The sequence below is a fragment of the Brevibacterium sp. ACRRH genome, assembly GCF_022346365.1.
Lineage (GTDB): Bacteria > Actinomycetota > Actinomycetes > Actinomycetales > Brevibacteriaceae > Brevibacterium > Brevibacterium paucivorans.
The window spans coordinates 1-57,671 of record NZ_JAKRMN010000012.1; the positions used below are offsets into that span (position 1 = coordinate 1).

Here is a 57,671-nt window from a genome sequence, read left to right on the forward strand (position 1 = left end):
CCCACGAACACGCCGTCGGCGCCCAGCTGCATCATCATGGCGGCGTCGGCAGGGGTGGCGACTCCTCCGGCGGTGAAGAGGACAACGGGGAGCTGGCCTGTGCGGGCGACTTCTGCGACCAGGTCGTATGGGGCCTGTAGTTCCTTTGCGGCGACGTAGAGTTCGTCTGGGGTCAGGGCGCGCAGGCGGTTGATTTCAGCGGTGATGGTGCGGATGTGCTTGGTCGCTTCCGACACGTCACCGGTTCCGGCTTCACCCTTCGAGCGGATCATGGCGGCGCCTTCGGTGATGCGGCGGAGTGCTTCACCCAGGTTGGTGGCGCCGCACACGAATGGCACGTCGAACTTCTGCTTGTCGATGTGGTTGACGTAGTCGGCAGGTGAGAGGACCTCGGACTCGTCGATGTAGTCCACACCCAGCTCCTGCAGCACCTGCGCTTCCACGAAGTGGCCGATGCGCGCCTTAGCCATCACCGGGATCGACACCGCGTTGATGATGCCGTCGATGAGGTCCGGGTCGCTCATGCGAGCCACGCCGCCCTGGGCGCGGATGTCGGCTGGCACGCGCTCCAGGGCCATGACCGCGACTGCACCGGCGTCCTCTGCGATCTTCGCCTGGTCCGGGGTCACCACGTCCATGATGACGCCGCCCTTGAGCATGTCGGCGAGTCCGCGCTTCACGCGGCCGGTGCCGTGGTGGTTTTGGGCGGTGGGGTTTTCTGCGGTGGCTTGCTGGTTGTTTGCCGAGGTGTCACTCGAGTTCGTCATGTTGGGCTCCTTTGTCTGTACGTGCCTGTACCAGCGCTTTTAGTTTTGGTCTAGGCCAAAAGAATGTACCACGTCACAGCCTAGACTGGGGCATGTGACTCACCACGTGGAAATAACTGGGCAATCTGCGAGCGACATCGCCGACTCGGTCCGCACCCTCATCGACCGCGGGCACCTGCGCCCGGGCGACCTGTTGCCACCCGTGCGCACGCTCGCCCGAGATTTAGGCGTCAACCGCAACACCACCGTGGCTGCGTACCGACTGTTGGCGACCTCGGGCCTGGTCGTTGGGCAGGGTCGCGCCGGCACCCGAGTTGCCGACCTCTCCCCCGGCCCCCAGGACGGGTACGCGACGGATGGGGCGGATGACAACTCGGCCGAGGTGGTGGACCTTGCCAGCGGCAACCCGCTGCCAGAGCTGATCCCCGATCTACGCCCGGCGCTCACCGCCGCGGCTGGGCACACGGTGCTGTACGGCGAGCCGGTGATCGATGCGGGGCTTGCGCGGTGGGCGCGGGACTGGATTGCGCCGGATGTGCCGGGGGATTCAGGGGCTCCGGGGGCGACAGCAGCGCCGAGCGCTTCGGGGTCGTTTGAGTTGTCGGTGACCTCGGGGGCGGTGGACGCGATTGAGCGGTTGCTGGCGCAGTCGCTCATGCGCGACGACGCGGTGGGTTTGGAGGATCCGTGCTTCTTGGCGAGCCAGCAAACGGTACGGTTGGGCGGGTATCGCACGGTGCCGATTGCGGTTGATGAGCGCGGCATGACACCTGCGGGGCTGCAAGCCGCGCTTGAGGCGGGGGTGCGCGCGGTGGTGTGTACGCCTCGGGCGCAGAATCCCACGGGCGCGTCGATTGATGCCGAGCGGGCCCAGCAACTGCGCGAGGTTTTGGCCGACTACCCGTATGTGCTGGTGATTGAGGACGATTATTACTCGTTGTTGTCGCGGGTGCCGTTTGAGTCGATTGTGAGGCCCGAGCATCAGCGCTGGGCGCTGGTGCGTTCGCTATCGAAGTTCATTGGGCCCGATATTTGTGTTGCCCTAGTTGCCTCTGACCGGGAGACGGCGGCGCGGTTGGCGTTGCGGTTGAGCCCGGGCACCACGTGGGTGAGCCACTTGTTGCAGCGGATCGCGTTGGCGCAGCTCACCGATGCCAGCGCGCGGGCGCTCATTGAGCAGGCGGCCGGCGTGTATGCGGATAACAACGAGGCGTTCGTGCGGGCGCTAGCTGAGCACGGAGTTCATGTTGGGGTTGGCTCTACTGGGGCTGGCGCTGTGCGTGCTGGCGACGGTATCAGCGTGTGGGTGCCGGTGAAGGCTCCCGCCGCCGAGGTGGCCGCCCGCTTAACCCGTCACGGCTGGACCGTGCGTCCCGGCGATGAGTTCGGCCTCACCGAGGGTGGTACAGCCAGCCGTCACATCCGCGTTACCGTCCATGAACTGAGCGAGTCGCAGGTTGAGGCTTTTGTTACGGACCTTGTCTTGGCTGGCGGGTATGCATAGGCGACGCACAGTGGTCACGTGGCCCATTCACCACTATGCAGATGACTTGGCGAACGCTTCGAGTTGTTTGTAGTGCGCTTGGTGCAATGGTGATGCGGGAGGGTAGGACAACACGGTGCCGATCCGTGGAAACTCCCATTCCACTCCCCCGTCGCTTGTGCGCTTGGCCGTTAGGCGGCCTTCTGTTTTGGCCTGATGATGCTTGCGACACAAGGGGTGCAGGTTTTCAAGCACCGTCTGGCCGCCGTTCTGCGGGTTGGATTGATCGAACGGTATGATGTGGTCTTTGTCGCACGTCCGGGCGAATCGGTTACACCACGGCACGGAACAGTACACCCATCTAACTTCGAGCGTCCGAGCCATCGGTTTAGTCACCCTGTACCTGGTGGGCATAATTTCACACACTTCTCCCGTGGAGGGGTCAGTGAAGTACCTGTATACCGACGACGCTTCTCTTAACAGCTTGTCTGTGGTGTAAGAATCCAGCGCGAATTCGTTGTTCACCATCACCGGCACCGGCGGACCTGTCGAGCCACGACTTTTCACCGGGCCTTCTCGTTCTTGAAGCTCAGATCTTCCCACTTCGCGTGGCCCGTCTCTGTCGATTGCTCCAGGCTCGCTGCTGTCTATTTCCGGTGGCGTCCCTCGACCTATTTCTGTTGGCCTGCATCCTTCTTCTGTTGGCCTGTCCTCGTTTTCCATGATCCGGATCACCGGAACCATCACGTTGATTCCCGCTTGGGACTTCAACCACTCTTCGTTAGTTGGAATCGAGATGGTAAGTTTGACTTCTTTCACTTGCGTAGCACCGCGAGCTTCATCTTGGTCGAGCCACATCTGTATGGCTTCTTCACCGTACTGTGGCGCGGGAACATCGCAATCTTCGGTCAGGCCAGTAGCTTTCGTCATGCCAGTGCGAGTAATCCGAGCCTTGATCTGAGTCGCGGGCCGAGCTCCAATGGCCATGTCGTACATCACCTGGTGAAGCAAACGATCTTCGTCTATTTCTACTTCGCCCATGCTGCGCACTGGGACTTCTGTCGTTGGCGTGAACTCTTCGCTTCCGATGTGCGCTGAAAAGCTGCCGATGGCCCCATGAATAATGGCACGGGCTCCACCTTCGAGGCGTTTGTGCATCGCTTCGATTTCAATACTGGGACCGATCAAGCTCAGCACAGATTCCCCACCTGGATTGTGCGTGCACACCACCCGGCGATTTTCTCTAACAACTTCGTTGGTTTCTTGAGGAGTGGAGAGCATCGCGATGATTTCATTGACGTACTTCCTGAACACCTTTGGTGAGACATCCAGCCGCCGGTCCATCATCAAACGGTCAAACTCAATGATGTCGATGCCAGCCATTGCCACCTGCGCGGCGGTTGCCCGCACGCGTTCATACGACAGCTGGCCGTTCTGGACGTAGCTCCACAAACCTGGCATCAGAAGTGCCATGGTCACGATGGGTCGCAGTCGGGAAGTCACTTGCCTACCAGTGCAATCGAGAGCTGTTGCAAAAATCCCCACGTCTTCGATGGGCAGTTCGTACTGGAGTCGCACGATATCTTCGACGAGCACATACCCCACGCCATCTATCCGCACATACTTGGTGGGAGCGCCGCGGCCATCAGATAACTCAGCCAGCTTGGACGCCTCCAGCCTCGCTTTTTCGAGCTGACTGGGTGTCATTACCGGGAGGCATTCCATGAAATGTTGAACGACCACGCGCGCCAGCGCAACGAGACCCGCATCGGCCGCACGCCGAGCTTTCGTCAATACATCAATCTCACGGCAACCGCGCTCTTCAATGCCTCGTTCGTACATGACACTCACCCCCCTCACGCCTCTATTCTATTATTATTCGAACGATAGCGCAAGAGTGAATACGATATTTTTTCGATTTATTTTCGACAGTCCCAGATCGTCGCATCACCGGACCGTCACCCTTCGAGTTCGGGCACCTCGGCGCGGGCTTGTTCAAAAACTTCCTTGGCGGCGTGCAGGTTAATCACGCCAATGACCAGCCCCACAGCCACGTCCGGCCACACGCTGGCCCAGAACACGGTCACCACGCCAGCAGCGATGATCAGCACATTCGCCAGCGCGTCATTGCGTGCCGCCAGCCACGCGCCCGTCATGAGCGCACCACCACCGGACCGCACCCGGAACAGCAGCACCGCGCTCACCAGGTTAATCACCAGCGCGCCCACCGCGGTTACCGACAGCGTGAACGGCTCCGGCGGCTCCCCCGACGCCAGCTTCACCGCCACCATCACGAACGCCGCCACCGCAGGTATCAAGATCAGGCCGGCCAACGCGTAACTGGCCTTCCGCCGCCCCGCCAGCGACCAGCCCACCGCAGTCAACACCAGCAGGTTGATCAGCGTGTCCTCGAGGAAGTCGGCCGCGTCGGCAAACAACGACGCCGAACCGATCACCAGCGCCACGACACTCTCCCCCAGGAACCCCACAAAGTTGATCGCCGCCACGATCGCAATCGCCGTGCGCGCTCTCCCGGACACATTCGCCGCGTTAATGTTTTCCGGGTTGGTCCCGCCCGGGTTGTCGTTCTCCTGGTCGTTGTCTCCCGAGGTGCCAGCCGGTTCCAGCTCAGCCATAGTTTCCTTCCAAATAGGTGGGGCGCACCCTCGCCACGTTCGCCACATCCCTATTTACCCAAAAACCCACACAAAACAAGACCCGAGGTGACAACCACCTCGGGCATGTTATTCATGCTTTCATGTAACGGCTACTCGCTGATTGTTTACTCTTCAACGGCACCCCGAGAACGAGCCACAACCAGATGCCAAACACCCGCCCACAGAGCTAACGGGACCCCCAGCGACAGGACAACGAGCGAAGCAACCCCAATGCTGATCCAACCGTCGCCAGCAAACTGCGACCAGAGAAGAAGACCGAGGCCAGCCACAATTAAAACCGCTGAACACCACGTCACACCTTTAAGCAGACCCGGTGTCGTTTTGCCCGCACTTATTGTCATGTCCTGTTTCCTTCGCTTTTGTAGTGACTCCTATAGAAACACAAAAGCCCGAGGCCATAAACGACCTCGGGCTTTTGAAACGAGCTTTAGCGTGAGTAGTGCTCAACGACCAGCTGAACGTCGCAGGTCACTGGAACTTCTTCGCGCTTAGGGCGACGCAACAGCGTAGCCTGCAGAGCTTCCAGGTCAACGTTGAGGTAGCCAGGAACAGCAGGCAGCACGTCGCGGTGCGCACCAGCAGCAGCCACCTGGAACGGATCCATTGGCTGTGAACGTTCGTGCACGTGGATCATCTGGCCTTCCTTCACACGGTAGGAAGGACGGTCCACACGCTGACCGTCAACACAGATGTGACGGTGCACAACGAACTGACGCGCCTGGGAAATGGTGCGAGCGAAACCTGCACGCAGAACCAGAGCGTCCAGACGCATTTCCAGAAGCTCAACCAGTGCTTCACCGGTCAGACCGGACTCTTTACGAGCTTCCTTGTAAGTCTTGAGCATCTGAGCCTCGCGAATACCGTACTGAGCACGCAGACGCTGCTTTTCCTTCAGACGGATCGAGTAGTCAGAGTCATTACGACGACGAGCGCGACCGTGTTCACCCGGTGGGTATGGACGGCGCTCAAAGTACTTTTCAGCTTTCGGGGTCAGCGGAAGACCCAGGGCACGCGACAGGCGAACCTGACGGCGTGAACGCATTGCAGATGACATGTTTACCTTTCGGTTTGGTATTGCGTCACACCGCGACGTGGCAGTCTGCACAGCCGAACTCGGATCGTGGTGCAACAGTTGTTTCCCCCTGTGGGAAAGCAATCGACGCATGCGAGTCCACGCGCACGAAGGCCGCCCGAAAACGGGCACAACAGCAGAAAACTTTACCACGGTAGCCATAGCAACCGCCAGTTCGTACACTGAAGACATGGCTGAGACACCCCGCACCAAGTCCCACCTGTCCCAGATTCGCTCGTGGTGGAAAACCCTGAGCGACGATCACTTCATCGCCCTCGACCCACCCACCACGGACCGCTACACACAAGGCCACCTCCACGAAGACGCGGCAGAAGCTAAAGCCCAGCACGACCTTCCCCAGGACATCTCCTACGCTGGCTGGCACTGGCAAACCCACTCACGCGCATTCACCAAGAAGGGTGAACTCCTCGAACCCCTGCACATCCACTGGGGTGGCGACCGCGAAACCGTCCGCGCCCACCTGAACAACCTCCCCGACGGCTGGAAACTGACCGGTGGCGAGACCGACACACAGTCGTTCCAACTCGACCTCAACATCCCCCGCGGGCTCCCCGCGTTCACAGACCACAGCGCCACCTACCGGCTCCTCGACCGACTCAAAAGGGAGATCCAGGACCTCGACCAGCGTGAGAATCGCGAAGATCCTTTAGAGGATCACAACATCCCACCGGCCACCCAGAAGTGGCTTCACGACCTCCTCGCACACACCATTAGCGCGCGGCAAACCGAAGAAGACCCAACAGACCACACCACGGACATCACGGACTCCCTCCTCACCGTGATGTTGCAGACCGCGCTGTTCACCCGCGACGAACTCGACCAACTCACAACCAAGCCCTACCCCATCGCGAACAGCACCACCCTCCTCGAAGCACTCCTGGAGGCCCAACACCCAAACGCCCGCGACTATGCCGACGAACTGGGCGACGAAGCAATCCGCGTACTCGAGCACCACCCCAACGCCATCACGCTCAGCATCCTCAAAGACCTTGCCCCCACCAACCACTCCGCGCTGGGCGACTACATCACCGTCCGCGCCCACGTGGAAAACGCCCAAGACACAGACGCCCAGGGCACAAACGCCCCCGACATCGTCGCCGCCGCATTAGCCACGATCGACGAAATGCCACCCGACTCCTGGACCCACTTGCGCAGATCCGTCGTGGCCACCGCCGTGAGCGACTGGTTCACCGACCAGATGGGCGAATCCTTCTACCCCCGTTGGAACCTCGGCACCCTACGCACCGTGACCGACGAACGCCTCCCCGTCGAGTTCCGCGCCCCCGCCGCCCGCAAAGCGCAAACCCTCCTCAACGCCTTGGACGTCGCTCCGCACCTGGCCCCTGCCGACCCCGCCGGATGGCAACCAGCCGCCCACGACGCGCGCCAGATACTCCCTCAACTCCTCGAACAGTCACCCCCGTGGCTCAACGGAGGCCGGTACGTACTCGATGACTCCTACGCCGAGTTCACCACCGTCGACGCCACCCACGAAACCTGGCTGCGCGACGCCCTCACCCAACCCGACCGCACCATCACCGCCTACGCATTCATCCTGGGCACCCTGGTCGACCACGACCTCGGCACCACCCAGGACATCGACACCTGCACCCCACTGTGGCGCAAAACCCTCACCAAAAAGGACGACTACCGTTGGGTTTTCCGCCACCCCATGGTCGCCCTCACCGACCTGTGCATCCGCCACGATCACCCGCTACTCAAAAAGCTCCTCACCTGGTGGGATAAAGCCACGCCTAAGTGGAAACACGGCCTGAAACCGCTCGTGGAACTCATGACACACACCCCGTCCACCCACGCCGAGGCGGTCGACCGGTTCCGTACCGTCCCTTACGGTGAGGCGACCCACCAGTTCTTCACCCAGTACGTTCTGTCGCGCGCCCGCGACCGGGGAACCGATCCGCGCACAGAGGCCCTGGAACTCGTCGAAGACCCAGCGTTTACCGCTCTCAAGCTCAGCGCCGACCGCGAACACATCCTCATGTCCGTCGTCGTCCCCGAACAGCCTCTGTGGGGCTTCGACCACCACCAGGCACTGGACCGCGCACTGCGCGTTCTTGAAGACCCCGACTCCCCGCAGGCCTTCATCGACGCCGCCCTGTACACACTGAACACACCGCACGTGAAAAGCGACTACGACGCCACCCACCTGGAGCGCGTCCAACTCCGCGGGATCCCACTGGCCCTGCGCCGGCAGCGGGCGCTCGAAAAATTCGGCGACGGGTAGTTTTAAGAGCTACTTAGGCTCCCGCAACTGCTGCAGGATCGCCAGCCGTTCAGCCATGCCCTTTTCGTAACCGTTGTCGGTGGGGTCGTAGTACTGCGTGCCCACCAACGAATCCGGCAAATACTGCTGCGGCGACACCGAATGCGGGAAGTCGTGCGAGTACTTGTACCCCACGCCGTGTCCCAGCCCTTTGGCACCCGGGTAGTGCGCGTCCCGCAAATGCGGCGGCACCTCACCCGACTTGCCGGCCTTCACATCGGCCAACGCCTTGTTAATCCCCATGTACGACGCATTCGACTTAGGCGCCAACGCCAAATACACCACCGCTTGCGCCAACGGAATCCGGCCCTCCGGCATCCCGATCCGCTCCACCGCCGTCTGCGCGGACACCGCCACCGTCAACGCGTTCGGATCGGCCATGCCAATGTCCTCCGACGCCGCAATCACCACGCGCCTGCAAATGAACCGCGGATCCTCACCCGCTGAAATCATCCGCGCCAAATAGTGCAACGCCGCATCCGGGTCCGAACCCCGAATCGACTTAATGAACGCACTAATCACGTCATAGTGCTGGTCCCCCGCCCGGTCGTACCGGACAACGGCGGCCTGGGCCGCCTCGGCCGCGTGCCTCTCCTCAATCACGGGCGCCCCGGAGTCCGCGCCGCTCCCAGCGTCCGCGCCGTTCCCCGCGTCCCCCTCAGCCTTCGCCGAGGCGGCCGCCGCTTCCAGCACGGTCAGCGACCTGCGTGCATCCCCGCTGGCGACCGACACGATGTACTCAAGCGCCTCCTCGGACAGCTCGAACTGCCCCGCCAAACCCCGCGGGTCCGTCACCGCGCGCGTGACCAACGTGCGCAGGTGTTCTTCCGTCAACGGTTTGAGTTGCAACACCAACGACCGCGACACCAACGGCGCAATCACCGAAAACGACGGGTTCTCGGTGGTCGCCGCCACCAACACCACCAGCCGGTTCTCGACCGCCGGCAACAACGCGTCTTGCTGCGCCTTGGAAAACCGGTGGATCTCGTCCAAGAACAACACCGTGGTCAGCCCGCGCATCTCCCGGTCGCGCCGGGCGTTCTCGATCACCTCACGCACGTCCTTCACACCCGCGGTGATCGCGGACAACTCCACGAACCGTCGCCCCTCGGCGTGGGACACCGCGTGCGCAATGGTGGTCTTCCCCACCCCGGGAGGGCCGTACAAAATGACCGAGGTGGCCCCGGCTACCCCGCGCGGGTCCGACTCGGCGAGTTGCCTCAGCGGCGAACCCTTAAACGTCAGATGGTCCTGCCCTACGAGTTCGTCGATAGAGCGCGGGCGCATACGAACGGCCAGGGGATCAAGCACCGATCCCCCGGCCGCGTCGTCAAAAAGGTCCACTCTTATTCGTCGTCTTCCGGCGTGTAGTCCACGCCCGCTTCCTTACGCTGCTGGTCCGTAATCGGAGCAGGAGCAGCCGTGAGCGGGTCGTACCCGTTACCCGACTTGGGGAACGCAATCGTGTCGCGAATCGATTCGGTTCCCGCCAGCAGTGACACCAGGCGGTCCCATCCGAACGCGATACCACCGTGCGGAGGCGCACCGAACTTGAACGCATCCAGCAGGAACCCGAACTTCTCTTGCGCGTCATCCTGGCTGATACCCATGACCTTGAACACGCGTTCCTGGACGTCTGGACGGTGGATACGGATCGACCCACCACCGATCTCGTTACCGTTACACACGATGTCGTACGCGTACGCCAGTGCCGATCCCGGGTCCGTGTCGAACGTGTCCGCAAACTCTGGCTTAGGCGCGGTGAACGCGTGGTGAACAGCAGTCCATTTACCGTCGCCAACTGCCACGTCCCCGGCAGCCACTGCGTCCTCGGCCGGTTCAAACATGGGCGCATCCACGACCCACACGAACGACCAGTCGCCTTCCTTGATGAGGCCAGTGCGCTCACCGATCTCAACACGCGCAGCACCCAGCAGCGCACGCGAGTCCGTAGCCTTACCGGCTGCGAAGAAGATCGCGTCACCCGGGTTGGCGCCAACAGCAGCAGCCAAACCGTCCTTCTCTTCATCCGACAGGTTCTTGGCCACCGGACCGCCCAGCGTGCCGTCTTCGCCCACCTGCACGTATGCCAAGCCCTTGGCACCGCGCTGCTTAGCCCATTCCTGCCACGCATCGAACTGGCGACGAGGCAGCGACGCTCCACCCGGGTACACAACAGCACCCACGTACGGCGCCTGGAACACGCGGAACCCAGTGCCCGCGAAGTACTCCGTGAGGTCCGTCAACGGCAGACCGAACCGCAGGTCAGGCTTGTCGCTTCCGTACTTTTCCATGGCGTCTTTGTACGTCATGCGCTCAATGGGCGTAGGAATCTCAACGTCAATGAGCTTCCACAGCTCAACCAGAATCTCTTCGGCCAACGCGATGATGTCGTCCTGCTCCACGAAGCTGGCCTCGATGTCCAACTGCGTGAACTCAGGCTGGCGGTCGGCGCGGAAGTCCTCGTCACGGTAGCAACGCGCAATCTGGTAGTAGCGTTCCATTCCGGCCACCTGCAACAGCTGCTTAAACAGCTGTGGCGACTGTGGCAACGCGTACCACGAACCCGGCTTCAGGCGAGCAGGCACCACGAAGTCACGCGCACCTTCAGGCGTCGAACGCGTCAGCGTAGGCGTTTCAATTTCAATGAACTTGTGCTTGTCCAGCACCTGGCGAGCCGTCTTGTTGACATCCGAACGCAGACGCAGCACGTTACCCGAGGCCGGGCGACGCAGATCCAAGTAGCGGTACTTCAGGCGCGTTTCCTCGCCCACCTTAGAGTCTTCCGCGTGCTCCGACACCTGGAACGGAAGCGCTGCCGACTGCGCAAGAATCTCGACATCCGTGTCGACAACCTCGATCTCACCCGTGGGCAACGCGTCGTTCGTGTTGCCTTCCGGACGTGGCCTCACCGTTCCGGTGACCTTGACAACCGTTTCGTTCTTCAGTTCATCGGCAACGTCTTCGTGAACCACGACCTGGACAATGCCCGATGCGTCACGCAGATCAATGAACGCCACACCACCGTGGTCGCGGCGACGATCGACCCAACCGGTCACAGTCACAGTCTGATCGACGTGGTCAGTACGCAAGCTTCCAGCTTCGTGAGTACGTAGCACCGAAGAGTCTCCTAGAGTAGAAAAGTCAGTATGTACATCCTAGGTTAATCCAGGATGATTCCCGAACCAGGAGAACGCATGGAAACTCAACCCGAGGACGTTGACAACCCCACCTCGGCACAAGTGCAGGTGGCGGCCGAAACCTTCCGCATGCTCTCCTCGCCCACCCGTCTACTCACCGTGTGGTTTCTTACCCACAACGAGTACGACGTGACGGGACTTGCCGACGCGACCGGCACCTCGGTCCAATCCATCAGCCAGCACTTAGCCAAAATGCGCTTAGCCGGACTGGTGTCCTCCAGGCGCGACGGCCGCCGCATCTACTACGTGGTCGACGACCCGCACGTAGTCACGATGGTCACCCAAATGTTCGAGCACATCGCGCCCGACGGCTCGCTCGCCCCGGACCCGGAATAGAGGGGCCTTACACCACCCGCACGACCTGCGGCCACAGGTCCGCAGCCGGCGGAAGCCACTCGTCAGCAGCCGCAGATTCCTGCTTCCCGGAACGAATGTCCTTGACTTCGTGTCCCGATTCACCGTCGGTGAACCACACGAACGGGATCCCCCGCTTATCCGCAAACTTGATCTGCTTGCCGAACTTCGACGCCACCGGCGACACATCCGCAGGAATCCCCCGCTCACGCAAGGCCCGCGCCACGTTGTTAGCTTCCGCTCGCGTCTCCTCATCGGTCACAGCCACCAAAACAGCCGTAGGAACCTCGCGCGTGGCCGTGAGCACCCGGTCTTTACCGATCAACCGCGACATCAGACGCGACACCCCAATGGACATTCCCACGCCCGGATACACGCGCTTATCCGTGCGCGCCAACGCGTCATAACGACCACCGGAGGCCACCGAACCCAAGGACTCGTGCCCCTGCAACAAGGTCTCGTACACGGTCCCCGTGTAGTAATCCAGACCTCGGGCGATCTTCAACTGCGCAACCACAGATCCCGGCGACTGCGCGTGCGCCTGGTCAATGAGCTTCACCAACGCTTCCACGCCTTCGTCCAGCATGTCGTTGCTGACGCCCAACGCTGCCACCCTGTCTGCGAACTCCGCCGTTGCAGACTCAATGTCCGCCAGTTTGAGGCAGGCCTCCGCCTGGGCCGAGGTGGCCCCCGCCTCCTCCTGGAGAAGTTCGGCTACCCGTTGCGGGCCGATCTTGTCGTACTTGTCGATACAGCGCAGCACCGCGGTGATGTTTTCTAGACCCACACCTCGGGCGAACCCTTCAATGAGCTTGCGGTTGTTCGCAACCACCTTCACCGGCGGCACTCCCAACTCACCCAGAGCGTCAAACGCTTGCACAATGACCAACGGCACTTCGTATTCGAAGTGTTCAGGCAGAGTATCTTCGCCGATCACGTCGATATCGGCCTGGATGAACTCGCGGTAACGGCCGTCCTGGGGTCGTTCTCCGCGCCACACCGGCTGGATCTGATACCGCTTAAACGGAAAGTTCAAGTGACCAGCGTTTTCCACCACGTAACGCGCAGTGGGAACCGTGAGGTCGAAGTGCAACCCCATAGGGTTCTTTTCGGCACCTTCTGAGTGCAGGCGGGACACGGCGAAAATTTCCTTGTCGATCTCACCGTCTTTAGCCAAGGCCGACAGTGGTTCAACCGCGCGCGTATGGATCCCCGCGAAACCGTTGAGCTCAAACGTGTGCTTGAGAAGATCGATGATCCGTTCTTCAACAGCGCGATCGGCGGGTAACCATTCGGGAAAACCTGAAAGTTTGGCGGTTGCCACAGTACTAACTCCTTATATGCCCAGATTTCTGGCCATACCTATTATGTCAGTGCTCGCGATGAGAGCGCGTTGCGGTTACAAAAATGGGTTCACGCGCTTTTCGTGGTCAAGCCGCGTAGCAGGACCGTGGCCCGGGTACACCGGCTGGTTCGCAAGCCCCTTCACGATCTCCAAGGACCGCTGCATGGCTTCTGGGTCACCGCCGGGCAAGTCCACCCGTCCAATCGAGCCCGCGAATAACACGTCACCGGTGAAAAGAAGTGACTCGGCTGTGTTTGACTGTGCGTCTGGCTCTTCGTCGCTTTCCTTCACTTCGAACACGCACGAGCCTTCAGTGTGCCCCGGCGTGTGAACGATCCGGATGTCCAGGCCGGCAAGCTGCAACACATCGCCGTCTTCATAGCGCTGCACCTGGGGCACTTCCCACTGCGCAACGAGCGGCGCGAGCATTGCCTTGAACTGCGGGTTCATCGTGTCAGCGGGGCGCTCCACCCGGTACACGTCGTCCGAGTGCAGGTACGTGGGCAGAACACCGAACTCTTCGTAGAAGTGCGGGAGCCCCAGAATGTGATCAGGGTGCCCGTGAGTGAGCACGAGCGCCACCGGAGTGAGCCCCTCTTCTTTCAGCAACTCGTGAAGTTCGGGAGCACCGTTGAGACCAGCGTCGAACAGCACACACTCCGATGCACCTTCACGCGCAACCGCGTAACAGTTGACACCCAAGAATTCGGCCACACTCGAAAGAACAAACATAAAGCAAGTGTACGAAGATCCCCCATAACCCGCGAAAACAGCTATGCTAAAAATGTTGTCAACACTGCCGAGTGATCACACGTGATTCGACCGGCACCGCAAAACAGTAATCCTAGGTAACTATGTCTGACTCACCCGCACCCAAGCCTCGTCCTATCCCACGCCCAGGAGCAACTCCTCAGCCGGGAACCCAGCCGGTAGCACCCGTTGCCCGAGACCGAAAAGCAGAGCTGGAAAAAGCACGCGCATTCGGCCGTGTGGACGAAAACAACACAGTCTTTGTCAAAGTGGTGGGCGGTGAACGCGAAGTTGGCCAGTACCCCGACGCTGACCACGAGCAGGCCCTCAACTACTTCGCCAAGAAATACCTCGAACTCGTCGAATCAGCAGACCTCCTAGACGAACGCCTCAAGGCCGGTGCAAACGGTGAGACCATTCGCCAGGCAGCCGTCAAACAGCGCGAAGCACTCGCAGACGCCCTCGTCGTTGGTGACTTGAACGCTCTCGAAACCTCCCTGACCCAACTCGAAGAACGCGCAAAAACAGCCCACGCTCAGCAACAGAAGCAGCACGAACAAGCTCGCGAAGAAGGACGCCAAGCACGCGCGGCCATCGTCGAAGAAGCCGAATCGATCGCCGGAACCGACCCCGCTCGCGTGCAGTGGAAGAACTCCAGCAAGCGCATGAACGAACTGTTCGACCGCTGGAAGGAACTCCAGTCCACCACCCCACGCTTGCCTAAGGACCAGGACCAGGAACTGTGGGGACGTTTCTCCAAGGCCCGCAACAGCTTTGACCGTCACCGCCGTGAGTTCTTCAACGAACTCGACAAGCGCTCTGCAGAAGGCAAGCGCATCAAGGAAGGCATCGTCGCCGAGGCCGAATCCCTGTCTAACTCCACCGACTGGCGCGAAACCGCGGCCAAGTACCGCAAGCTCGTTGACAAGTGGAAGGCAGCTCCTCGCGCACGTCGCAAGGAAGACGACGCTCTGTGGGCACGTTTCCGCGCAGCTCAAGACGTGTTCTTCAACGCGCGAAACGCGCAGAACGAAGCCCTCGACGCTGAGTACCAGGAGAACCTCAAGGTCAAAGAGGAACTTCTGGAACAGGCACGCGCCCTGTTGCCTATCGAAGACATCGAAGCGACCCGCACAAAACTTCGCACCATCCAGGAAAAGTGGGAAGACGCTGGCCGTGTCCCACGCGCCGACGTATCCCGTATGGAAGGCGGACTGCGCGAAGTTGAGCGCGCGCTCGCCGACGCTGAAAATGACGAATGGAAGCGCACCAACCCCGAAACGAAGGCCCGCACCAGCGGTGTCATGGCTCAGCTCGAAGACGCTCTTGAGGATCTGCGCAAGGAACTCGAGGCCGCACGAGAAAAGGGTGACTCCAAGCGCATCGCCCAGGCTGAGGAAGCTTTCAACACCAAGCAGGCGTGGTACGACCAGCTGAGCAAGACCGCACAGGAACTCGGCTAGTTATCCACAGATCCTTCTCCCCCTCTATGAATTGACCGCGGAACCGGTCACAGTTGTTACATGACACAACTGTTCAGAGCGGGAGAAGGACTCTCACACCACCAGCTCATCTCACTCGAGCTGGACGGACTACTGACCCCACTGACAGGTCAGTGCTGGGTCGCATCAGGTGAACCCATCACCCCCGCCGTACGGTGCAACGCGCTCACTACACCCGGTTTCACACACGTGGCTTTCTCTCACGAAACTGCCTACTGGGTGTGGTGGGGAGAAGGCATGGCGCCGGAAACCACCTCGGTCTCCCCAACCAGACGCAAGCGGATCCGCACAATTCACGACGGATTCCACATCCACGACAACCTGGTACCCCAGGGGCACACGGTGAAACTCGGTGAGAACTTCGTGACGTCCGAATCCGCAACGCTCTACGCGCTCATGTACGAACTTTGCGAAGACCGCGTTGCACCAGAAACCAGCGTGAAACGCGCACGCGATCTGCTTCTCAGCATCCCCGCTGAAACACGCGTGGCCTTCGCCAAGTTCCTGCGAGGCCTGTACCGTCGCCCGCGCCTGACCCGCCTTCGAAGACTGGTCCGCCACGCTGACCCTCTGATCGCGAACCTAGGTTGATTTCAATCGGTACACGTCGAACACACCATCGACCTTGCGCACCGCGTTGAGCACGTTGTCCAAATGGCTCGCATCGCCAATTTCAAACACGAACCGCGACTGGGCCACACGCGCCTTTGACGTCGCGACAGATGCGGACAAAATGTTCACGTGCGTCTCACTCAACACGCGCGTAATGTCCGACAGCAACCCGGCACGATCCAACGCTTCCACCTGGATCTGCACCAAGTACACGCCCGATGACGTGTCGTTCCATTCGACCTCGACCAAGCGCTCCGTGTCATAGGACGCCACGTTCGTGCAGTCCTTGCGGTGAACCGAAACACCAGACCCGCGCGTCACGAACCCGGTAATCGGGTCACCGGGAACCGGGGTACAGCACCGGGCCAGCTTGATGAGGATGTCATCGACCCCCACGACACGCACGCCTTCGGACGATGAGTGGTGCCCGCGGGACTTACCCGTGGGGTTCGCCGGCGGGATCGTGGTCTCGTTCGAATCGTCCTGCGAACTGTCGACTTCCTTGGCCAACAGGTCAACCACGTGGGCCGCCGAAATCGTGCCCTGCCCAATCGCCGCATACAACGCCGTCACATCGGGCAACCGCTGCTCGTTGGCAACAACCACCAGCGCTTCTTGGCTCATGAGCCGCTCAGCCGACAAGTGGTGGCGTCGCATCGCACGCGCCAACTGATCGCGACCGTTTTCAACGGCCTCTTCGCGCCGTTCTTTAGAGAACCACTGGCGAATCTTGTTGCGCGCCCGCGGTGACGCGACAAACGCCAACCAGTCACGCGACGGCCCAGCGTTTTCGTCCTTGGACGTGAACACTTCGACAACGTCGCCGTTCTTCAACTGCGTATCCAACGGGAGCAAACGCCCGTTGACGCGCGCGCCCATGGTCTTGTGCCCCACCTCGGTGTGTACCGAGTACGCGAAGTCCACCGGGGTCGAATTCACCGGAAGCGTGATGATGTCACCTTTGGGCGTAAACACGTAGACGTCGGCGCTTTTGACCTCGTAGCGCAGGTTGTCCAGGAACTCGTCCGGGTCGGTGACCTCACGTTGCCAATCCAACAGCTGGCGTAGCCATTGAACCTGGTCGACCTCGCCCGCGTCGCCCACTTTAGCCATGCGGCCCGAGGTGGTTCCGCCCGCCTTGCGACGGTCCTTGTACTTCCAGTGCGCAGCGACACCGAACTCTGCGCGCCGGTGCATCTCGTGCGTACGGATCTGGATCTCAACCGGCTTGCCCGTAGGCCCAATCACCGTGGTGTGCAAGCTCTGGTACATGTTGAACTTGGGCATGGCGATGTAGTCCTTGAAACGGCCCGCAACCGGTGACCATTTCGCGTGAACAATACCCAAGACCGCGTAGCATTCGCGTTCCGTCTCCACCAGAACGCGCACACCCACCAGGTCATAAATGTCGGCAAACTCGTGCCCGCGCACCACCATCTTCTGGTAGATCGAATAGTAGTGCTTGGGGCGTCCCGTAATGGTCGCCTCGATCTTCGCCCCGGTGAGTTCGCGCCCCAACTCTTTAGACACGGTCGCCAGATACTTTTCGCGCTCGGGCGTGCGCTCTGCAACCATGCGCACAATCTCGGAATACACCTTGGGATACAGAACCTGGAATGACAGGTCCTCCAGTTCCCACTTAATGGTGTTCATCCCGAGGCGGTGGGCCAGGGGCGCGAAGATGTCCAGGGTTTCGCGGGCCTTGCGTTCAGAAGATGAAGCAGGCACGTACTTCCAGGTGCGTGCGTTGTGCAAGCGGTCGGCCAGCTTGATGACCAGGACGCGGATGTCGCGGCTCATGGCCACGATCATTTTGCGTACGGTTTCCGACTGTGCCGCCGCTCCGTACTGGATCTTGTCGAGCTTGGTCACGCCATCGACCATGAGCGCGATTTCGTCACCGAACTCTTCACGGCACTGGTCCATGCCGTAGTCGGTGTCTTCGACAGTGTCATGCAACAGCGCTGCCGCCAGGGTCACCGGCATCATGCCGATTTCAGCAAGAATCGTGGCCACCGCAACCGGGTGCGTGATGTACGGGTCGCCACTCTTGCGCGTCTGCCCGCGGTGGGCCTTTTCAGCTACCCGATACGCCTTGAGGACAATGTTGATATCGGCTTTAGGGTGGTTCTCCGCCACTGCTGAAAGCAACGGACCCAAAGCCTTGGGAACTTGCGGAGCGTTCTGGCTCCGGGCAGTCCAAAAGGCCAGGCGAGAAATCCCGCGTGGCCTTCTGGACGTCGACTCAGGTTGCGCCATCGAGCCCTACTACACAGCGACGGGCTCTGCGGTCTTTTTCGACCCGCGTGCTTCCAGAACAGCCTCTTCCTGCTCACGCACAGCCGGTTCGTTCTTCCGCAAGAAGTAGTACAGCGGTGAGGCAACAAACAGGGTGGACGCGGCCGCCGTGATGGTACCTACGAACAGCGACAGGGCAATATCGACCAGGGTTCCCGCACCAAGCATGAACACACCGATGAACAGAATCGACGCGATGGGCAGGATCGAAATCACCGTGGTGTTAATGGAACGCACCGTGGTCTGGTTGACGCCCAAGTTCACCAGCTCGCCAAACGTCTGCTTGCGGTTCTTCTTGAAATCGGCCGTGTTCTCGCGGATCTTATCGAACACCACCACGGTGTCGTACAGCGAGAACGACAGGACCGTCAGGAACCCAATCACCGCCTCGGGCGTCACCTCAAAGCCAGACGCCGAATAGATTCCCATGGTGGTGATCATGACGAAGAACAGACCAGCAATAGCTGCCAGCGACATCTTCCACGTGCGGAAGTACAACGCCATGACGACCATCGAAATGACCACGAAGATCACCAGGGCGCGCGTCATCTTGTTGGTGATGTCCTGACCCCACAGTGGACCAACGAAGTTGGACGTCACGTCCTTGTTTTCCACGCTGTACGCCTTCACCAAGGCTTCGCGCACCTTCTGCATCTCTTCGTCGGAAAGTTGGCGGGTTTCTACCCGGACCGAGGTGTCCGACCGGGGAACGCCCGTCGCCTCGGCGTTGTTGACAGTCTTGTTAGTTGCGTCGATACCGGGCTGTGGGTCGTTGGACTTCACGTTGGAAATCTCGAACTCGGAACCGCCTCGGAAGGCGATACCCAGGTTGAAGCCACCCACCACGGGGATGAGCAGGGACAGGATTACGAGCACTGCAGCGATCGACAGCCACAGCTTGCCCTTCCCCACGAACGGGATCGACGTTTCACCCGAGTGGAGGCGGTTACCAAACTCAAAAAAGCGCTTCATTATGCGTCTTCCTCCGTGGTCTTTGTTTTGGTGTCCACGGTTGAGGCTTTACGTTCAGCCGCTTTCCGTTCTGCCAAAGTCGGGCCCGATTTACGCGTACGGGAGTCATCGCGACGCTTGGCTTCCTTGTGGGAACGACCCGTGCTCTTCTTCCGAGCCTTTTCCAGATCCAGTCCCATGGCACCTCGGTACGCTTCCGCCTTGACACCCAGCTGGCGGGGGTCCATACCCGACATGGGGTGGCCCTCACCAAAGAAGCGCGTACGTGCCAGCACCTGGAGCATGGGGTGCGTGAACAGAACAACGATCACGATGTCGACGATCACCGTCAAACCGAGCGTGAAGGCGAACCCACGGACGGATCCCACTGCCAGAATGAACAGAATCACTGCGGCCAACATGTTCACGGCCTTGGAGGCGTAAATCGTGCGACGGGCACGGTCCCATCCGACTTCAACAGCCGACAGCAGTTTCCGACCTTCACGCAACTCGTCTCGCACACGTTCGAAGTACACGATGAACGAGTCGGCGGCCATACCGATACCGATGATGATACCGGCGACACCGGCAAGCGACAGTCGATAGCCATAGCGCCACGACACGAACAACAGCAGTCCCCACGTAAGAACACCGGCGACCACCAAACTGGACACGGTCACCAATCCCAGCACGCGGTACTGCAGGAGCGAATACACGACCACCAACAGCAGACCAATTCCACCGGTGATCAGACCCACCTTGAGGTAGTCGGCACCCAGTGTGGGTGAAATCTGCTGTTCGCTCTGGACTTTAAAGCTGATTGGCAGAGCACCGTTCTTCAGCTGGTTGGCAAGCGTTGACGCCTCTTCTTCGCTGAAGTCACCAGTGATCTGAGCGCGACCGTCAGTCACCGCACTTTGGGACACGGGAGCCGAGAGCACCAAACCGTCAAGAACGATTGCAAACTGGTTATACGGTTGCTGAGCACCCGTAACAGCCGACGTCACCTTACCGAACACGTCACGACCAAAGTCGTCGAACTCCATCGACACAGCCAGGCGGTTTGTCTGGGTGCCCTGCGAGGTCGTCTCATAGCCGAAGCTCGCATCCTTCACGTGAGAACCGGCAAGCTCAACAGGCCCCAGAATGTACTTCGCTTCACCCGACTGATCACACGACACCATCGGTTCATCGCGAGGTCCCGAGTCTCCACCCACCCGGTTTTCCGGCTTGGTGCAGTCGAGCTTTGCGTATTCCTGAAGCAGTTCGGGGTTCATCCAGGACTGCTGATCCTCCGGCTTGAAACGCGGCACGTCGTCCTGGGAACCAGGCTCGAAGTCCTCAGGAAGCTTGGAAGGCTGTTCCTTCTTTGGTTCTTCCTTTTTTGGCTCTTCTTCAGGCTTCTGTTGTGGTTGTTCGCCCTCTTGTGGTTGGGCCGGCTGCGCTACCGGACGGATGTTGGTAGAACCGGGGTTAGCGGGTTCCTGGGGGCCCTCAAGGCCGGGAGCGGGGGCAGGTGCGCCTTGTTCTGGCTGGCCCTGCTCAGGGGCTCCCTGTTCAGGCTGACCCTGCTGCGGTTGCTGGCCCTGTTGGCCTTCCTGTCCTTGCTGGCCCTGCCCATTCTGGCCACCTAAAAGATCGTCCAGCTTCTTCTGATCTTCTTTGGACAGCTCTGGAGCCTTGTCCTCTTCGGCCTGTTCCTTCTGTTGCTGGTCGATAGGAGTTGGCGCACCCACGAGCGCGACTCGCCTAAATGCCAGCTGGGCCGAAGACCGAACCAGGTTACGGGTCTCTTCATCGGGGTTGCCCGGCAGGTTCACCACAATGTTGCGGTCACCCTGCGTGCTAATTTCAGCTTCGGACACACCCGTGGAGTCCACACGTTGGCGAATAATTGCAACGGCCTGTTGCAACTGCTCGCGTGTGACCTGTTGGTCTTCAAGCTGTGGCTCCAAGATGATGGACGTTCCACCTTCGAGGTCAAGAGCCAGTTTGGGCGACCAGGTCGCGTTCGACCAAACCGCGCCACCGCCCACAAGGGCGAAGATAATTACTATAAAAGCTCCGAGCGCCAGGAACCGGCGCCCAGGACGAGGCTTTTTGTCAATAGATGCCACGATGATTACTTCTTGTCGGAATCGTTCTTGTCAGCGGGGTCGTTGTCTTTGGCGTTCGTGTTCTTGGCGTTGCGCTTGGCTTCGTTCATAGCGTCGAGTTCAGCGTCGGTGATGCGCGGCGCCTTGTCGGCGTCAGTTTTGTTGGCGTCAGTTTTGTCGGCTTCAGCCTTGTCTGCGTCAGGCGTCTCAGCAACAGGCTCTTCGTCCTGAGGTGCCTCAATCTGCGCAATGGTCTGACGGTGAATCACCACGCTGGTTCCCGGCGTCGTTTCAACAGTGACTTTCACCCCGTCGTCGTCGACGTCGGTCACCGTGCCGAACATCCCAAAGCTGGTCATCACAGTTGCGCCTTCACGCAAGTTGTTCGAAAGTTTCTCTTGCTGTGCCTTCTGCCGTTTACGCGTGTTGAGCATAAAGAACAGCAAGAGCCCACCAAGAGCTACTAGAAGAACAATCTCCACGACCAAACCCTTTCGATGTCAATTAACGCCAAAATTGTAGTCTAATACCTAACTGAGCAACACCCAATTAGCAACAGACCACGCGTCAAAAAACATCCGAGCTAAGAAAACAGCGCCGGGTCGTCTGGCGGAGTCAAACCGATGTGTTGCCACCCTGTCTGCGTAGCGATTCGTCCGCGCGGAGTGCGCGTCATCAGGCCTTCGCGCACCAAGAACGGTTCAGCGACTTCCTCAACCGTCTCCGGTTCCTCACCCACGCTCACAGCCAACGTGGACAGACCCACCGGTCCCCCATTGAACCGTTCGCACAAAACTGAAAGAACAGCCCGGTCCAGACGGTCCAGCCCACGGTCATCCACCTCGTACACGTTCAACGCAGACCGCGACGCGTGCAGATCAATGTGGCCGTCACCTCGAACCTGCGCCCAGTCACGCACGCGCCGCAACAACCGGTTCGCAATACGCGGAGTCCCCCGCGACCGGCGCGCAATCTCGGCCAGGCCAGCTGCATCGGCTTCAATGCCCAACATGCCGGCTGAGCGCTCAAGCACCCGTTGCAAATCCTGCGACGTGTAGAAATCCAAATGCCCCGTGAACCCAAAGCGGTCACGCAACGGCGCAGGCAACAACCCCGACCGGGTGGTGGCCCCCACCAGTGTAAACGGTGGAAGATCCAGCGGAATCGCGGTGGCTCCAGGCCCCTTCCCCACGATCACATCGACACGGAAGTCCTCCATGGCCACGTACAACATTTCTTCGGCAGCGCGCGCAACACGGTGAATTTCGTCGATAAACAGCACTTCACCCTCATCCAGCGACGACAGAATCGCCGCCAAATCACCCGCATGCTGAACGGCAGGGCCCGACGTAATGCGAATGTGCGAACCCATTTCCTCAGCAATAATCATGGCCAACGTGGTCTTACCCAGACCGGGTGGCCCAGACAGCAACACGTGATCCGGCGTGCGCTTACCGGCCTTCGCCGCGTCGAGAACCAGCGACAACTGCTCGCGCACCTGTTTCTGCCCCACGAACTCCGCAAGCCCCTTGGGACGCAAAGCCGCTTCCTGCGCGCGCTCAGCATCACCGGCCCCGGAACGCATGAGGCGCTCTTCTTCTGCCCCAGTGAGACCGGAGTCGCCAAAATCTACTTCATAGGACTTGTCGCTCACCGCGAACCACCGAGTTCACGCAACGCCGCCTTGAGCATGTCGGCCACCGACGCACCGTCCATGTCCGGCGCGACCGTCTCCACCGCTTTGATCGCCGCCGACTCTTTCCATCCCAGACCCACAAGAGCCTGCACCACCTCGGCGCTGGCGGGCCCTGCTACGGAAGAAGGAACGGCCGAGGTGGCAGGCACCTTACCCTGCAAGTCCACGATGAGTTTGGCAGCGACCTTGGGGCCAACTCCCGGTACCGCCGTGAGCACTTTAGGAGTGTTGTCCGAAATTGCGCCGTACACCTGGTCCGGTGACAGCACGGAAAGAATCGCCAAGGCGAGCTTGGGCCCGACCCCGTTTGCACCCAACAACGTGGAAAACAGCTTCAGTTCGCCAGGCGTATCGAAGCCGTACAAGGTCAGCGCGTCTTCGCGAACAATGAGCTCGGTGTGCAACGCGACTTCTGAACCCGTGCGCACCCGGCCGGCTACCGCAGGAGTCACAAAAACTTCCCGCCCAACTCCGTAGGTGACAACGGTGAGCGAATTGGCCGAAACTGTGTGAACTGTGCCTTCGAGGTACCGAATCAATGGACATCCTTTGGGAACATATGTGCGATTAATTCTACGTTAGCGCATATATTCACTGGGATGTGGGACCGCTCTAGCGCGCGTCCCTGATCGCTTGCGCCCACGCACGTTGCGCCGGTGTGAGATTGTCACCCTGCCGACCAGCGCGTTGCCGGTCCACCACGTCCTTCGTGGCCCCCGGAGTGGAAAGCCCAGCCGAGGCGCCTCGCCACAAGTGGCAGATTGCCAACGCGAGCGCGTCGGCGGCGTCAGCCGGTTTTGGTGGGCTGTCGAGTTTAAGAATGCGCGTCACCATGTGGGTGACCTGCTTCTTGTCGGCCCGCCCGTTACCCGTGACAGCCGCTTTCACCTCGGACGGGGTATGCATCGCCACGGGAATCCCTCGGCGCGCGGCCAGTCCCATCGTGAGCCCAGACGCTTGTGCGGTACCCATAATCGTAGACACGTCGTTGCGCGCGAAAATCCGCTCAATACTCACAACATCTGGCCGGTAGTCGTCCAGCCACGTGTCAAACGCATCCGCGATGCGCCCCAAACGCACATCCGAAGAGTCGTGTGAAGGGGTGCGAATGACGTCGACCGCCACCATACGCGCTTGCCTGGCACGGCCCGCGTCGATCACACCCAAGCCCAGGCGAGTCAACCCCGGGTCGACTCCCAGAATGCGCATTAGTCCTCTTCGGCCTCCAGCTGGGCCATCACTTCGTCGGTGACGTCGGCGTTCGAGTACACGTTCTGCACGTCGTCGAGGTCTTCGAGAGCGTCGATAAGTGTGAACACTTTCTTGGCGGTTTCCGCGTCCAACTGCACTTCGAGGTTAGGCACGAACCGGGCTTCAGCACTGTCGTAGTCGATGTCGGCTTCCTGCAGTGCGGTACGCACAGCAACCAGGTCGGTGGCTTCCGAAATGACTTCCAGAGTGTCACCCTGGTCCTTCACTTCTTCGGCTCCCGCGTCCAACGTGGCTTCCAGGATGGCGTCTTCGCTTGTGCCTTCGACCGGCACAGCCACAACGCCCTTACGGTTGAAGTTGTAGGAGACCGAACCGGGGTCTGCCATGCTTCCGTTGTTGCGCGTCACAGCCACACGAACTTCCGAGGCCGCACGGTTACGGTTGTCGGTCAGACACTCGATGAGGAGCGCGACTCCCCCAGGTGCGTAGCCTTCGTACATGATGGTCTGGTAGTCAACACCGCCACCGTCAATGCCTGCTCCACGCTTGACCGCGCGTTCGATGTTGTCGTTCGGAACAGAGGACTTCTTTGCCTTCTGAATCGCGTCATACAGCGTAGGGTTACCCGCTACGTCAGCCCCTCCGTTGCGCGCTGCAACTTCGATGTTCTTAATGAGCTTGGCAAAGAGTTTGCCTCGCTTCGCATCGATCGCTGCTTTTTTGTGTTTTGTCGTCGCCCATTTGGAGTGACCTGCCATGAACAGTTCCTTTCGTAAAATCTGAGCGCTATTGTACGCGCCTCTTCTGGTTGCGTCTTTTAGTCGAGCACGAGCGGGGATTCGGGCACCTGCCCGGAGCTCACCAAGTCCATCAGGTCAACCAGCTGGCGAGGATAAAAGGTCTCCGAGGTGGTTTCCAGCTCTTCGCGGGTCCACCACTTGGCACCCACGATCGAGGCTTTCTCTACATCGGTCCACAGTGCTTCTTCCAAGTCCACGTCCGAGTCATCCACGAGACCAAAGAACACTTCGTCCTGGTGGAGTGTGTGGCTCGTAAACTCCATCACTGCACGGCGGTGAGCGAGCGGACCCACGAGTTCGGTGGGTTCACATTCGATGCCGGTTTCCTCAGCGAGTTCACGCGCTGCGGTCTGTGCGGGGAGTTCCCCCATCTCTTCGCCACCCCCGCACGTCATCCACCACGTTTTGCTGGAGTCACCGAGGTCTTTTGCTTTCAACATGAACACCGCGCCCTGCGTGTTCATGAGCACCACACGTGCTGCACAGCGGACTTTCAATCGGTCTCCTTGGAACGAAGTTGCACATACACATTACTCATACGCTGTGCGATGGTAATACAACACAACACGACGAGTATCGCGAGAGCTATAGTTAGCACACTATCGGGAAGTCCTAGCCCCACCAAACCCGTCACGACCAGCGTCACCAGGAGCCTGTCGGCGCGTTCAGCGATCCCTCCGGACGCCTGCACACCCAGACCCTCACCTCGGGCACGGACGTATGACACGATCGATCCCGTCACCAAACAAGCGAGAGCCAGCAAGGCTGTCAGAGGATCGTTGGCCCCTAGAAAGTACCACAGCGCCAGACCCACGAACACGGCGGAGTCTGCCAAACGGTCCATCGTCGAATCCAGGAACGCTCCCCACGTGGAGTTACGCTCCAGCAGGCGCGCCATGATCCCGTCGAGCATGTCACCAAAGACGAAGAACGTAATGACGACAGTTCCCCAAAACAACTGCCCCATAGGGTAGAGCACCAGCGCACCAAGGCATACGCCTAGAGTCCCCACCACGGTGACAGCATCAGGGCCGAGCCCGAGCTTGATGAGGAGTTTTGCGAGCGGCGTGAACAATTTAGTAAACGCCGCGCGAGCAATTGCGTTGAGCACGTTGGGACCTAACGGGACTACGGTTGAGGGCAGTAATGTGTGCGCGAGCCTTTACGCATCGGGCGTATTCCAGGCTTCAGAATACATTTCACGAACCTGGCCGTGAACGAGTGGCAACGCTTTGGTTTGCGCAATGATGGGGAAGAAATTCGCGTCCCCACCCCACCTGGGAACCACGTGCTGGTGCAGGTGCGCGGCAATACCAGCACCCGCGACCGCACCCTGATTCATACCCAAGTTGAAACCGTGAGGCTTAGAGACCCTGCGGATCATCCGCATGGCCTCTTGCGAAAACTGTGCGAACTCTAGCGTCTCTTCCTGGGTCAGGTCCGTGTAGTCCGGCACGTGACGGTACGGGCAGATGAGCAAGTGACCCGGGTTGTACGGGTACAAGTTGAGCACTGCGAACACGGTTTTACCGCGGGCAATGATCAGGCCGTCTTCGTCGGACTTGGTGGGTGCCACACAGAACGGGCACTCATTCTCGCTACCGTCCTTGGGTTTGTTCTCGCCACCCACATACACCATGCGGTGAGGAGTCCACAGCCGCTGCAGACCGTCCGGTTCGCCGGGAAACCCGGCAGCTGCCTCCGGTTCAGGAATCATGGATTACACCTGCGCTTTAGTTCTGATCGCTTCCACGATACGTTCCACGGCCTGTTCCACCGGAACACCGTTTTCTTGCGAACCGTCGCGGAACCTAAACGACACGGCCTCAGCATCGCGGTCCTCTCCCCCGGCGATCAGCGTGTACGGCACCTTCGACTTCGAGGCGTTGCGGATCTTCTTGGGGAAACGGTCCGTGGAGTCGTCGATCTCAACGCGAATGCCGTGTGCCTTGAGCTTCTGTGCGATCTCTTCGACATACGGAACGAATTCGTCGGCGACCGGCACCAAAACGGCCTGCACGGGCGAGAGCCACACCGGGAAAGCGCCCGCGTAGTGCTCAGTCAAAACGCCCAAGAACCGTTCGATCGAACCGAACTTGGCCGAGTGAATCATCACTGGGCGCTTACGGCTGCCGTCGGCGGCCTGGTATTCGAGGTCAAAACGTTCCGGCTGGTTGAAGTCCAGCTGAACTGTGGACATCTGCCACGTGCGTCCAATAGCGTCGCGCGCCTGCACCGAGATCTTGGGTCCGTAGAATGCCGCACCACCCGGGTCCGGAACCAGTTCCAGACCAGTTGCGCGGGCCACTTCTTCAAGCGTCCGAGTGGCTTCCTCCCACTGCTCGTCGGAACCAATGAACTTGTTAGCTTTCTTGCCTTCCGCATCCCGCGTGGACAGCTCAAGGTAGAAGTCGTCTAGTCCAAAGTCGCGCAGAAGCGACAGCATGAAGTTGAGCAGGTGTTTAATCTCACTGGCCGCGTCCTCAACTGCAACGTACGAGTGCGAGTCGTCCTGGGTGAGCGCACGCACGCGAGTCAAACCGTGGACCACACCCGATGCTTCGTTCCGGTACACCGTCCCAAACTCAAAAAGCCGCAATGGCAGATCCCGGTAGGAACGACCTCGGGAGCGGTAAATGAGGTTGTGCATGGGGCAGTTCATCGCTTTCAAGCGATACGGCTGGCCCTGTTTGACGATTTCGCCGTTTTCGTCGCGCTGCTCGTCCACCTGCATGGCAGGGAACATGTTTTCGCCGTAGTACGGCAAGTGTCCCGAGGTGTAGTACAGGGCCTCTTTCGAGATGTGTGGGGTGCCCACGTACTCAAAGCCCTCTTCAATGTGGCGGGCGCGCACGTAGTTTTCCATTTCACGTTTGATAACTCCACCTTTGGGGTGGAGAACGGGAAGGCCCGATCCCAGTTCGTCGGGGAAGCTGAATAGGTCGAGTTCGGCTCCTAGACGACGGTGGTCGCGACGTTCGGCCTCTGCGATGCGTTCTTGATACGCCTTGAGGTCGTCTTTGCTTGCCCACGCGGTTCCGTACACGCGCTGCAGGCTGGCGTTGTCTTGGTCGCCTCGCCAGTATGCGGCCGAGGCGCGGGTGACGGCGAAACCATTGCCAATGAGTTTGGTGCTGGGAAGGTGAGGTCCGCGGCACAAGTCTTGCCACACGACTTCGCCCTTGCGGTTACGGTTTTCGTACACCGTCAATTCTGATCCGCCAACTTCGACGCTGGCTCCTTCAGCGCCTTTACCTTTGTCTTGGATGAGTTCGAGCTTAAATGGCTCGCTGGCTTCGCGGCGGATGGCGTCTTCTTCGTCAACGACCACGCGGTGGAAGGTCTGCCCTTCCTTCACAATCCGCTGGGCCTTTTTCTCGATCGCTTTTAGGTCTTCAGGCGTAAACGGTTCTTCCACCTGGAAGTCATAGTAGAAACCGTCGGTGATGTACGGGCCGATACCGAGTTTGGTGCCTGGGTACAGTTCCTGAACCGCCTGAGCGACAACGTGCGCGCACGAGTGGCGCAGAATGTCGAGCCCATCTGGTTCGCTAATGAGGATCGGTTCAACCGTGTCACCCGGCTGAAGTTCTCGGTCCAAGTCGGCAGGAGCCCCGTTCAGCCGGATAGCAATAACGTCTTTGCGACCGGCGAAGAACTCCGTGGCTGTCATGCCGTCCTCGAAGTCGATTTTTTCACCGTCGAGGGTCACGATGTCTGCCACGTTTGTCTCCTGTCCAATTGATTGCGTTGTGCACTGAGCACAGCACCGATTCTATCCCTTCCGATGATACGCAAAAGGCCCAGGTATTTACCTGGGCCATATGCGAAACGGGGAATCAGCCGTTTCTGAAGTCGAACTTCTTGCTACCCATATACACTGTGACTTTTGCTTTCTTGGCTTCAGCACCTGAGACGAGGAAACCAGTCTGATAGATCGCTTCTTCCCCAGGCGCGATGGAACTCGGCCAGTCCCCTGCCCCTTTCTTCTGGTTGTCGATGTCGGTGACCTTGTCAAGATCTTTACCATCGACGCTCGCTGACACGACTGGGTACTTCGGCGAGTAGTCAGATGAGGAATTGTTCTTGAGGCTGACCTCGATGAACATGTATTCGCTGTTCTGAGCTTCAGACGGGACAGCATACGAACCAGCCGTAACCTGTTTGGAGCGAACCGCCAGGTTGATCCCGTTGTCGATTTCAGGAGCCTTTCCACCGGAGTTGCTACCACTGCCACCGCCAGGTTCCTCACCGCCGGAGCCACCAGGTTCCTGGCCACCAGAACCACCAGGTTCTTGGCCGCCGGGTTCTTGGCCTTGAGATCCGGGGCGCTCTGGCGATGTGGGTTCGGTTTTACCCGAGCCGGCGCTGATAGCTCCTGTGACGAGCAGAATGATGATGATAACGCCACTGATCAGGCTTCCAAGCGAGGTGAGGATACCGGCGATCAAACCGGTGAGTGCCTGCCCCTTGTTGTCAGCTTCGCCATTCTTGACGTTCTTCAGCCCGACCATACCCATGATGGCACCGGGAAGACCGGTGAGGAGACCAAACACAATTCCGGCCAGACCCAGGATCATCGCCCACAGGCCCACGCCGTTCTTTTCGCTGGTGTTACCAGATCCACCGAGTGGACCACCAGGGTACGAGGGGCCACCTGGGCTACCAGGGCCACCGGGGGTACTTGAACCGCCAGGGTACGAAGGACCTCCCGGGCTGCTTGGGGCACTTGGTGCACTCGGCGATCCTGGAGCGCTTGGAGGTGATTGCCCGGCAGGGCTGCCACTGCCGTAGTTTCCGCTTCCGTAGTTGCCTCCCCCGTACTGAGGAGCTTGAGGTGAACTGGGTGAGGGGGGCTGTGATCCAGGAGCTGACGGTGGGGTGTTGTTCCCTCCACCTGGGTAGCTAGAGCCACCGTATGGGTTAGACATCTGATCTCCTTTGTTGAAAATACATACTTAGCCTAATGACTTCACACAAACAATGGTGGCCTTAGATGTTGCTAACCTGTTGCGATTCTGTTTCAAACGGCAATTTCAAGAGCTGGGAACGAAAAACCCCGGCCTGAGCCGGGGTGGTGTGTGCGCGATACTGGGATCGAACCAGTGACCTCTTCCGTGTCAGGGAAGCGCGCTACCGCTGCGCCAATCGCGCATGTAAACATGCGTATTTAGTTGTTGTGCACATGTGCTGAACACGCGTGCGCGATACTGGGATCGAACCAGTGACCTCTTCCGTGTGAAGGAAGCGCGCTACCGCTGCGCCAATCGCGCCGGTCGAGGTGGCGACGGGATTCGAACCCGTGTATACGGCTTTGCAGGCCGCTGCCTCGCCTCTCGGCCACGCCACCGCGGAGGCGATCGCCGAGTCCAGATCAAACTGACCGGCGCCAGAGCGGATGACGGGACTCGAACCCGCGACCCTCACCTTGGCAAGGTGATGCTCTACCAACTGAGCCACATCCGCGTGTCAGGTTTCCCTGGCAACGAATAGAAACTCTATAACGTCTTTTCGCATATGCCAAATCGAATGACTATGACGCGTGTCACGCTTCGATCCTCGGCCCCTCACATCGGTCACTCGGACAGCACCGGTACGCTTAACTCCATGCCCGGCACACGCGACGAGAAACACGAATCACCGTACGAGTCTCGTCCGCGTGCTCACCGCCCTCGCTGGATCCGCGCGAGCCATTTGAGCTACTTGCGTTGGAGACGATCAATTGCAGCCCACCCCACCACGGAAGCGATCTACAAGTGGACTGTGGGATTCATTGGCGCAATCGTGATTGTTGTAGGGCTCGTTCTAGTGCCACTCCCCGGCCCTGGGTGGTTAATTGTGCTGTTCGGGGTCGCCGTGGTTGCATCGGAGTTTCACTGGGCTCACCGCTTGCTCATGTGGGCGCGAAAAAAGTTGCACGCGTGGACGCTTTTCATCAGACGCTCTCACTGGTCAGTTGGAGCCACAATCGGCTTAGTCACGTTTCTGTGCGTGACGTTTGCAGTGCTATGCGTCCTGTGGTTCAGCGGGATTGATTTCGCGCGCTTCCTCTAGGCGCGCACGTTCGGTCTCCACATCAAATTCCGGCGGTGGCCACGCCACGTTCATGCCCAGCAAGTGGTGAATCATTATCCGCGTCACTGCCCAGCGTGCGTACCACTTGCGGTCGGCGGGCACCACGTACCACGGTGTGTCGTTCGAGTCCGTTTCGTCCATGACATCGGAGAACGCTTGCGAGTAGTCATACCAGCGCAACCTGTCATCGACGTCGCCAGGAGAGTACTTCCACAGTTTGTCTTCGCGACTCAAGCGTTTCGAGAGACGCTCGTACTGCTCTTCTTGGGATACCGTCAGCATGATTTTGACCACGGCTGTTCCCGATTTCACTAAGTCCTGTTCAAACTGGCGGATCTCTTCGTAGCGACCACGCCACACGGACTCAGGAGCCAGATTATGCATGCGCACTGCCAGAACGTCTTCATAGTGGGAGCGATCAAAAACTCCAATTTGGCCGTGTGCCGGGAGCTTCTTCTTGATCCTCCACAAGAAGTGATGTTGCTTTTCTTCTTCGGTTGGCACACCAAAGGACGCGATCGATACACCGTGCGGGCTCAAGACTCCAGCAACGTGGTTGACAATTCCGCCTTTGCCGGCAGTGTCGCGTCCTTGAATGACGATGAGCAAACTGCGCTCATTCCCGGTTTTCGCATTCGCGTACAACCGTTCCTGCAGATCGTTCAAGACCTCGCTGTCGGCACCTCGGGCCGTTTTCCCTTGGTCTTTGTTTCCGCTGAATCCGGGCTTAGCCGTGGGGTCAACAGAGTCGAAAGACGCGCCGCGTTTCCACCGCAACATTTGGACGAGTTCAGCCGGCGAGGCCTGGTCGACTTCGTCGGCGAGCTTGGGCGAAAGCGCTGGTTCAACACTGTGGGCTGGTTCGACAATGGGTCCGTCGTTGAGCTTCATCGTTCCTCACCTGTAGCCAGAGCAGTCAAACGCGACAAACACCGCATGTACTTCTTGCGGTATCCCCCACCCAGCATGTCTTCGGTAAAAATTTTGTCGAGGCGCACTCCCGAATTGTGGATCGCCACACCGCGGTCGTACATGCGGTCGACAAGAGCAACAAAGCGCAACGCAACAGATTCGTTTTCAATCGTGTGTACGTCTTGCCACGCAACGGCATCAATGTCGTCTAGGAGCAGGCGGTACCGCGACGGGTGAACGCGTGGCAGGTGCTCCATAAGCTGATCGAACTCGTCACAGGCGATCGTGCCTTCGAAGCGCTCGGCTACGGCTTGCAGTTCGTCGTTCGACAGGGGTTCAGGCGGGTTTGGAATCCCGCGGTGACGATAGTCGTCCCCGTCGATGCTCAGCACCTCAAACTGATCGGCCAGGGCTTGGATTTCACGCAAGAAATCTTGTGCGGCGAAGCGCCCTTGCCCCAGAGCTCCCGGCAACGTGTTGGATGTGGCAACAATCTTCACACCCGCGTCGGTCAGTTCCCGCATGAGGCGACTCATCATGACCGTGTCGCCCGGGTCATCGAGTTCAAACTCGTCGACACACACAAGTTTGGATTGCGACAGATCGGCCGCCGCCTGTTTGAACCCTAACGCTCCAATGAGGTTGGTGTACTCGACAAAGGTTCCAAACGCCGCCGGTTTTTCTGACCGGTGCCACGCTGAAGCCAGAAGGTGCGTCTTACCAACACCGTAGCCACCGTCCAGGTACAGACCACGGGCCGAGCTTTCCGACTTCCCCAGCATTTTCTTGAAGAAGCTCTTCTTAGTGCTCTTGTCCGTAAACTCCCGAAGCGCATCACGCGCTTTGCCCTGTGACGGTTGCGTGGGGTCCGGTTTATAGGACTCAAACGACACGTCCTGAAAGTGTGGTGGTGGAACCAACTGGGCGATCAGTTCGTCGGGGCTGATACTTGGAGAACGATCTACGAGGTGTACTGAAGTCACAATGGCTAAGTCTATCCGTGCCTACGAAAAGTCAAAGCCTAAGCGCCCCAGCGCCTTGGGATCGCGTTGCCAGTCTTTAGCGACCTTGACGTGGAGGCTTAAGAACACGGGAGTTCCCAAGAGCGCTTCAATTCCCTGCCGGGCCTGTGAACCGATCTGTTTGAGCCGAGCACCTTTCCGCCCAATAATGATGGCCTTCTGACTGTCACGTTCCACGTACAGGTTGACGTGTACATCCACAAGAGGCTTGTCCTCTGGCCGGTCTTCTCGTTGAATCATCTCCTCAACTTGAACGGCCAAAGAGTGGGGCAATTCTTCGCGGATTCCCTCTAACGCAGCCTCACGCACGAGCTCAGCAATCAACACAGACTCCGGTTCGTCCGTGATGTCACCGTCGGGGTACAGAGGCGGACTTTCCGGCAAGTACTGTGCCAAAACCTGATCCACCGTATCCACTTGGAAGCCGTCGACCGCGGACACTGGAACGACCTCGGCGAAGTCCCCCAACTCATTCACAGCGGTGAGCGCCTCAACAACCTGCCCTCTGGGTACGGTGTCGGTTTTCGTCACGATCGCAACCACGGGGGTCTTGCGCGCGATCATCTCCAGCTGCTCGGCGATGTACCGGTCCCCCGGCCCAATTTTTTCGTTGGCCGGCAGGCAAAAACCAATCACATCAACTTCAGCGAGGGTAGACGCCACCAAGTCGTTGAGGCGGGACCCCAAAAGCGTCCGAGGTCGGTGGAGCCCAGGCGTGTCCACGACGATCAGCTGGTGGTCATCCCGGTGGACAACCCCGCGAATCGTGTGGCGGGTGGTCTGTGGCTTGTTGGACGTAATGGCCACTTTGGTTCCCACAAGCGCATTCGTCAGCGTGGACTTTCCCGTATTGGGACGGCCCACAAAGCATGCGAACCCAGCACGAAACCCACTGGGAACTTCACGAAACAGGCTCATCTGGCTCCTCAATTCTTTTCACAATCACATGGTGGACGCGGTGGCGTCGACCCTGCCCAGGTTCGGCTTCGATACTTAAGCCCGCACATTCTGCGCGCGACCCTTCAATGGGCACTTTGCCAATCAAGGTGGTCAAGAGCCCACCTACCGAGCTCACGTCGTCTTCGTCAATTCGGACGTCGAAGAATTCGGCGAGGTCGTCAATGAGCATGCGTGTATCCACACGGTACACGCCCGGCTCGATTTCGACGATCTCGTCGTCTTCGGAGTCGTATTCGTCGGCGATCTCGCCCACGATTTCTTCCACGATGTCTTCGATCGTGATGATGCCCGCGGTTCCACCGTATTCGTCGATGACAACGGCGACGTGCGTAGCTTCGTGTTGCATTTCGCGCAACAGGTCGGCGACAGGTTTGGTTTCAGGGACGTATGGAACAGTACGGGCGAGCTCCCCCGCATGAGTGTTCGCTTCTTCGGGCGCCTGGTACAGCTTGCGCGACACGTCTTTGAGGTACAGGACCCCAATCATTTCGTCGATGTCGCCGTTCACCACCGGAATGCGACTAAACCCAGAGCGGAAGAACAAGGACAACGAATCACCCAAAGTGTCGGTCGTGTCGATGGTGACCACGTCCGTGCGCGGCACCATGACCTTGTACGTGCGTGTGTCGCTCAAGGTGAAGATGCGTTCGATCATGTCGCGTTCGTCATCTTCGATGATGTTTCCAGCGCTGGCCCGTTCGACCAGGTCGCGGAGCTGTTCTTGTGTCACAAAGGGACCGTCGCGGTACACCCTGTCCGGGGTGAGCATGTTGCCCAGCCACACCAGGACGCGGGCAAGCGGGCCAAGCATGGTGCGCAGACCGGCGACTGGGCCTGCGAGCGCCAGGGCCACGGGCAGTGACCGGCGTCGACCAATGGTGCGTGGAGATACCCCTGCGATGACGAAGATGGCAACACTTCCGGTCACTGCGGCTGCCAATAGGCTTTTCCAGTTGGCGCCTAAGACTTCGACATACCCCCACACGATGAACACCACTGCGTTGGCTTCGAAGAGTTGGCGCACAAACGTGATTACGTTGATGTGTGTGGGCAGTTCACGCACGATCTTCAATGCGCGTTCGCCACCGCGCGCACCGTCTTCAGCGGCGTCGTGGATTTCGTGGTGCGATACCACGCTGAAAGCAGAGTCTGCAGCGGCAAGAACCGATGCGAGCAGAACGCACACCACCGCTACCGCGAAATAGATAAAGACGTCCACGGTTTACTCTTCTGTGGGTTCGGGAACGTGTGTGCGACCGGGTTCTATCTGGGCGAACCACATGAGCAGAAGCTTGCGTTGAAGAGCGAACATCTCTTCTTTCTCATCTGGTTCATGGTGGTCGTACCCCAGCAGGTGCAAGATTCCGTGCACCGTGAGCAGGTAAATTTCATCGCTCATGGAATGACCCGATTCGGTGGCTTGTTCTGTTGCAACAGAAGGGCTGATCACAATGTCACCCAGCACCCCCGGTTCGTCGTGTCCGGGTTTGAGTTCGTCCATGGGAAAGGACATGACATCTGTTGTTCCGGGAAGCCCCATCCACGTGTCGTGGAGTTCGCTCATGACGTCGTCGCTGATAAACCGGATGGACAGCTCCACGGCCGGGTGAACGTTCAACGTGTCCAGAGCGAACCGGGCGCACTCGTGAACCCGTTCCAGGTCAACCTGGTGTTCGGTTTCATTCCCCAGTTCGATACTCATGCCCCACCACCGGACTGCGAGTCATACGCGTCAACGATCTTGCTTACCAGCGGGTGCCTGACAACGTCTTTACTCGTGAGGTTGAAGAAACAGATGTCGTCGACGTCCTTGAGGATGTTGGCCACAATGCGCAGACCGCTGGGGGTCGATCCCGGCAAATCGATCTGGCTGATGTCACCGGTCACCACCATGCGTGATTGGAAGCCCAAACGTGTGAGGAACATCTTCATCTGTTCAGGTGTGGTGTTCTGGGCTTCGTCCAGAATAATGAACGCGTCGTTAAGGGTGCGCCCACGCATGTACGCAAGCGGTGCCACTTCGATAATCCCCGACTCTAATAACCCTTTGATGCGTTCGGGTTCGACCATGTCGTGAAGCGCGTCGTACAACGGGCGCACATACGGGTCGATCTTTTCGTCCAGCGTCCCCGGCAAGAACCCTAGCTTCTCCCCTGCTTCCACGGCCGGGCGCGTCAAAATGATGCGCTTGACGTCACCTCGGCTCAGCGCATTCACCGCCATGGCCATGGCTAAATACGTCTTTCCGGTACCCGCGGGACCAATTCCAAACGTGATGGTGTGCTTACGGATCGCGTTGACGTATTCGTGCTGGCCAAACGTCTTTGGTCGGACCGTGCGCCCGCGGTGTGACACCACGTTGTCCGTAAGTACTTGCGCGGGTTCTGCGTGTTCCATGCAGTGGACTTGCTCAACCGTGCCGGACGTCACCTGCTGCCCTGCAGCCACCAACCGCTTGAGCTGCCCCACGGTTTTGACAACCGCATCGACGTTTTCCTGCGGCCCGCGAATTCTCAGCCCCCGGTCACGCGCCAGAATGTCGACTGAAGGCTCTAGACGTTCGAGCGTTTTGAGATTGGAATCGGCCGGGCCAAGAAGTGCAACGGGGTCAATCGAATCGGGAATGGTCAGTTGCACAGTGGGTGCGGTTTCCAGAGTGTGTCCTTTCGTTGAGCTATCACCAGTCTAGCCCGGGCTACTTCCAACGCCCCAACAACGTCTGCACAATCGCCAGCGCGACAGGACCCGCCGTAGAAGCCCGCAAAATGGTAGGCCCCAAAACAGCCGTCCGGGCGCCCGCCGACACGAGCGCGTCAACCTCGGCAGGCGTGATACCGCCTTCGGGCCCCACGATCACCACGATCTCATCGATGTCCCCCTGGGTAGTGCTCCCCTCCCCGAGGTCGTTCACCGCTTCCGTCAGCCCGCTGGATTCGGTTTCGTCCAGGACGATCACGCGTGATGTGGGGGTCACCAGTTGGGTAACAGCGGTTCCACGCATGAGCTCACCCAGTTCGGGCACGCGGGCCCGCCGGGCCTGCAGCGTGGCGGCGGTGAGGACGTTGGCCCACTTGGCCGCCATTTTGTGAGCCTTTTTGGCCGGCCAGTCTGCAATGCTCCGTTGCGCGGCCCACGGGATCACCGCGTCCACGCCTACTTCGGTGGCGGCTTCGATCGCTTGAATGTCCCGGTCGTTCTTGGCTAGGGCTTGCACAAGAACCAGCCGAGGTCGTTGCTGGGGTTCCTCCGTCTCGTCCGTGACGCTAAGCGTCAGGGAATCCGAGGTGCCCTCCTGGATTGTCCCCCGGAGGCGCACCCCAGTGCCGTCGATGAGTTCGAGTTCTTCTCCCGCACCCATGCGGCGCACGCGCACTGCGTGGCCGGCGACCTCGGGACCCACCGTGATGGTCCCGCTGGCACCCGCCAAGGGTGTCTCCGTGAGAAAAACCGGAAGTGTCACAGGTTAAACCGGTCGCGTAGACGGCTGAACGGTCCGCGGTGGTGGTTGCCCAGTTTGACGTCCGGGTTGGTTTCACCGCGCATGGTGGCAAGCTGTTCCAGGAGTTCGCGCTGTTTGGCATCGAGCTTGGACGGCACTTCGACGTTGATAGTCACCAGCAGGTCGCCACGGGACGAGCGACGCAGACGCCCCACTCCCAAACCAGCCAGGGTCTCGGTGGTTCCCACCTGCGTTCCCGGCGCGATTTCGAGTTCGCGTTCACCGTCAAACGTCTCAAGACTAATGGTGGTTCCCAGGGCTGCTGCGGTCATCGGAATCGTGACCGTGGCACGCAGGTCGTCGCCGTCGCGGGTAAAGACGGGGTGTTCGCGGATGGCCACTTCGAGGTGCAGGTCGCCAGCCGGACCCCCACCGGGTCCTACTTCACCGCGACCGGACAGCAGAATGCGAGTGCCGTCCTTCACACCGGCAGGGATCTTGACCGACAAGGTCTCTTCAGCACGCACGCGACCGTCACCGTTACACGACTGGCACGGGTCAGCAATGATGGTTCCGTAACCACCACAGTTGTTACATGGCTGGTTGGTGACCATCTGCCCCATGAGCGTGCGGGTCATCCGCTGCACGGAACCTTGTCCGTTACACAGCGAACAGGTCTGTGGCGAAGTCCCGGGGCGCGTTCCGTCGCCGTGGCACGTGTCGCACAGTTTGGCGGTCACTACCGAAACGTCTTCCGTTCCACCGAACACGGCGGTCTTCAAGTCGATCGACACGCCCACCAGCGCATCGCGCCCGGGGCGTTTGCGTGACGCCGGCCCTGGCTGGGCACCTGCCCCACCGCCAAAGAAGGCGTCGAACAGGTCCGAGAAGCCACCGAACCCTGACGCTCCCGGCTGGCCGTATTCGCCACCACCGGCGTCGTAGTTGCGTCGCTTCTGCGGGTCAGACAGGACTTCATAGGCAACCGAGACCGCTTTGAACTCATCGTCGTGGCCGGGGTTGACGTCCGGGTGGTACTTACGTGCGAGCTTGCGGTAGGCCTTCTTAATTTCCTCAGCACTCGCGTCGCGGGCAACACCCAGGGTTTCGTAGTGATCGCTCACGTGTGTCCTCATCTTGTAGTGGGTTGAAAAATCTACTTGTCCAAAATGACCGTAATGTAGCGCGAAACCGCGCGCACGGCCGCAATCGTGGTGGGATAGTCCATGCGGGTGGGTCCCAGCACGGCCAGGGAAGCGCGGGAATCCTCAGTTCCGTAGTTGCTTGCTATGACCGAGGTGGTCGCCAGGGACTCCGGGTTTTCGTGCCCGATGCTCACACTGACTCCATCGGCACTCATGTGGGCGAGGAGCTTGAGCAGAACCACCTGTTCTTCGAACGCCTCGAGGAGCGGGGCCACGTGTTCGTAGATCCCGCCCGAGGAGCGTGCCAGGTTGGCCGTTCCCGCCATCACCAACCGCTCTTGCCTGCGTCCCGAGGCCAACTCTGCGACCACCTCGGCAACGGTTGCCGCTGGGGCAGCCAGCGTTGCTGGGACGTCGAGAACCCGCAGGGCTGGTGCCACATCGTCGAGCGCCCGCCCGTCCAACACGCTGTTAAACAGGGTGCGCAAGGTGCTAAGTTCAAACTCGTCGATGCCCGTGCGCATCTCCACGATGCGCTGGTCCACCTGGCCGGAGTCGGTGATGAACACGACCAGCAGACGGTTGGCACCTAAGTCCACGAGTTCAAGGTGGCGGAACTTTTCGCGCGAACGCACCGGATACTGGATGACGGCGACCTGCGAAGTGAGATCGGCCAGCAAACGCACGGTGCGCTCCAGCATGTCTTCAATGTCGACGGGGTGAGACAAAATCCGCGAGATCGCTCGGCGCTCAGCAACCGAGAGTGGCTTGATCTCATCGATCGTGTCCACGAACTTGCGGTAGCCCTTGTCGGTGGGAATCCGGCCGGCAGACGTGTGCGGTTGAGCGATGAGACCCTGCGCCTCTAACGCGGCCATGTCATTGCGAATCGTAGCGGGTGAAACACCCAAGCTGTGGCGTTCTACCAGCGCTTTGGAGCCCACGGGTTCCTTGGTCGCAACGTAATCTTCGACGATTGCGCGCAAGACACGACTTCGCCGATCGTCGTTCACGAATCCCCCTCCACTGGCACTCTAGGTCGTCGAGTGCCAATTCTACGCCGGGGTGACAGCGGAACCAAACGCCCTCTAGGGTAATGGGGTGATGAACTACGGATCAGACGTGTTATCCGGCGGGCCACGATCCCACCGGCGCCCTACCTCTCGGAAAGTCCCGGCTCAACGTGGCCTGGTCGTTGAAGAAGTGAGCACCGGGTTCGTTGGCGCAATTCTGGGAATCGAAAAAGCCCCCGGCGGATTCGCAGTACGGCTCGAAGACCGCAACGGTCACGTGCAAAGCTTCCCCCTGGGCCCAGGATTCTGGATCGACGGCAAACCAGTCGAACTCACCCGCCCCACGGCCACTGCACCTACCCGCCCGCAGCGAACCGCCTCGGGGTCCGTAGCCGTTCCCGGCGCCCGCGCCCGCGTGGCACGCGGCTCCCGGATCTGGGTCGAAGGAAAACACGACGCACAACTCGTCGAAAAAATCTGGGGCGACGACCTGCGTATCGAAGGCGTGGTCGTCGAAGAACTGGGCGGGCTGGACGACCTCGAAGAGAAACTGGCACAGTTCCAACCCGACTCTTCGCATCGCGTGGGCGTTCTGGCCGACCACATCGTGTCTGGGTCAAAGGAAACCCGCATCGCTCAACGCGTGCAGGAACGGTTTGGTCCGGTCGTTCACGTGATTGGGCACTCATTCATCGACATTTGGCAAGCCGTGAAGCCACAGTGTGTGGGTATTCGGGAGTGGCCCGCAGTGCCACGCGGGGAGGACTGGAAAACAGGTGTGTGCCGCAGGCTGGGGTGGCCTCACACCGAACCAGGCGACACTGGGCGCGCGTGGGCACACATTTTGTCGCGGGTGAACACGATCGCCGACCTGGATCACTCACTGTCGGGTCGAGTTGAAGAACTCATCGACTTTGTCACCGTTGACCCTTGAGCAGTAGGGGATTCATTACACATATAGCAGGATTCCCTTACGGCTTTCTTCACATTCGTGCACATAAAGTAGATACTGAAATAGAGAACGTTTTCATCCTCTAGGAGAAAAATGACGAATCCCCACGGATCTGACGGCCCACCGAGCTTCGGTTCGAACCCAACAGGAGGTTTCGGGTCATCGCCTGCCTCCAACAACCCCAACGCCGAGGCGCCAAAGGCTCCTGAAGCTCCCAAGTCGGCAGACGCTCCTGCTAATGGCGACGCGTACGGCGAGCCAAAACAACAGCCAAAGTACGAACAGCCCACATACGAGAGCGCGAACCAGAGTGCGCCGCAGTACGGAAACACTGGGCAGAGCCAGCCATACGGGAACACCGAGCAGGGTCAGCCATACCCACAGGCTCAGCCCGCGGATGCCGAGCTACCCGAAAACGCATACGGACCAGGATCCGAATCCTACTGGAACTCCAGCAATGACGACCGCACCATGGGACTCCTAGTACACATCTTGGGAATCCTCACCTGCGTAGTCGGACCTGCAATCCTGTACGTGATCAAGAAGGACGAATCACCGTTTGTGCGTCACCACGCAGCGCAGTCCCTCAACTTCCAAATCACGGTGTTGCTCGCGCACTTCGTCGCTGGAATTTTGTCGTTCATCGCAATTGGAGGGTTCCTCACACCGCTGATCTTCATTGGCTCACTGGTCTTTGAACTCCTGGCACTTTTGAAAGCCAAGGACGGCCAGGGCTACAAGATTCCTGTAGCCATCCCGATCTTCAAGTAAGCAATAGGTATTGCAGATTCAGCGCCTGTACACCGTTTAGGGTGTACAGGCGCTTTACGTATCTAACGTCTCTACGAGTTCACGCACCATGTAATCAACCATGAGGCGACCGGAAAGCGTGGGCGAAAAATAGGTGCTGTCATCGTGCAAGTACCCCATGCGCACGAACCGTTCAATGAGGCTGTGAGCAGCGTTCGGTAAGGAATCGAGCGTCAGACCGTCGCGCACACGCGCTAACAGCAGAATCCTTTCGACTTCCCGGGTAGGAGCGTCTAACACTTCTCGGCCAACTGCTGGGGAATGCCCGTGTGCCAGCCGGCCTGCCCATGCACGGGGGTGTTTTGCGTTCCAAAAGCGAACGCCACCGATGTGTGAGTGGGCGCCTGGCCCAAAACCCCACCAGTCGTCGCCTGTCCAATAACTCATGTTGTGTTCGCAACGAGTGTCGACGGTTCGCGACCAGTTGGAGACCTCGTACCAGTTCAGCCCGGCTGAGGTAAACGCGGAATCGGCCCATTCGTATTTATCAGCCAAGTCGTCCTCATCGGGCATCGGTAGCTCGCCTCGCCTGACCTGAGCACCCATTTTGGTTCCCTGCTCCACTATCAGGGAGTATGCCGAAATATGGTCGGGCTCGCACGCGAGTGCGACATCGACGCTACGTTTCCAATCGTCTAACGACTCCCCCGGTGTGCCATAAATGAGGTCCAGACTCACTTGCAGGCCGGCGTCCTTGACCCAAGCGACGACCTCGGGAATGCGGTCCGGGTCATGCGTCCGATCCAAGGTCTGCAACACGTGCCCTACTGCCGACTGCATACCCACCGACACACGCGTGAACCCAGAACGAGCCAACTCACCCACATACTCCGGACTCAAGGTATCGGGGTTCGCCTCGGTCGTCACCTCGGCGCCGGTTACCACCCCGAACACCGATTTCAGGCGCGACAGCACGCTCCCTAGAACGGACGCGGGCAACAACGTGGGGGTACCTCCGCCAAAGAACACCGTGTTCAACGCGCGCGATTCACCCAATACTCGGGTCGCCAGGTCGATCTCGGAAGCAATCTGGTCCGGGTAGTCCTCGCGGTTGGCCCCTTCTCCAAGCTCGGTTGCCGTGTACGTGTTGAAGTCGCAGTATCCGCACCGCACTCGGCAATACGGAACGTGAACGTACGCCGCTAACGTTCCAGATGAGTCGAGCGCCGAGTCAGGCAACGAACCGTCGAGCGGTGGAACGTCGCCCTGGGGTTGTGCAGGCACTTAGTTCTTCTTTTCAGCTTTGGAGTCGTCAGAGCTCAAAGCCGCGATGAACGCTTCCTGTGGCACCTCAACCGAGCCCACCATCTTCATGCGCTTCTTACCCTCTTTTTGCTTCTCCAGAAGCTTACGTTTACGGCTGATGTCACCGCCGTAACACTTGGATAGAACGTCCTTACGAATCGCACGGATCGTCTCACGCGCAATAATGCGCGATCCGACTGCCGCCTGGATGGGCACTTCGAACTGCTGGCGCGGGATCAAGTCCTTAAGCTTGGAAGCCATGAGCACACCGTAGTTGTACGCCTTGTCCTTGTGGACGATCGCCGAGAATGCGTCCACTTTGTCACCGTGAAGCAGAATGTCCACCTTCACCAGTGCCGATGCCTGTTCGCCGTCGTTGTCATAGTCGAGGGACGCGTACCCCTTGGTGCGGGACTTCAACGAGTCAAAGAAGTCGAACACGATTTCCGCGAGTGGCATGCGGTAGCGAATCTCTACGCGGTCCTCAGACAGGTAATCCATTCCCTGCATCTGCCCACGCTTGGTCTGGCACAGCTCCATGACCGCACCCACAAACTCCGAGGGGGTGAGGATCGTGGCTCGCACCATGGGCTCAAGGACCTCTTTAATCTTCCCTTCCGGGTACTCGCTGGGGTTGGTCACGGTGTGCTGTGAACCGTCCTCCATGGTCACGCCGTACACCACCGAAGGGGCAGTCGAGATGAGGTCGAGGTCGAATTCGCGTTCTAGACGTTCGCGAACGATTTCCAGGTGAAGAAGGCCCAAGAATCCGCAACGGAAACCAAAGCCCAAAGCTGCCGAGGTTTCCGGCTCGTAGGTCAACGCGGCGTCGTTGAGTTTAAGCTTGTCGAGTGCTTCACGCAGGTTGGGGTAATCCGATCCGTCAATGGGGAACAGACCGGAAAACACCATGGGTTTAGGGTCACGGTAACCAGCGAGCGGCTCGTCAGCAGGTTTGCGCGCAGACGTCACCGTGTCACCCACCTTGGACTGACGCACATCCTTCACACCCGTGATGATGTACCCCACTTCACCCACACCGAGCCCATTCGAGGCCACGGGTTCAGGACTCGACACCCCAATCTCGAGGACTTCGTGGGTTGCGTGCGTGGAGATCATTTCGATCTTTTCGCGTGGTTCGAGCTTTCCGTCCACCACACGCACATAGGTCACGACACCTCGGTAGGTGTCGTAGACCGAGTCGAAAATCATGGCGCGTGCAGGAGCGTCCTTTTCGCCAACAGGCTCGGGTATGTCCTGCACAATCCGATCAAGGACCGCTTCAACACCTTCGCCGGTCTTACCGGAGACGCGCAGACAGTCCTCTGGTTCGCAGCCGATGAGGTTCGCGAGTTCTTGCGCGTACTTGTCGGGGTTGGCGGCAGGCAAGTCAATTTTGTTGAGTACCGGGATAATGGTGAGGTCGTTCTCAATTGCCAAGTACAGGTTGGCCAGTGTTTGCGCTTCAATGCCCTGCGCAGAGTCCACCAACAGGAGCGCGCCTTCACATGCGGCCAGTGAACGCGACACTTCATATGTGAAGTCCACGTGGCCAGGAGTGTCGATCATGTTGAGCGCATACGGGGTTCCGTCGACTTCCCACTGCATACGCACGGCCTGGCTCTTAATCGTGATACCGCGTTCCCGCTCAATGTCCATGCGGTCCAAGTACTGGGCGCGCATATCACGCGGTTCAACAGCACCCGTGATCTGTAGCATCCGGTCAGCAAGTGTTGATTTGCCGTGGTCGATGTGGGCGATGATGCAAAAGTTGCGCAACTGCTCCGGCGCGGTCGAGGCAACCGTAATTGATCGTGAATCGCTCACCTTGGGCATGCAAAACGTCCTTTTCTTTACAGCGAAAACATCCACCTGACGAAAGTGGACCAATTACTCATTGTCTCATGTCCATCAACTGCGAAGAAACCGGTGGCCTAGTAGGCTTGAAGCCATGGACTTTAAGTCATTCGCCCGGCGACACGTGCAGTCAAGCATTCGAACAGGTATTAGGTTTGCAGCTCGGCAACTGAGCGACCCTAAGAACTCCGATCTCCTCAGCGATCTGCTGGGCCAAAAGTCCGATCCACCCAAACAGGAACAGCCACCGGCTCCCGAGCGTAAGCCGGCGCCCACCTCGGGACGCAAGAGCGGCGACTACACCGCCAGCCGCAAGGCAAAGCGTGACCGCCCCAAACAACGCTTCCCAAAACAGCCCGACGGCGGATACCCAGGCGACTACACGGGCCCCATCAAACCCCTCTACTCGCCCGATCTCGACGGCGACGCCGACCCAGGGGAAATCGTGTGGGGCTGGGTGCCATACGAAGAGAACCACAAGAAGGGCAAGGACCGTCCCGTGCTCATTATTGGACGCGACAACAAATGGCTCCTGGGGCTCATGCTCACCAGCAAAGACAACATACCCGGCGGCGTTGGTGAAGTCCGCGAATCCGAACACGGAAGTCGCTACATCAACGTGGGCACCGGCGATTGGGACAAGCAAAAGCGACCCTCTGAAATACGGTTAGATCGCGTCATTCGTATTGACGCGCGCGATGTCCGACGCGAAGGTGCCATCATGCCCATGAGCATGTTTTCGCGCGTCGTTGATGCCGTGCAGTAAATAGTGTAGAGTTGTACGCTGTGTGTTCACCAGGGCGTGTGTCTCGCCTAGGTCGGGTGTTCACACGCTTGAGCCGTTAGTGAACTCTGTGTTTCCCCGCAGTTTTCAAGCCGGTTCAAGAGCCCTCACGACCATGAACGTTTCGACAGAAGAGTGTTGAATTGGCAAACATTAAGTCTCAGATCAAGCGCAACCGCACCAACGAAAAGGCTCGTTTGCGCAACGTAGCAGTGCGTTCGGAAGTGAAGTCCGCGATCCGCAAGGTCCGCGAACAGATCGAAGCCGGCAACGCTGAAGAAGCACAGGTTGCTTTCGCTGTTGCTACCCGCAAGCTGGACAAGGCAGTTTCCAAGGGTGTCCTGCACAAGCGGAACGCTGCTAACCGCAAGTCGAAGCTGGCTCAGAAGGTCAACGCTCTCTAAGAGCTTTCTTCTCAGCACAGACAAAAATGTGGCCCGGTTTTCACCGGGCCACATTTGTGTTTGGATAGCGTCCTTCTACCCTTGTCTTACTCTTCTTCGTCGAAAGACATTCGGGCAATCTCTTTCAGACCCTGCATGTGAGCTGCAAACACCTCGCGGCCTTTTTTGCTCAGCGACAGAGTGGTCTTTGTTTTCTTTCCCACAAAGCCCTTCTTCACGTCCACCAGCCCCTCTTTTTCCAGCGCGGTGATGTGTTTTGACAGGGTGGAGTCGGTGACCGATAGCTGTTGCTTGATCGTTTGAAAGTCCGACTTCACGCAGCCGTCTAATCCTGCGACCAAAGCTAGGCGGGTGGGGTTGGACAGCAGTGGCGATAACTGTTCAAGTGCGTGCGTCGTCATTACTTACCCCGATTCATCAGCATCAGCATTCCCACTGTTGTGGCGACGAGCGAAATTGCAGCTCCGATGTACAAGACAACCGGAGGTGCGCCCGCACCCCAACCGATGATTCCCGCCAGGAACCCCAGCAGTTGGCCACCTAAAACCGAAAAGAAAATGGGCGAATCAGTCTTGGACCACGAGCGGGCGCGTGTGTACACCGTGAACCCTGGGATCAAGAGAGCCATTGCGAAGACGAAACCAACGACCGGGAACTCTTCACTCACGGCCACCAAGAGTGGAACTGTGGTTGCTGTTGCTCCAGTAGAAATGAGCAGTCCCGCTAATGGCAGGTTATTGGCGGAGTCGAATGATTTGCGCGCACTGTCCGCAACGTTGAGGGCTTCACGCGCTTGTTCTGGATTAACGTTTTCCGGGTTTACATGTGCCACGGGGTTCTCCTTGTGTGATCCAACCATCAGGCTGTTGTGGAATGTAGTTTCACAATATCTACTACTTTCCACATTGGCAAGTGCTTTCCGGAAACTACTTTTGGTTTGCGTATTCCGCTACACCCAGGATGAGTCGTTCGACTGCGTATTCGGGATCGCGTCCCCCACCTTTGACCGCGTGATCGGCCCATGCGGTGAGCATGATCGCATCGCCTAGCGCTTCGGGGCTCCAGTAACGGAGTTCGCGCCTGGCCTTGTCGATCTGCCACGGTGCCATTTTGAGCTCTCCGGCCAGTTGACCTGCACTCCCCCGCATTCCGCTGACCTTGGCCAACTGGCGCAGTTTCATGGCAACCGTGGCCACCAAGGGGACCGGGTCCGTGCCGGTTTCCAACGCGTGTCGCAACAGGCCCAGGGCTTCAGCACGTTTTCCGGCAACCGCAGCATCGGCAACCTTGAAACCAGACGCCTCGATTCGCCCCGCGTAGTAACGCTCCACGGTTGCGCGGTCAATCGTGCCCTCGGTGTCCGTGAGGAGCTGTTCGATTCCTGCCGCCAGTTCACTGACATCTGCAGAGAGCGCCGACATGAGCGACGCAAACGCGTCAGGCTCAATCGACCGCCCGGCGCGCTTAAACTCCCCATTGGCGAAGTCGCTTTTCTGTGCGTCTGTTTTCAGTGGCGACGCATCATATGTGGGCGCACCTTGAGCTGCGAGCGCTTTGAGGAGTTTCGCCCCGCGGTTCCCGCCAGCGTGGATGAACACGACCACAGCGTCGGGGTTGGCGTCGCCTGCATATGACAGAGCGTCGGCCAGAAAGTCGTCGCTCATCGACTCGAGCGAGTCCACAACAACGTACTTTTGGGCAGAAAACAGGCTGGCCATACACGCTTGCAGAAGTGACCCGGGCTCATAGTGCGACGCGTCCAAGCGCACTCGCTCGACATCGGGATCCACCTTGGCGCTGATGCGTTCCAGCGTTTTGCGCACCAAAACAGCTTCAGACCCCGACACCACGGCAAGCGGTGTGGGTTTCGCCTTGAGCCAGCTCACCAGATTCTTTTTCGCCACGCTCCTACCCTATCGAGTCCGCGAGCTTGACAACGTCCATGAGCGTCATAGCTGCGTCTTGCACTCGTGACCGGCAAAGTTGCCGTCTTCGTCAAGGACCAGTGTTCCGCACTGATCCGTGCGCAACACGGGAATGGGGCCAAAAGCTCTAAGCGCATGCCCTGTGGGGTGCCCGTACGTGTTGGGTCCCACGGACACCGCCCCCACACGTGGCTCAACTGCTCGGAAGAACCTTTCGTCTAGATCGCGTGACCCGTGGTGGGGTGCCAGAAGGATGTCGGCGGGTTCAATGTCGCGGGCCAGCACCCGCTGTTCGTCCTTGCCCACGTCACCGGGGATAAGTATGGACACCGTCCCCGAGGTGGTTGGCACCTCCGCTCGAATGACCAGCGAGGTGGCGTTGGAGCCGGGTTTGCGTGTGGGTCCTGGCCACAGAACTGACCACGTGATCTGCCCGTGCTGGTACGCATGACCTTTTTCAACCGGGGTGGGAGTTACCGGCAAATGTAGGGCTTTTAGCTCCTGCCCTGCCGCGTCGGGAGGTGACACATACACAGTTCGCAGGGTGCGACCTCGGGAAACTCCTTCTATGGCGCCTACGTGGTCTTTATCCAGGTGGGACAGCGCCAGGTCTACGTGGGTGACGTTCAGGCTGCGGAGGCAGGCGTCGATTTTGTCGTCGTAGGCGCCCGTGTCAACGACGAGGGCCGACGACTGTCCGGTTTTCAGTACGGTAGCGCTGCCCTGCCCCACATCGCACACGGCAGCGACCCAGTGCGTGTAGCGAGGGGTCGCGATCAGCGGGACGCAACTGCCCACGACCAGCACGACCACGGCAAGGCCGGCACACCCGCGCGAGCGCCGAATCACGGCCACAGCGCTCAAGGCACTGACGCACGAGGCCAGTCCGATTCCGGTAGCTCCGGTGATCCACGCACTGTGTGCGCCCGGGAGCGTGACCGCGAACTGTGCCACTGCAGGTATCCACCACGAACACACTGCTCCGAACCACGCAATCACCCCACTGGCAGGCGGAACCATTTGGGTACACAGCACGAGCATGCCGGCAAGCGTCGCCGGCGCAATCACGGGAGCGCACGCCGCATTCGCCAGCACGGCCCATGCGCTGGGCGGGTTCCCTAACGCGACTGACACGGGGAACACGCCGATTTGCGCGGTGAGGGGAATCGCGAGCGCTTGTGCCACGAATCTGGGTAACCCCATGCGTGTTCCGATCCGTGTCATGGGGTCACCCATCACCATAAGCGCCGTGGTTGCTGCAACCGAGAGGATGAATCCGGCCGATACCGACAGTTCTGGGCGCATGACCAGCAGGATGACCACGGTGCTTGCGATGACCGAGATGCCCGCGTGTCCGGTTCCGCGCACCAACACGATTGCACCTACGAGCCCCATGCCGGCGGCGCGAATCACGGACGGGTCGGGCCCTACCACGAACACGTACCCTGCGGTCACCGCCACGGCGACCCCCACCGAGACCAGTCGCTGGTTGGTGGCAAGGCGCATGAGGCTTAACACTGTGAGTGCCACCAGCGAGATATTGGACCCAGAGACCGCCGTGATGTGGGTGAGCGACATGGCTTTCATGTTCGCGTCCGAGGCGGCATCCAGTCCCGAGGTGTCCCCCACCACGAGGCCCGGAAGGAGCCTGGCTCCTGCATGGTTGTGTCCCGAGGTGTCCCGCAGGTGGGTGCGGAGGGAAGCTCGCACGCGCCAAGCTGCGTTGGGGGTTTCGGTGATGTGCCACGTGTCGATGAAGGCTTTGGTTTGGGGTCCGTCGCGGGTGCCGTTGGCGTCGATGTGGATGCGCGTGCCCGCCGCGGGGAGTTCTTGACGACTCAGGGCTGTGAGTACCCCCGTACGTCCTGCGAGTTGTGCGACGTGTATTCCGGATTCGAGCCATGTGGGGTCGGTGATGACGGTGAATTCGCCTCGAATGTCCCCGGGCGGGTTGCGGGCGTGGACGCTGGCCACGGTGATTCCGCTTGCCCCGCACGCGAAAAGCATCATGAACGCCAACGCGCGCACTGGGGTGCGGGGCGAGGCGCTGGATTCCCGTTCCGTCAGCCTCATGGTGACGACTGCCGCGACGCATGCCCCTGCGGCACACACCCCAGCCACCCACAGCGGTGGCGCCAGAACAGCGCACGTCCATGCGGCAACGGCTGCCACGGCGAGCCTGACCGTGGCCGGGAACTTCAGAATGACGCGCATCTCACACCGTGACGAGTGGCGTTAAGCGTTCCAGGATCGCCGGTCCGATTCCTGGCACGTCCTCCAACTGTTCGACGCTTTCAAACCTGCCGTTCTCTTCGCGGTGTTTGACAATGGCTTCCGAGGTGGCAGGCCCCACACCGGGTAGCTCCTGGAGTTCTTTTTCCGAGGCGGTATTCACGTTGATCTTGCCACCACCTGTCGACCCGCCTGAAGTCTCACCTGACGCGCCGCTCGTCGAGCCCGGCGCCTCCCCCGACCCCTCGGGCTCACCCACCTTGGGCACTTTGATCTGTTCGCCGTCGTTAAGCGGTTGGGCCAGATTCAGCGCCGATGGGTCGGCGTCTTTCGTCAGTCCTCCGGCGGCTTGGACGGCGTCGGTGATCCTTGATCCTGCAGGCAGTGTCAGCACTCCCGGTTTCTTCACTTCACCAGCGACGTGAACCGTGACATCACCAGTCGGCGAAGTCTCCGGTGACCCCACTCCCGTGGCAACCGGCGGCCCGCCCTCTGTACCTCCCGCAGCGTCTCCAGCACCTGCAGCGGCTTCACCAGAGCCGGGCGACTGCTTGAGCGCGGTGAAGATAATGAGCCCAACAACCGCGACAACGACCACCGCCGCGACTGCCACAATGACTACTCGCGTGGGCACGGGCCTGTTCCCCGGCACCAAGTCGTCGAGGTTGTCTTCGGGTTTCCACCCGCGACTCGACGCACCTACGAGGCCGGCAAAACGATCATCTGGTGAAGCTGACATGGCCTCACCCTACGAACGCCACGCACCCTCCCGCGCCGAGTACTCACGCGCCTGTGGAAACCGCCTAACCGTCCACACACCAGGCGCCATCTACACGGGTGAACTATCCACCGGGACGCGACTGCACAAAAACACCCACGGTTCCCGGCCCCACATGCCCGGTTACCACCGTCGAAACCACCCGGGTTTCCACGTTCACCTGCGCATCCGCACCCAGGCCAGCAACCACCTCGGCGACGGCATTCACCAGCTCACGCACCGCCGCGTTGGCGCCATCGACATCCTGTTCCGAGTGAACCACCACAATATCCACAGGTGCTTCGCCACCCAGAACGTCACACGACTCCCGCACAAAGTCCGCCAACTTTGCCACGGCCTTGCTGCGCGTTCGCACCTTGCCCCGCGTCACCACACGGCCATCGGACAACCCCAAAACAGGCACGATCGACAAGGTCTTGCCAATCAGCGCGGCCGCGGCACCAATCCGCCCGCCAGCCTGCAACCAGTCCAAGGATTCAGGAATAAACGCGACCCGGGTGCCGGTCCGGCACCAGTGGGCGACTTCCTGGGCGGCTGCTGTGAGTTCCATGCCCGAGGTGTGCGCCGCCACGCGCGCGGCACCCACCAAACCTGCCGAAAGAGTGAGAGAGTCGACCACCTCGGCGGGAAGGTTACTCGACGCGGCAGCGGCACGCGCGGACTTGAAGGTGCCCGACATCTCACCGGACATCGTGAGAATCAGAACGTCGTCAACACCGGCCTCTTCAAGCTCATGGAGCGCGTGTGCGAACGCGTCGGGTTCGGGCATCGACGTCGCCACGCGCTGACCGCGTCGAAGCGCAGAACACACCTCGGTGGGAGTCCAGGCCGAATCGCGCCGGTCTTCTTCCCCCACGCGAACCGTGAGGTCCACCGTACGTAGGACACAGTGAGCCGAAAACTCTTCAAAGTCCTCTGGTGTTAAACGGGCGGTGGAATCAACAATGATCCCGCGTGTCACGGGCGACCCAGCGCACGGTAGGACCAGCCGGCTTCACGCCACTGCACGGGGTCCAACACGTTGCGTCCGTCGACGATTGCGCGGTTCTTCACTAGCTTGCCCACCTCAACGGGGTCGAGGTCACGGTACTCGCGCCATTCGGTCAACAGGAGCACCACATCGGCGTCCTGCAAAGCTTCTTCAGCGGTTTCCGCGTACGTGAGCTGGCCAAACAGTTTCCGGGCGTTCTCGATCGCTTGCGGGTCGGTCACCACGACCGAACCACCCTGGAGCGAAATGAGACCTGCCACGGCCAAGGCAGGCGAGTCACGCACATCGTCGCTGTACGGTTTGAACGCAGCACCCAGTACGGCGATCTTCTTACCAATGAACGACCCGTGGACCTGTTCACGCGCCAAGTCGACCATGCGGACGCGACGACGCATGTTGATCGAGTCGATCTCGCGCAAGAACGCAACAGCCTGGTCGGCGCCCAACTCACCGGCGCGCGCCATGAACGCGCGAATGTCCTTAGGCAAGCACCCACCGCCAAAGCCCAGTCCGGCGTTGAGGAACTTGCGTCCGATCCGGTCGTCCATCCCGATCGCGTCGGCGAGCACCGTGACGTCTGCACCGGCGGCTTCACACAGTTCGGCCATGGCGTTGATGAAGGAAATTTTGGTGGCCAGGAACGAGTTGGCCGCGGTTTTCACCAGCTCCGCGGTCGCATAGTCCATGATGAGACGCGGAGTGTCAGTCTCGAGGTTGTGCGCGTACACCTCGTCAAGAGCGGCGATAGCCTTCTCACCGGCTTCGCCTTCCGGAACACCGTAGATGATGCGGTTGGGGGTGAGCGTGTCGTCAACGGCGTGTCCTTCACGCAAGAACTCTGGATTCCACGCCAAAACGGCGCCGTGTTCGGTCACGGCAGGTTCCATACGCGCGGCTGTTCCCACGGGAACGGTTGATTTCCCTACGACCACATCGCCGGGGCTCAGAATCGTGGCCACCGACTCAAAGGCCGCTTCCACGTATGTCATGTCGGCGGCGAACTCGCCTTTCCGTTGCGGGGTTCCCACGCACACAAAGTGGACCGTCGCTTCTTTGGCTTGTTCAATGTCAGTGGTAAACGTGAGGTTTCCGGACTCCTGGCCCTTTTTCAAAAGCTCTGGGAGTCCCGGTTCAAAGAATGGCGCGTCGAAGTTCGACAAGGCGCGCACTTTGTTTTCGTCTACATCAACACCGATCACCGTGTGTCCGACAGACGCCATGGCTGCCGCGTGAACAGCACCCAAGTACCCGCACCCGATTACCGATATTGTGCTCATGAAAGTTTTTCCGTTCCGTAGGGTTCATGTCAGGCTCAATGACTGACAGGGGCTCTTTCCTCAAATCAGTATAGAAGTCCACAAACACGTACACGCTTTTAGCTAGACTTTCAGCCGTGAGGCGTTTTGGAGACTTTTTAGTGAATTCGTGGGCGGCGACTCTCATCCTTGCGGTCGCGGTCGTTGCTCTTATCCTGTTCCTGATTCCCCCGTTGCACTCAGTAGCGTGGATTATTGGGCTCATTCTGGTCGTGATTACCGCGTTGGGCGTTGTGGGCTTGGCCCATGAATGGTCGGCAACCCAGGCGCGGATTGACCGGTTGGGTGATGAGCTGACGCAGGCGTATGAACAGTCCAACCGTGTGCAGTTGAGCCAGGTTGAACACGAGCCACAGAACCCTGACGCAGAAAGCGCTGCCCGCATCCGTTCACTGTTCCCGCAAGACACCGGGCTTGTGCAGGAGTTGCGCGTGTCGCAGGTCGCCTCACTCAGCACGGAATCGCTACGAACGCTGGAAACGTTCCTGACCCAGAATGAGCACGCGTCATTCATTAACCGCGACGCTCACTACGCTTTTATGGACCTTTTCCGCACAGGCGCAGCACTGCGCGACTGGGTGAAGCAAGAAATGGCACCCGATGAGCACAACAGCGCTGAACTGGTCGTCAAACCCGGTGACACGCGCGAAGGTGGATGGCATGAATTCAGCCGCGCCCAGAACGACGGCGAAAACGTGGCTCATAACTTTGTGCAGGCGCGCTCGACATTTGAACGTGTCGTGTTCGAAAGTTCGCTCGACTCGTAGTGTCGCGCTTGCTATCGCCCCTTCTGGTCTTCACCGGTGGTGCGCTGGGCACGTGGGCTCGCGTCGCGATCTTTCAGTTCGGTGAAACCGCCGGCCTCATCACGGTCAACGCCGTAGGAACCCTGATACTCGCAACCCTGTCCGGGCTCTTGTTTCATGCCCACGCACCGTGGGCAACACCCGTGAAACTTTTCCTGGGAGCCGGTGTGTGCGGCGCCCTCACCACGCAGTCCACGTTGGCCCTCATGACCGTACAAGCTGGGCTTGGCGGGCTCACGCTCACTGTGGTGTCCCTGGTGACTGGCGCCTGCGCGGCCGTCAGTGGGTGGTTGATTGGGTCGGCGTTGCGTCCGTCGCCGAGGTCGTCGTGCTGATCGCGGTCATCGTGGCTGGCGGAGTGGGAGCGGTGTGCCGGTGGGCATGCGATACCGCCTTGAGCCGGTGGTTGGAATCGTCGTGGCCAGCGGCTGTTTTCATCATCAACGTGGTGGGAAGCTTCCTCACTGGGTTCCTCACAGGAGCCACGGTCGAACTTGCGGTGTTCAACGTGTGCGTGACCGGCTTCTGTGGAGCCTTCACCACGTTTTCAACGCTCATGGTGGGGTGGTTGGAGCTCACGCTCCGCAAACGCCCGGTTCACGGCGTGTTGTACGCAGTGGGAACAGTTCTCGCGTGCGTGCTCAGTGTGTGGCTGGGTCTGGTGACCGGTTCACACCTCTAGCAGCGGATCCACCACGTGTCGGCAGGTGTCACCGGCATGACACGTTTGTGATGGCTGCGACGGTAGCGATCCTCGATGGAAAACGCGGTGTCGTCTGCGACTGGTTTTCCTTCGAGGTAGTCGTCGATCTCTTCGTACGACAGTCCCAACGCGCTTTCATCGGTCTGCGCCGGCTGGTCATCCAGGAGATCAGCTGTGGGCACCTTCAAGTACAAGTGCTCAGGGCAACCCAGTTCTTGGAGCATTTCTCGGCCCTGGCGTTTGGTCAGTCCCGCAAGAGGTGCCACGTCAGCACCCCCGTCACCGAACTTGGTGTAGAAGCCGGTGACCGCCTCGGCTGCGTGATCGGTTCCCACGACCAACAGCCCCATGTCACCGGCGATCGCGTACTGGGCGATCATGCGCATACGGGCCTTCACATTGCCTTTGTTGAAGTCCGAGGTCTCGTGCCCCATCGCTGTTGTGAACTCTTTCGAGACTTCGTCGGTGGCTTCACCGATGTTGAACGTCACCACACGGTCCGGTTCGATGAACTCGAGCGCGTCTTGCGCGTCTTGCTCGTCCTGTTGCACCCGGTATGGCAGTCGCACCGCAACAAACGTCGCGTCGTAGTCGCGCCTGCGCAGTTCCTCAACGGCCAGTTGGCACAGTCGACCGGCGAGGGTTGAATCCTGCCCTCCTGAAATGCCCAGCACGAAACCTTTCGTGCCGGTCGTCAAACAGTAATCGACCAGGAACTGGACGCGACGCTGAATCGCTCCACGTGGATCGATGCTGGGGCTGACGCCCAAAGCCAATCGGATCTCTTCGGGTGAAACATTCATGCATTACACAGTAAACGTTTACCCGATCGTAAACGTCGCAAATAAGGCAGATCGTAACCAAGATTACGCGTGACTTTCGCCACACTTTGGTTACATGGGCACGATGTTCACGAGTTTGGGCGCACGCACGATCACTTTGCGCACCTCGGCGCCGTCCAGGCTACGCTGGGCGCCCTTAGAGGCAAGCGCCAACTTTTCGAGTTCCTCATCGGAGATGTCCGGCGAGACCTCCAAGCGGTCGCGCACCTTACCCTTTACCTGAACCACGCACGTGACGGTCTCTTCAACCAGGTAACGCTCGTCGACCTCGGGGAAGGTTGCATATGTGATGGTGTGTTCGTGGCCCAACTTGCTCCACAGTTCCTCCGCAATGTGCGGGGCAAGTGGAGCGAGCATGACGACAAGTGGCTCAATGACCTCACGCGGCGAGACTCCCACCTTGGTGAGGTGGTTGGTGAGCACGATCAGCTTGGCGACCACCGTGTTGAAACGGAAGTTGTCCATGTCGTCGCGCACACCTGCAATCGTGGAATGCAAAACGCGCAAGGTTTCCTCGTCGGCTGGCTGATCCGTCACCTTGAGTTCGCCGGAGTCTTCGTCAACAATCAGACGCCACACGCGCTGCAAGAAGCGCTGAGCACCCACGACAGCACGGGTTTCCCATGCGCGTGACACTTCGAGCGGTCCCATCGACATTTCATATACGCGGAACGTGTCGGCGCCGTACTCGTCGTACATGTCGTCGGGTGTCACCATGTTCTTGAGCGACTTACCCATTTTCCCGTACTCGCGCGACACTTGTTCGCCCTGATACCAGAACGTGCCATCTTCTTTTTCTTCAACCTCATTGGCTGGCACGTACACGCCCCGCGCGTCGGTGAACGCATACGCCTGGATGTACCCCTGGTTGATGAGCTTGTAGAACGGTTCAAAGCTGGAAATGTGCCCGAGGTCGTGGAGGACTTTGTGCCAGAAGCGGGCGTACAGCAAGTGAAGGACCGCGTGCTCAACACCGCCGATGTAAAGGTCAGCTCCCCCGGACTTCTTGTCTTCCCGTGGCCCCAGCCAGTACCTTTCGTTCTCGGGGTCGACGAGTGCACGGTCGTTGTGTGGGTCCGCATACCGCAGTTGGTACCACGACGAACCTGCCCAGTTGGGCATCGTGTTGGTCTCGCGGGTGTAGGTTTTGAGCCCATCTCCCAGGTCGAGTTCGACGGTGACCCAGTCGCGGTTACGCCCCAGAGGTGGTTCCGGTTCGGAGTCCACGTCATCGGGTTCGAAGGTCTTGGGGCTGAAGTTTTCCAGCTCTGGAAGATCAACCGGGAGCTGGTCCTCAGGAATCAGATGTGGGGTGCCTTCTTCGTCGTACACGATGGGGAATGGTTCACCCCAGTAGCGCTGACGGCTAAACAGCCAGTCACGCAAGCGATACTGCGTGGTCTCTTCGGCAAGCCCGTGTTCGGCAAGCCATGTCACCACCCGGTTTTTCGCTTCATCGACGTCGACCGCGTTGACATCGATGTGTTCATTCGCCGAGTTGATCTTCTGGCCTTCACCCAAGTACGGCGTATCTTCGTCGTGATCTGCCGGCGGTTCAACCGTGCGGATATAAGGCAGGCCGTATTCCTTAGCGAAATCCCAGTCACGACTGTCTTCTGCCGGCACACCCATGACCGCGCCGGTTCCGTACCCCATGAGCACGTAGTCCGCCACAAAGACGGGCATATCCTGCCCGGTTGCAGGGTTCTTCACATAGCTACCCGTGAACACACCCGTTTTGTTCTTGTCTTCCTGACGCTCGGCCGGGGTCTTCGCAGCCGCGGCACGCTGGTACCCGGCTACCGCCTCGGCGGGGGTTGCCACCCCCTGCGTCCAGGTGGGGTTCACATCTTCTGGCCACGCACCCTGCACGAACTCATCGACGAGCGGGTGTTCTGGGGAAAGAACGGCGAATGTGGCACCGAACAGCGTGTCGGCACGCGTGGTGTACACCTCGAGCTGCGGGACATTGGGGCCGGTGAAACGCACCAAGGCACCCACCGATTTTCCAATCCAGTTGCGCTGCATGTGCTTGACCGCTTCGGGCCAGTCCACTGCGTCCAAGTCCGCGTCCAAACGGTCGGCGTACGCAGTGATCCGCATGTTCCACTGCTTGAGTTTGCGTGTGTAGACCGGGAAGTTCCCGCGCTCAGAGCGGCCCTCTGCGGTCACTTCTTCGTTAGCGAGCACGGTACCCAGGCCCGGGCACCAGTTCACTGGCGATTCGCTCACATACGCCAAGCGGTAGTTCTGCAAAACTTCTTCACGTTCACGTGGGCTCAGGTCCGCCCATGCTCCTCGGCCGGTGTCACGCGCACCAGTTTCGAACTGTTCGATCA

55 protein-coding genes and 4 tRNA genes (1 of these 59 running past the window's edge) are annotated in these 57,671 nt (G+C 59.7%); 13 read left to right on the forward strand and 46 right to left on the reverse strand.

Annotated features, from left to right (window positions below):
* Positions 1-659, reverse strand: a 659-nt coding sequence (pdxS, locus tag MHX53_RS10585) for a pyridoxal 5'-phosphate synthase lyase subunit PdxS (protein ID WP_239272718.1), incomplete at its 3' end; no start/stop codon positions are given.
* Positions 660-861: 202 nt separating this feature from the next.
* On the opposite strand from pdxS, the gene MHX53_RS10590 reads away from it, so the two are divergent.
* Positions 862-2,271 carry an aminotransferase class I/II-fold pyridoxal phosphate-dependent enzyme gene (locus tag MHX53_RS10590; RefSeq protein ID WP_239272671.1) on the forward strand — a complete coding sequence of 470 codons (1,410 nt, stop codon included), beginning with the start codon at positions 862-864 and terminating at the stop codon, positions 2,269-2,271.
* 33 nt (positions 2,272-2,304) lie between these two features.
* On the opposite strand, the gene MHX53_RS10595 is transcribed toward MHX53_RS10590, so the two are convergent.
* From MHX53_RS10595 to rpsD, 4 genes are all read right to left on the reverse strand, one after another.
* The gene (locus tag MHX53_RS10595) at positions 2,305-4,092 is read right to left on the reverse strand and encodes an HNH endonuclease signature motif containing protein (protein WP_239272672.1); all 1,788 of its coding nucleotides are present in this window, start codon (positions 4,090-4,092) and stop codon (positions 2,305-2,307) included.
* A gap of 116 nt (positions 4,093-4,208) precedes the next feature.
* Positions 4,209-4,886 (reverse strand): cation transporter, encoded by a 678-nt coding sequence (locus MHX53_RS10600; protein ID WP_239272673.1) that lies wholly within the window; start codon positions 4,884-4,886, stop codon positions 4,209-4,211.
* Positions 4,887-5,032: 146 nt separating this feature from the next.
* Positions 5,033-5,269 carry a hypothetical protein gene (locus MHX53_RS10605; protein WP_239272674.1) on the reverse strand — a complete coding sequence of 79 codons (237 nt, stop codon included), beginning with the start codon at positions 5,267-5,269 and terminating at the stop codon, positions 5,033-5,035.
* Positions 5,270-5,355: 86 nt separating this feature from the next.
* Complete coding sequence (rpsD, locus tag MHX53_RS10610; protein ID WP_102238122.1) at positions 5,356-5,982, reverse strand: 30S ribosomal protein S4; 627 nt, start codon at positions 5,980-5,982, stop codon at positions 5,356-5,358.
* 208 nt (positions 5,983-6,190) lie between these two features.
* Here rpsD and MHX53_RS10615 point away from each other — a divergent pair, with 208 nt between their 5' ends.
* Positions 6,191-8,266, forward strand: a complete 2,076-nt coding sequence (locus MHX53_RS10615; RefSeq protein WP_239272675.1) for a hypothetical protein — start codon at positions 6,191-6,193, stop codon at positions 8,264-8,266.
* 9 nt (positions 8,267-8,275) lie between these two features.
* Here MHX53_RS10615 and MHX53_RS10620 read toward each other — a convergent pair whose 3' ends face one another.
* Positions 8,276-9,592, reverse strand: a complete 1,317-nt coding sequence (locus tag MHX53_RS10620) for a replication-associated recombination protein A (RefSeq protein WP_239272719.1) — start codon at positions 9,590-9,592, stop codon at positions 8,276-8,278.
* A gap of 59 nt (positions 9,593-9,651) precedes the next feature.
* Positions 9,652-11,424 carry an aspartate--tRNA ligase gene (gene aspS, locus MHX53_RS10625; protein ID WP_239272676.1) on the reverse strand — a complete coding sequence of 591 codons (1,773 nt, stop codon included), beginning with the start codon at positions 11,422-11,424 and terminating at the stop codon, positions 9,652-9,654.
* Between the two features lie 78 nt (positions 11,425-11,502).
* On the opposite strand from aspS, the gene MHX53_RS10630 reads away from it, so the two are divergent.
* Positions 11,503-11,841, forward strand: a complete 339-nt coding sequence (locus MHX53_RS10630) for a metalloregulator ArsR/SmtB family transcription factor (RefSeq protein ID WP_204515910.1) — start codon at positions 11,503-11,505, stop codon at positions 11,839-11,841.
* Between the two features lie 7 nt (positions 11,842-11,848).
* On the opposite strand, the gene hisS is transcribed toward MHX53_RS10630, so the two are convergent.
* Positions 11,849-13,183, reverse strand: a complete 1,335-nt coding sequence (hisS, locus tag MHX53_RS10635; RefSeq protein ID WP_239272677.1) for a histidine--tRNA ligase — start codon at positions 13,181-13,183, stop codon at positions 11,849-11,851.
* Positions 13,184-13,258: 75 nt separating this feature from the next.
* The gene (locus MHX53_RS10640) at positions 13,259-13,936 is read right to left on the reverse strand and encodes an MBL fold metallo-hydrolase (RefSeq protein ID WP_239272678.1); all 678 of its coding nucleotides are present in this window, start codon (positions 13,934-13,936) and stop codon (positions 13,259-13,261) included.
* Between the two features lie 122 nt (positions 13,937-14,058).
* On the opposite strand from MHX53_RS10640, the gene MHX53_RS10645 reads away from it, so the two are divergent.
* Positions 14,059-15,417, forward strand: coding sequence for a DUF349 domain-containing protein (locus MHX53_RS10645; RefSeq protein WP_239272679.1), 1,359 nt, complete (start codon positions 14,059-14,061; stop codon positions 15,415-15,417).
* A gap of 60 nt (positions 15,418-15,477) precedes the next feature.
* On the forward strand, positions 15,478-16,047 hold the full coding sequence (locus tag MHX53_RS10650) for a hypothetical protein (protein ID WP_239272680.1): 570 nt from the start codon (positions 15,478-15,480) through the stop codon (positions 16,045-16,047).
* Here MHX53_RS10650 and MHX53_RS10655 read toward each other — a convergent pair.
* The 17 genes from MHX53_RS10655 to MHX53_RS10735 all read right to left on the reverse strand — a co-directional run bounded on the left by MHX53_RS10655 (position 16,039) and on the right by MHX53_RS10735 (position 30,587).
* Positions 16,039-18,327: a bifunctional (p)ppGpp synthetase/guanosine-3',5'-bis(diphosphate) 3'-pyrophosphohydrolase gene (locus MHX53_RS10655; RefSeq protein ID WP_239272681.1), complete on the reverse strand. Its 2,289-nt coding sequence runs from the start codon at positions 18,325-18,327 to the stop codon at positions 16,039-16,041. The genes MHX53_RS10650 and MHX53_RS10655 overlap by 9 nt on opposite strands.
* 9 nt (positions 18,328-18,336) lie before the next feature.
* Complete coding sequence (gene secF, locus MHX53_RS10660) at positions 18,337-19,338, reverse strand: protein translocase subunit SecF (protein WP_239272682.1); 1,002 nt, start codon at positions 19,336-19,338, stop codon at positions 18,337-18,339.
* Entirely contained in the window at positions 19,338-21,434 is a 2,097-nt protein-coding gene (gene secD, locus MHX53_RS10665) for a protein translocase subunit SecD (protein WP_239272683.1), read from the reverse strand. The genes secF and secD overlap by 1 nt, the downstream gene beginning before the upstream one ends.
* A gap of 5 nt (positions 21,435-21,439) precedes the next feature.
* On the reverse strand, positions 21,440-21,895 hold the full coding sequence (gene yajC, locus MHX53_RS10670; RefSeq protein ID WP_239272684.1) for a preprotein translocase subunit YajC: 456 nt from the start codon (positions 21,893-21,895) through the stop codon (positions 21,440-21,442).
* A 101-nt stretch (positions 21,896-21,996) separates the two neighbouring features.
* Positions 21,997-23,067 (reverse strand): Holliday junction branch migration DNA helicase RuvB, encoded by a 1,071-nt coding sequence (gene ruvB / locus MHX53_RS10675; protein WP_239272685.1) that lies wholly within the window; start codon positions 23,065-23,067, stop codon positions 21,997-21,999.
* On the reverse strand, positions 23,064-23,648 hold the full coding sequence (gene ruvA / locus MHX53_RS10680; protein WP_239272686.1) for a Holliday junction branch migration protein RuvA: 585 nt from the start codon (positions 23,646-23,648) through the stop codon (positions 23,064-23,066). Before ruvA ends, ruvB begins: the two co-directional genes overlap by 4 nt.
* 73 nt (positions 23,649-23,721) lie before the next feature.
* Entirely contained in the window at positions 23,722-24,318 is a 597-nt protein-coding gene (gene ruvC / locus MHX53_RS10685; RefSeq protein ID WP_102238136.1) for a crossover junction endodeoxyribonuclease RuvC, read from the reverse strand.
* Positions 24,318-25,079 carry a YebC/PmpR family DNA-binding transcriptional regulator gene (locus MHX53_RS10690; protein WP_102238137.1) on the reverse strand — a complete coding sequence of 254 codons (762 nt, stop codon included), beginning with the start codon at positions 25,077-25,079 and terminating at the stop codon, positions 24,318-24,320. The genes ruvC and MHX53_RS10690 overlap by 1 nt, the downstream gene beginning before the upstream one ends.
* Before the next feature lie 59 nt (positions 25,080-25,138).
* On the reverse strand, positions 25,139-25,618 hold the full coding sequence (locus MHX53_RS10695; RefSeq protein ID WP_102238138.1) for an NUDIX domain-containing protein: 480 nt from the start codon (positions 25,616-25,618) through the stop codon (positions 25,139-25,141).
* Positions 25,615-26,232 (reverse strand): phosphatidylinositol phosphate synthase, encoded by a 618-nt coding sequence (gene pgsA / locus MHX53_RS10700; protein WP_102238139.1) that lies wholly within the window; start codon positions 26,230-26,232, stop codon positions 25,615-25,617. Before pgsA ends, MHX53_RS10695 begins: the two co-directional genes overlap by 4 nt.
* Positions 26,233-26,283: 51 nt before the next feature.
* Entirely contained in the window at positions 26,284-26,838 is a 555-nt protein-coding gene (locus tag MHX53_RS10705) for an HIT domain-containing protein (protein ID WP_239272687.1), read from the reverse strand.
* A 3-nt stretch (positions 26,839-26,841) separates the two neighbouring features.
* On the reverse strand, positions 26,842-28,845 hold the full coding sequence (thrS, locus tag MHX53_RS10710; protein WP_239272688.1) for a threonine--tRNA ligase: 2,004 nt from the start codon (positions 28,843-28,845) through the stop codon (positions 26,842-26,844).
* Between the two features lie 115 nt (positions 28,846-28,960).
* Positions 28,961-30,052 (reverse strand): DUF4190 domain-containing protein, encoded by a 1,092-nt coding sequence (locus tag MHX53_RS10715; RefSeq protein WP_239272689.1) that lies wholly within the window; start codon positions 30,050-30,052, stop codon positions 28,961-28,963.
* Between the two features lie 151 nt (positions 30,053-30,203).
* Positions 30,204-30,275 (reverse strand) — tRNA-Val (locus MHX53_RS10720).
* A 47-nt stretch (positions 30,276-30,322) separates the two neighbouring features.
* A tRNA-Val gene (locus MHX53_RS10725) sits at positions 30,323-30,394 on the reverse strand.
* 6 nt (positions 30,395-30,400) lie between these two features.
* Positions 30,401-30,471, reverse strand: a tRNA-Cys gene (locus MHX53_RS10730).
* Positions 30,472-30,514: 43 nt separating this feature from the next.
* Positions 30,515-30,587, reverse strand: a tRNA-Gly gene (locus tag MHX53_RS10735).
* Positions 30,588-30,728: 141 nt separating this feature from the next.
* On the opposite strand from MHX53_RS10735, the gene MHX53_RS10740 reads away from it, so the two are divergent.
* The gene (locus MHX53_RS10740; RefSeq protein WP_239272690.1) at positions 30,729-31,175 is read left to right on the forward strand and encodes a PGPGW domain-containing protein; all 447 of its coding nucleotides are present in this window, start codon (positions 30,729-30,731) and stop codon (positions 31,173-31,175) included.
* Here MHX53_RS10740 and MHX53_RS10745 read toward each other — a convergent pair.
* The 9 genes from MHX53_RS10745 to hrcA are packed head-to-tail and all read right to left on the reverse strand — an operon-like array spanning position 31,128 to position 39,687.
* A complete protein-coding gene (locus tag MHX53_RS10745; protein ID WP_239272691.1) occupies positions 31,128-32,087 on the reverse strand; it encodes a PPK2 family polyphosphate kinase in 960 nt (319 codons plus the stop codon). The two genes, MHX53_RS10740 and MHX53_RS10745, sit on opposite strands and share 48 nt — an antisense overlap.
* Positions 32,084-33,091: a cell division protein ZapE gene (zapE, locus tag MHX53_RS10750; RefSeq protein ID WP_239272692.1), complete on the reverse strand. Its 1,008-nt coding sequence runs from the start codon at positions 33,089-33,091 to the stop codon at positions 32,084-32,086. The genes MHX53_RS10745 and zapE overlap by 4 nt, the downstream gene beginning before the upstream one ends.
* 21 nt (positions 33,092-33,112) lie before the next feature.
* Positions 33,113-34,048: a GTPase Era gene (gene era / locus MHX53_RS10755; protein ID WP_239272693.1), complete on the reverse strand. Its 936-nt coding sequence runs from the start codon at positions 34,046-34,048 to the stop codon at positions 33,113-33,115.
* Positions 34,032-35,309, reverse strand: a complete 1,278-nt coding sequence (locus MHX53_RS10760) for a hemolysin family protein (protein ID WP_239272694.1) — start codon at positions 35,307-35,309, stop codon at positions 34,032-34,034. Before MHX53_RS10760 ends, era begins: the two co-directional genes overlap by 17 nt.
* A gap of 3 nt (positions 35,310-35,312) precedes the next feature.
* Complete coding sequence (ybeY, locus tag MHX53_RS10765) at positions 35,313-35,792, reverse strand: rRNA maturation RNase YbeY (protein WP_239272695.1); 480 nt, start codon at positions 35,790-35,792, stop codon at positions 35,313-35,315.
* Positions 35,789-36,727 (reverse strand): PhoH family protein, encoded by a 939-nt coding sequence (locus MHX53_RS10770; protein WP_239272696.1) that lies wholly within the window; start codon positions 36,725-36,727, stop codon positions 35,789-35,791. Before MHX53_RS10770 ends, ybeY begins: the two co-directional genes overlap by 4 nt.
* A gap of 58 nt (positions 36,728-36,785) precedes the next feature.
* Positions 36,786-37,550, reverse strand: coding sequence for a 16S rRNA (uracil(1498)-N(3))-methyltransferase (locus MHX53_RS10775; protein ID WP_239272697.1), 765 nt, complete (start codon positions 37,548-37,550; stop codon positions 36,786-36,788).
* Complete coding sequence (gene dnaJ / locus MHX53_RS10780) at positions 37,547-38,653, reverse strand: molecular chaperone DnaJ (protein WP_239272698.1); 1,107 nt, start codon at positions 38,651-38,653, stop codon at positions 37,547-37,549. The genes MHX53_RS10775 and dnaJ overlap by 4 nt, the downstream gene beginning before the upstream one ends.
* Before the next feature lie 32 nt (positions 38,654-38,685).
* Positions 38,686-39,687, reverse strand: coding sequence for a heat-inducible transcriptional repressor HrcA (gene hrcA, locus MHX53_RS10785; protein ID WP_239272699.1), 1,002 nt, complete (start codon positions 39,685-39,687; stop codon positions 38,686-38,688).
* Positions 39,688-39,778: 91 nt separating this feature from the next.
* On the opposite strand from hrcA, the gene MHX53_RS10790 reads away from it, so the two are divergent.
* Together MHX53_RS10790 and MHX53_RS10795 are read left to right on the forward strand one after the other, a co-directional pair.
* Positions 39,779-40,621, forward strand: coding sequence for a DUF3097 domain-containing protein (locus MHX53_RS10790; RefSeq protein WP_239272700.1), 843 nt, complete (start codon positions 39,779-39,781; stop codon positions 40,619-40,621).
* A 111-nt stretch (positions 40,622-40,732) separates the two neighbouring features.
* A complete protein-coding gene (locus tag MHX53_RS10795) occupies positions 40,733-41,410 on the forward strand; it encodes a DUF4870 domain-containing protein (RefSeq protein ID WP_239272701.1) in 678 nt (225 codons plus the stop codon).
* Between the two features lie 54 nt (positions 41,411-41,464).
* Here MHX53_RS10795 and hemW read toward each other — a convergent pair whose 3' ends face one another.
* Together hemW and lepA are read right to left on the reverse strand one after the other, a co-directional pair.
* Positions 41,465-42,673: a radical SAM family heme chaperone HemW gene (hemW, locus tag MHX53_RS10800; RefSeq protein WP_239272702.1), complete on the reverse strand. Its 1,209-nt coding sequence runs from the start codon at positions 42,671-42,673 to the stop codon at positions 41,465-41,467.
* Positions 42,674-44,530, reverse strand: coding sequence for a translation elongation factor 4 (gene lepA, locus MHX53_RS10805; protein ID WP_204515886.1), 1,857 nt, complete (start codon positions 44,528-44,530; stop codon positions 42,674-42,676).
* Positions 44,531-44,645: 115 nt separating this feature from the next.
* Here lepA and MHX53_RS10810 point away from each other — a divergent pair, with 115 nt between their 5' ends.
* Together MHX53_RS10810 and rpsT are read left to right on the forward strand one after the other, a co-directional pair.
* The gene (locus MHX53_RS10810) at positions 44,646-45,317 is read left to right on the forward strand and encodes a type II toxin-antitoxin system PemK/MazF family toxin (protein WP_239272703.1); all 672 of its coding nucleotides are present in this window, start codon (positions 44,646-44,648) and stop codon (positions 45,315-45,317) included.
* Between the two features lie 161 nt (positions 45,318-45,478).
* Positions 45,479-45,739, forward strand: coding sequence for a 30S ribosomal protein S20 (gene rpsT, locus MHX53_RS10815; RefSeq protein WP_239272704.1), 261 nt, complete (start codon positions 45,479-45,481; stop codon positions 45,737-45,739).
* Positions 45,740-45,825: 86 nt separating this feature from the next.
* On the opposite strand, the gene MHX53_RS10820 is transcribed toward rpsT, so the two are convergent.
* The 7 genes from MHX53_RS10820 to MHX53_RS10850 all read right to left on the reverse strand — a co-directional run bounded on the left by MHX53_RS10820 (position 45,826) and on the right by MHX53_RS10850 (position 52,942).
* A complete protein-coding gene (locus MHX53_RS10820) occupies positions 45,826-46,140 on the reverse strand; it encodes a transcriptional regulator (RefSeq protein ID WP_239272705.1) in 315 nt (104 codons plus the stop codon).
* Complete coding sequence (locus tag MHX53_RS10825; RefSeq protein ID WP_239272706.1) at positions 46,140-46,571, reverse strand: hypothetical protein; 432 nt, start codon at positions 46,569-46,571, stop codon at positions 46,140-46,142. Before MHX53_RS10825 ends, MHX53_RS10820 begins: the two co-directional genes overlap by 1 nt.
* A 94-nt stretch (positions 46,572-46,665) precedes the next feature.
* A complete protein-coding gene (holA, locus tag MHX53_RS10830; protein WP_239272707.1) occupies positions 46,666-47,643 on the reverse strand; it encodes a DNA polymerase III subunit delta in 978 nt (325 codons plus the stop codon).
* Between the two features lie 45 nt (positions 47,644-47,688).
* Positions 47,689-49,878 carry a ComEC/Rec2 family competence protein gene (locus tag MHX53_RS10835; RefSeq protein WP_239272708.1) on the reverse strand — a complete coding sequence of 730 codons (2,190 nt, stop codon included), beginning with the start codon at positions 49,876-49,878 and terminating at the stop codon, positions 47,689-47,691.
* 1 nt (position 49,879) lies between these two features.
* A complete protein-coding gene (locus MHX53_RS10840; RefSeq protein ID WP_239272709.1) occupies positions 49,880-50,635 on the reverse strand; it encodes a helix-hairpin-helix domain-containing protein in 756 nt (251 codons plus the stop codon).
* A 103-nt stretch (positions 50,636-50,738) separates the two neighbouring features.
* Positions 50,739-51,635, reverse strand: coding sequence for a DegV family protein (locus MHX53_RS10845; protein ID WP_239272710.1), 897 nt, complete (start codon positions 51,633-51,635; stop codon positions 50,739-50,741).
* Positions 51,632-52,942: a UDP-glucose/GDP-mannose dehydrogenase family protein gene (locus tag MHX53_RS10850; RefSeq protein ID WP_102238165.1), complete on the reverse strand. Its 1,311-nt coding sequence runs from the start codon at positions 52,940-52,942 to the stop codon at positions 51,632-51,634. The genes MHX53_RS10845 and MHX53_RS10850 overlap by 4 nt, the downstream gene beginning before the upstream one ends.
* A 116-nt stretch (positions 52,943-53,058) precedes the next feature.
* Here MHX53_RS10850 and MHX53_RS10855 point away from each other — a divergent pair, with 116 nt between their 5' ends.
* Genes MHX53_RS10855 through MHX53_RS10865 form a run of 3 tightly spaced genes read left to right on the forward strand, consistent with a single transcriptional unit; the run spans position 53,059 to position 54,469 of the window.
* Positions 53,059-53,748: a hypothetical protein gene (locus MHX53_RS10855; RefSeq protein WP_239272711.1), complete on the forward strand. Its 690-nt coding sequence runs from the start codon at positions 53,059-53,061 to the stop codon at positions 53,746-53,748.
* The gene (locus MHX53_RS10860; protein ID WP_239272712.1) at positions 53,748-54,122 is read left to right on the forward strand and encodes a CrcB family protein; all 375 of its coding nucleotides are present in this window, start codon (positions 53,748-53,750) and stop codon (positions 54,120-54,122) included. The genes MHX53_RS10855 and MHX53_RS10860 overlap by 1 nt, the downstream gene beginning before the upstream one ends.
* Positions 54,074-54,469, forward strand: a complete 396-nt coding sequence (locus MHX53_RS10865) for a CrcB family protein (RefSeq protein WP_239272713.1) — start codon at positions 54,074-54,076, stop codon at positions 54,467-54,469. Before MHX53_RS10860 ends, MHX53_RS10865 begins: the two co-directional genes overlap by 49 nt.
* On the opposite strand, the gene nadE is transcribed toward MHX53_RS10865, so the two are convergent.
* Together nadE and leuS are read right to left on the reverse strand one after the other, a co-directional pair.
* Complete coding sequence (gene nadE, locus MHX53_RS10870; RefSeq protein WP_239272714.1) at positions 54,466-55,293, reverse strand: ammonia-dependent NAD(+) synthetase; 828 nt, start codon at positions 55,291-55,293, stop codon at positions 54,466-54,468. The genes MHX53_RS10865 and nadE overlap by 4 nt on opposite strands.
* 90 nt (positions 55,294-55,383) lie before the next feature.
* Positions 55,384-57,671 carry the 3' portion of a leucine--tRNA ligase gene (gene leuS, locus MHX53_RS10875; protein ID WP_239272715.1) on the reverse strand. Its footprint extends 541 nt past the window's final position, so 2,288 of the gene's 2,829 nt are visible here — the last part of the coding sequence; its start codon lies beyond the right edge, outside the window; it ends in the stop codon at positions 55,384-55,386.

Coding starts and splice junctions, on each gene's coding strand:
- ybeY (WP_239272695.1), bottom strand. CDS start 35,792: ATGAGTATCGAACTGGGGAATGAAACCGAACACCAGGTTGACCTGGAA.
- MHX53_RS10795 (WP_239272701.1), top strand. CDS start 40,733: ATGACGAATCCCCACGGATCTGACGGCCCACCGAGCTTCGGTTCGAAC.
- MHX53_RS10600 (WP_239272673.1), bottom strand. CDS start 4,886: ATGGCTGAGCTGGAACCGGCTGGCACCTCGGGAGACAACGACCAGGAG.
- MHX53_RS10650 (WP_239272680.1), top strand. CDS start 15,478: ATGACACAACTGTTCAGAGCGGGAGAAGGACTCTCACACCACCAGCTC.
- MHX53_RS10820 (WP_239272705.1), bottom strand. CDS start 46,140: ATGACGACGCACGCACTTGAACAGTTATCGCCACTGCTGTCCAACCCC.
- rpsD (WP_102238122.1), bottom strand. CDS start 5,982: ATGTCATCTGCAATGCGTTCACGCCGTCAGGTTCGCCTGTCGCGTGCC.
- MHX53_RS10620 (WP_239272719.1), bottom strand. CDS start 9,592: ATGCGCCCGCGCTCTATCGACGAACTCGTAGGGCAGGACCATCTGACG.
- MHX53_RS10605 (WP_239272674.1), bottom strand. CDS start 5,269: ATGACAATAAGTGCGGGCAAAACGACACCGGGTCTGCTTAAAGGTGTG.
- MHX53_RS10835 (WP_239272708.1), bottom strand. CDS start 49,878: ATGCGCGTCATTCTGAAGTTCCCGGCCACGGTCAGGCTCGCCGTGGCA.
- MHX53_RS10640 (WP_239272678.1), bottom strand. CDS start 13,936: ATGTTTGTTCTTTCGAGTGTGGCCGAATTCTTGGGTGTCAACTGTTAC.
- MHX53_RS10630 (WP_204515910.1), top strand. CDS start 11,503: ATGGAAACTCAACCCGAGGACGTTGACAACCCCACCTCGGCACAAGTG.
- era (WP_239272693.1), bottom strand. CDS start 34,048: ATGAGCCTGTTTCGTGAAGTTCCCAGTGGGTTTCGTGCTGGGTTCGCA.
- MHX53_RS10790 (WP_239272700.1), top strand. CDS start 39,779: ATGAACTACGGATCAGACGTGTTATCCGGCGGGCCACGATCCCACCGG.
- nadE (WP_239272714.1), bottom strand. CDS start 55,293: ATGAATGTTTCACCCGAAGAGATCCGATTGGCTTTGGGCGTCAGCCCC.
- MHX53_RS10690 (WP_102238137.1), bottom strand. CDS start 25,079: ATGGCAGGTCACTCCAAATGGGCGACGACAAAACACAAAAAAGCAGCG.
- MHX53_RS10615 (WP_239272675.1), top strand. CDS start 6,191: ATGGCTGAGACACCCCGCACCAAGTCCCACCTGTCCCAGATTCGCTCG.
- MHX53_RS10745 (WP_239272691.1), bottom strand. CDS start 32,087: ATGAAGCTCAACGACGGACCCATTGTCGAACCAGCCCACAGTGTTGAA.
- MHX53_RS10705 (WP_239272687.1), bottom strand. CDS start 26,838: ATGATTCCTGAACCGGAGGCAGCTGCCGGGTTTCCCGGCGAACCGGAC.
- MHX53_RS10740 (WP_239272690.1), top strand. CDS start 30,729: ATGCCCGGCACACGCGACGAGAAACACGAATCACCGTACGAGTCTCGT.
- MHX53_RS10595 (WP_239272672.1), bottom strand. CDS start 4,092: ATGTACGAACGAGGCATTGAAGAGCGCGGTTGCCGTGAGATTGATGTA.
- MHX53_RS10840 (WP_239272709.1), bottom strand. CDS start 50,635: ATGTCAGCTTCACCAGATGATCGTTTTGCCGGCCTCGTAGGTGCGTCG.
- MHX53_RS10645 (WP_239272679.1), top strand. CDS start 14,059: ATGTCTGACTCACCCGCACCCAAGCCTCGTCCTATCCCACGCCCAGGA.
- MHX53_RS10655 (WP_239272681.1), bottom strand. CDS start 18,327: ATGGCGCAACCTGAGTCGACGTCCAGAAGGCCACGCGGGATTTCTCGC.
- MHX53_RS10810 (WP_239272703.1), top strand. CDS start 44,646: ATGGACTTTAAGTCATTCGCCCGGCGACACGTGCAGTCAAGCATTCGA.
- secF (WP_239272682.1), bottom strand. CDS start 19,338: ATGAAGCGCTTTTTTGAGTTTGGTAACCGCCTCCACTCGGGTGAAACG.
- MHX53_RS10850 (WP_102238165.1), bottom strand. CDS start 52,942: ATGAGCACAATATCGGTAATCGGGTGCGGGTACTTGGGTGCTGTTCAC.
- MHX53_RS10715 (WP_239272689.1), bottom strand. CDS start 30,052: ATGTCTAACCCATACGGTGGCTCTAGCTACCCAGGTGGAGGGAACAAC.
- lepA (WP_204515886.1), bottom strand. CDS start 44,530: ATGCCCAAGGTGAGCGATTCACGATCAATTACGGTTGCCTCGACCGCG.
- ruvC (WP_102238136.1), bottom strand. CDS start 24,318: ATGCGCATTCTGGGAGTCGACCCGGGGTTGACTCGCCTGGGCTTGGGT.